53 protein-coding genes, 2 rRNA genes and 1 pseudogene (1 of these 56 running past the window's edge) are annotated in these 57,671 nt (G+C 42.3%); 30 read left to right on the top strand and 26 right to left on the bottom strand.

Going from position 1 to position 57,671, the window contains the following annotated elements; all coding sequences use genetic code 11:
• The 16 genes from rfbA to tviB all read right to left on the bottom strand — a co-directional run.
• Window positions 1-414, bottom strand: the beginning of a protein-coding gene (gene rfbA / locus F986_RS00275) for a glucose-1-phosphate thymidylyltransferase RfbA (RefSeq protein ID WP_004684238.1). It extends 477 nt beyond the left edge of the window; the window shows 414 of its 891 coding nt (coding positions 1-414); its start codon is at window positions 412-414; its stop codon lies off the left edge, out of view.
• Window positions 411-1,319, bottom strand: a complete 909-nt coding sequence (gene rfbD, locus F986_RS00270; protein ID WP_004684236.1) for a dTDP-4-dehydrorhamnose reductase — start codon at window positions 1,317-1,319, stop codon at window positions 411-413. Before rfbD ends, rfbA begins: the two co-directional genes overlap by 4 nt.
• A 13-nt stretch (window positions 1,320-1,332) precedes the next feature.
• Window positions 1,333-2,415, bottom strand: coding sequence for a dTDP-glucose 4,6-dehydratase (gene rfbB / locus F986_RS00265; RefSeq protein WP_004684234.1), 1,083 nt, complete (start codon window positions 2,413-2,415; stop codon window positions 1,333-1,335).
• A 181-nt stretch (window positions 2,416-2,596) separates the two neighbouring features.
• Window positions 2,597-4,462 carry a polysaccharide biosynthesis protein gene (locus F986_RS00260; RefSeq protein WP_004684231.1) on the bottom strand — a complete coding sequence of 622 codons (1,866 nt, stop codon included), beginning with the start codon at window positions 4,460-4,462 and terminating at the stop codon, window positions 2,597-2,599.
• A gap of 57 nt (window positions 4,463-4,519) precedes the next feature.
• The gene (locus F986_RS00255; RefSeq protein ID WP_004684230.1) at window positions 4,520-5,695 is read right to left on the bottom strand and encodes a DegT/DnrJ/EryC1/StrS family aminotransferase; all 1,176 of its coding nucleotides are present in this window, start codon (window positions 5,693-5,695) and stop codon (window positions 4,520-4,522) included.
• Window positions 5,696-5,713: 18 nt separating this feature from the next.
• The gene (locus tag F986_RS00250) at window positions 5,714-6,370 is read right to left on the bottom strand and encodes a NeuD/PglB/VioB family sugar acetyltransferase (RefSeq protein WP_004684228.1); all 657 of its coding nucleotides are present in this window, start codon (window positions 6,368-6,370) and stop codon (window positions 5,714-5,716) included.
• Window positions 6,363-6,962: a sugar transferase gene (locus tag F986_RS00245; protein WP_004684226.1), complete on the bottom strand. Its 600-nt coding sequence runs from the start codon at window positions 6,960-6,962 to the stop codon at window positions 6,363-6,365. Before F986_RS00245 ends, F986_RS00250 begins: the two co-directional genes overlap by 8 nt.
• Before the next feature lie 154 nt (window positions 6,963-7,116).
• Entirely contained in the window at window positions 7,117-7,656 is a 540-nt protein-coding gene (locus tag F986_RS00240) for a serine O-acetyltransferase (protein WP_004684225.1), read from the bottom strand.
• Window positions 7,657-7,688: 32 nt separating this feature from the next.
• Complete coding sequence (locus F986_RS00235) at window positions 7,689-8,828, bottom strand: glycosyltransferase family 4 protein (RefSeq protein ID WP_004684223.1); 1,140 nt, start codon at window positions 8,826-8,828, stop codon at window positions 7,689-7,691.
• Window positions 8,825-9,919, bottom strand: a complete 1,095-nt coding sequence (locus F986_RS00230) for a glycosyltransferase (RefSeq protein ID WP_004684221.1) — start codon at window positions 9,917-9,919, stop codon at window positions 8,825-8,827. Before F986_RS00230 ends, F986_RS00235 begins: the two co-directional genes overlap by 4 nt.
• The gene (locus F986_RS00225) at window positions 9,916-11,034 is read right to left on the bottom strand and encodes a glycosyltransferase (RefSeq protein WP_004684219.1); all 1,119 of its coding nucleotides are present in this window, start codon (window positions 11,032-11,034) and stop codon (window positions 9,916-9,918) included. The genes F986_RS00230 and F986_RS00225 overlap by 4 nt, the downstream gene beginning before the upstream one ends.
• Before the next feature lie 33 nt (window positions 11,035-11,067).
• Window positions 11,068-11,616 (bottom strand): acyltransferase, encoded by a 549-nt coding sequence (locus tag F986_RS00220; RefSeq protein WP_004684218.1) that lies wholly within the window; start codon window positions 11,614-11,616, stop codon window positions 11,068-11,070.
• A 94-nt stretch (window positions 11,617-11,710) separates the two neighbouring features.
• Window positions 11,711-12,280 carry an acyltransferase gene (locus F986_RS00215; RefSeq protein WP_227555144.1) on the bottom strand — a complete coding sequence of 190 codons (570 nt, stop codon included), beginning with the start codon at window positions 12,278-12,280 and terminating at the stop codon, window positions 11,711-11,713.
• A gap of 23 nt (window positions 12,281-12,303) precedes the next feature.
• Window positions 12,304-13,476 carry a lipopolysaccharide biosynthesis protein gene (locus F986_RS00210; protein ID WP_004684214.1) on the bottom strand — a complete coding sequence of 391 codons (1,173 nt, stop codon included), beginning with the start codon at window positions 13,474-13,476 and terminating at the stop codon, window positions 12,304-12,306.
• Window positions 13,477-13,486: 10 nt separating this feature from the next.
• Window positions 13,487-14,512, bottom strand: coding sequence for an NAD-dependent epimerase/dehydratase family protein (locus F986_RS00205; protein WP_004684213.1), 1,026 nt, complete (start codon window positions 14,510-14,512; stop codon window positions 13,487-13,489).
• A 14-nt stretch (window positions 14,513-14,526) separates the two neighbouring features.
• On the bottom strand, window positions 14,527-15,804 hold the full coding sequence (gene tviB, locus F986_RS00200) for a Vi polysaccharide biosynthesis UDP-N-acetylglucosamine C-6 dehydrogenase TviB (protein WP_004684211.1): 1,278 nt from the start codon (window positions 15,802-15,804) through the stop codon (window positions 14,527-14,529).
• Window positions 15,805-16,191: 387 nt separating this feature from the next.
• Here tviB and F986_RS00195 point away from each other — a divergent pair, with 387 nt between their 5' ends.
• The 6 genes and pseudogenes from F986_RS00195 (at window position 16,192) to F986_RS00175 (ending at window position 21,588) form a co-directional block, all read left to right on the top strand.
• On the top strand, window positions 16,192-17,262 hold the full coding sequence (locus tag F986_RS00195; protein WP_045015057.1) for a polysaccharide biosynthesis/export family protein: 1,071 nt from the start codon (window positions 16,192-16,194) through the stop codon (window positions 17,260-17,262).
• A gap of 2 nt (window positions 17,263-17,264) precedes the next feature.
• On the top strand, window positions 17,265-17,693 hold the full coding sequence (locus tag F986_RS00190; protein WP_017396973.1) for a low molecular weight protein-tyrosine-phosphatase: 429 nt from the start codon (window positions 17,265-17,267) through the stop codon (window positions 17,691-17,693).
• A 31-nt stretch (window positions 17,694-17,724) separates the two neighbouring features.
• Window positions 17,725-18,067 (top strand): annotated as a pseudogene (locus F986_RS18735) (Wzz/FepE/Etk N-terminal domain-containing protein); the annotation flags it as partial.
• A 47-nt stretch (window positions 18,068-18,114) separates the two neighbouring features.
• The gene (locus F986_RS00185; RefSeq protein WP_424895398.1) at window positions 18,115-19,923 is read left to right on the top strand and encodes a polysaccharide biosynthesis tyrosine autokinase; all 1,809 of its coding nucleotides are present in this window, start codon (window positions 18,115-18,117) and stop codon (window positions 19,921-19,923) included.
• Window positions 19,924-20,136: 213 nt separating this feature from the next.
• A complete protein-coding gene (locus F986_RS00180; RefSeq protein ID WP_004684205.1) occupies window positions 20,137-20,841 on the top strand; it encodes a BamJ family beta-barrel-assembly machinery protein in 705 nt (234 codons plus the stop codon).
• 54 nt (window positions 20,842-20,895) lie between these two features.
• Window positions 20,896-21,588: a BamJ family beta-barrel-assembly machinery protein gene (locus F986_RS00175; protein ID WP_004684203.1), complete on the top strand. Its 693-nt coding sequence runs from the start codon at window positions 20,896-20,898 to the stop codon at window positions 21,586-21,588.
• Window positions 21,589-21,865: 277 nt separating this feature from the next.
• Here F986_RS00175 and murJ read toward each other — a convergent pair whose 3' ends face one another.
• On the bottom strand, window positions 21,866-23,422 hold the full coding sequence (murJ, locus tag F986_RS00170) for a murein biosynthesis integral membrane protein MurJ (RefSeq protein ID WP_171057596.1): 1,557 nt from the start codon (window positions 23,420-23,422) through the stop codon (window positions 21,866-21,868).
• Window positions 23,423-23,499: 77 nt separating this feature from the next.
• On the bottom strand, window positions 23,500-24,072 hold the full coding sequence (ampD, locus tag F986_RS00165) for a 1,6-anhydro-N-acetylmuramyl-L-alanine amidase AmpD (RefSeq protein ID WP_004684201.1): 573 nt from the start codon (window positions 24,070-24,072) through the stop codon (window positions 23,500-23,502).
• 184 nt (window positions 24,073-24,256) lie between these two features.
• Between ampD and nadC the strand changes: the two genes are divergently transcribed.
• Window positions 24,257-25,102 carry a carboxylating nicotinate-nucleotide diphosphorylase gene (nadC, locus tag F986_RS00160; RefSeq protein WP_004684200.1) on the top strand — a complete coding sequence of 282 codons (846 nt, stop codon included), beginning with the start codon at window positions 24,257-24,259 and terminating at the stop codon, window positions 25,100-25,102.
• Window positions 25,103-25,175: 73 nt separating this feature from the next.
• Here the strand turns inward: nadC and rph are convergent, their stop codons facing one another.
• The gene (gene rph, locus F986_RS00155; RefSeq protein WP_004684198.1) at window positions 25,176-25,892 is read right to left on the bottom strand and encodes a ribonuclease PH; all 717 of its coding nucleotides are present in this window, start codon (window positions 25,890-25,892) and stop codon (window positions 25,176-25,178) included.
• A gap of 161 nt (window positions 25,893-26,053) precedes the next feature.
• Here rph and F986_RS00150 point away from each other — a divergent pair, with 161 nt between their 5' ends.
• Together F986_RS00150 and F986_RS00145 are read left to right on the top strand one after the other, a co-directional pair.
• A complete protein-coding gene (locus F986_RS00150; protein ID WP_004684197.1) occupies window positions 26,054-26,731 on the top strand; it encodes a TetR family transcriptional regulator in 678 nt (225 codons plus the stop codon).
• Window positions 26,732-26,839: 108 nt separating this feature from the next.
• Entirely contained in the window at window positions 26,840-28,474 is a 1,635-nt protein-coding gene (locus F986_RS00145; RefSeq protein ID WP_004684195.1) for an O-antigen ligase family protein, read from the top strand.
• Between the two features lie 75 nt (window positions 28,475-28,549).
• On the opposite strand, the gene F986_RS00140 is transcribed toward F986_RS00145, so the two are convergent.
• A complete protein-coding gene (locus F986_RS00140; RefSeq protein WP_004684194.1) occupies window positions 28,550-29,167 on the bottom strand; it encodes a thiol:disulfide interchange protein DsbA/DsbL in 618 nt (205 codons plus the stop codon).
• A 180-nt stretch (window positions 29,168-29,347) separates the two neighbouring features.
• Between F986_RS00140 and ubiG the strand changes: the two genes are divergently transcribed.
• From ubiG to F986_RS00120, 4 genes are all read left to right on the top strand, one after another.
• Window positions 29,348-30,064, top strand: coding sequence for a bifunctional 2-polyprenyl-6-hydroxyphenol methylase/3-demethylubiquinol 3-O-methyltransferase UbiG (ubiG, locus tag F986_RS00135; protein ID WP_004684193.1), 717 nt, complete (start codon window positions 29,348-29,350; stop codon window positions 30,062-30,064).
• A complete protein-coding gene (locus F986_RS00130; protein ID WP_004684191.1) occupies window positions 30,061-30,756 on the top strand; it encodes an HAD family hydrolase in 696 nt (231 codons plus the stop codon). The genes ubiG and F986_RS00130 overlap by 4 nt, the downstream gene beginning before the upstream one ends.
• 36 nt (window positions 30,757-30,792) lie before the next feature.
• Window positions 30,793-31,539: a YciK family oxidoreductase gene (locus F986_RS00125; RefSeq protein WP_004684190.1), complete on the top strand. Its 747-nt coding sequence runs from the start codon at window positions 30,793-30,795 to the stop codon at window positions 31,537-31,539.
• A 152-nt stretch (window positions 31,540-31,691) separates the two neighbouring features.
• Window positions 31,692-32,111 (top strand): hypothetical protein, encoded by a 420-nt coding sequence (locus F986_RS00120; protein ID WP_026056511.1) that lies wholly within the window; start codon window positions 31,692-31,694, stop codon window positions 32,109-32,111.
• Between the two features lie 120 nt (window positions 32,112-32,231).
• Here the strand turns inward: F986_RS00120 and F986_RS00115 are convergent, their stop codons facing one another.
• Entirely contained in the window at window positions 32,232-33,449 is a 1,218-nt protein-coding gene (locus F986_RS00115) for an RNA-guided endonuclease TnpB family protein (protein ID WP_004684187.1), read from the bottom strand.
• A 39-nt stretch (window positions 33,450-33,488) separates the two neighbouring features.
• On the opposite strand from F986_RS00115, the gene tnpA reads away from it, so the two are divergent.
• The 11 genes from tnpA to F986_RS00065 all read left to right on the top strand — a co-directional run bounded on the left by tnpA (window position 33,489) and on the right by F986_RS00065 (window position 43,242).
• Window positions 33,489-33,887 (top strand): IS200/IS605 family transposase, encoded by a 399-nt coding sequence (gene tnpA / locus F986_RS00110; protein WP_004684186.1) that lies wholly within the window; start codon window positions 33,489-33,491, stop codon window positions 33,885-33,887.
• A 220-nt stretch (window positions 33,888-34,107) separates the two neighbouring features.
• Window positions 34,108-34,263: a hypothetical protein gene (locus F986_RS18325; protein ID WP_004684184.1), complete on the top strand. Its 156-nt coding sequence runs from the start codon at window positions 34,108-34,110 to the stop codon at window positions 34,261-34,263.
• A 340-nt stretch (window positions 34,264-34,603) separates the two neighbouring features.
• On the top strand, window positions 34,604-34,987 hold the full coding sequence (locus tag F986_RS00105) for an RcnB family protein (protein WP_004684183.1): 384 nt from the start codon (window positions 34,604-34,606) through the stop codon (window positions 34,985-34,987).
• A 299-nt stretch (window positions 34,988-35,286) separates the two neighbouring features.
• On the top strand, window positions 35,287-35,643 hold the full coding sequence (locus tag F986_RS00100; RefSeq protein WP_004684182.1) for an RcnB family protein: 357 nt from the start codon (window positions 35,287-35,289) through the stop codon (window positions 35,641-35,643).
• A gap of 124 nt (window positions 35,644-35,767) precedes the next feature.
• A complete protein-coding gene (gene argA, locus F986_RS00095; protein ID WP_004684180.1) occupies window positions 35,768-37,120 on the top strand; it encodes an amino-acid N-acetyltransferase in 1,353 nt (450 codons plus the stop codon).
• 330 nt (window positions 37,121-37,450) lie between these two features.
• The gene (locus F986_RS00090) at window positions 37,451-38,410 is read left to right on the top strand and encodes a sulfonate ABC transporter substrate-binding protein (RefSeq protein WP_004684179.1); all 960 of its coding nucleotides are present in this window, start codon (window positions 37,451-37,453) and stop codon (window positions 38,408-38,410) included.
• 16 nt (window positions 38,411-38,426) lie between these two features.
• Window positions 38,427-39,422 carry an aliphatic sulfonate ABC transporter substrate-binding protein gene (locus F986_RS00085; protein WP_004684177.1) on the top strand — a complete coding sequence of 332 codons (996 nt, stop codon included), beginning with the start codon at window positions 38,427-38,429 and terminating at the stop codon, window positions 39,420-39,422.
• 26 nt (window positions 39,423-39,448) lie between these two features.
• Window positions 39,449-40,624, top strand: coding sequence for an FMNH2-dependent alkanesulfonate monooxygenase (gene ssuD, locus F986_RS00080; RefSeq protein WP_004684176.1), 1,176 nt, complete (start codon window positions 39,449-39,451; stop codon window positions 40,622-40,624).
• Entirely contained in the window at window positions 40,624-41,439 is an 816-nt protein-coding gene (gene ssuC, locus F986_RS00075; protein WP_004684175.1) for an aliphatic sulfonate ABC transporter permease SsuC, read from the top strand. The genes ssuD and ssuC overlap by 1 nt, the downstream gene beginning before the upstream one ends.
• A 10-nt stretch (window positions 41,440-41,449) precedes the next feature.
• The gene (locus F986_RS00070; RefSeq protein ID WP_004684173.1) at window positions 41,450-42,250 is read left to right on the top strand and encodes an ABC transporter ATP-binding protein; all 801 of its coding nucleotides are present in this window, start codon (window positions 41,450-41,452) and stop codon (window positions 42,248-42,250) included.
• A 353-nt stretch (window positions 42,251-42,603) separates the two neighbouring features.
• The gene (locus F986_RS00065; RefSeq protein ID WP_004684172.1) at window positions 42,604-43,242 is read left to right on the top strand and encodes a TetR/AcrR family transcriptional regulator; all 639 of its coding nucleotides are present in this window, start codon (window positions 42,604-42,606) and stop codon (window positions 43,240-43,242) included.
• Window positions 43,243-43,302: 60 nt separating this feature from the next.
• Here F986_RS00065 and F986_RS00060 read toward each other — a convergent pair whose 3' ends face one another.
• Both F986_RS00060 and F986_RS00055 read right to left on the bottom strand, forming a co-directional pair.
• Window positions 43,303-43,863, bottom strand: a complete 561-nt coding sequence (locus F986_RS00060) for a phosphorylase family protein (protein WP_004684171.1) — start codon at window positions 43,861-43,863, stop codon at window positions 43,303-43,305.
• Between the two features lie 132 nt (window positions 43,864-43,995).
• The gene (locus tag F986_RS00055; RefSeq protein WP_004684169.1) at window positions 43,996-45,132 is read right to left on the bottom strand and encodes a TDT family transporter; all 1,137 of its coding nucleotides are present in this window, start codon (window positions 45,130-45,132) and stop codon (window positions 43,996-43,998) included.
• A 206-nt stretch (window positions 45,133-45,338) separates the two neighbouring features.
• Here F986_RS00055 and ribF point away from each other — a divergent pair, with 206 nt between their 5' ends.
• From ribF to F986_RS00025, 6 genes are all read left to right on the top strand, one after another.
• Window positions 45,339-46,340 (top strand): bifunctional riboflavin kinase/FAD synthetase, encoded by a 1,002-nt coding sequence (gene ribF, locus F986_RS00050; protein WP_004684166.1) that lies wholly within the window; start codon window positions 45,339-45,341, stop codon window positions 46,338-46,340.
• A 64-nt stretch (window positions 46,341-46,404) separates the two neighbouring features.
• Window positions 46,405-49,248, top strand: a complete 2,844-nt coding sequence (gene ileS / locus F986_RS00045; RefSeq protein WP_004684165.1) for an isoleucine--tRNA ligase — start codon at window positions 46,405-46,407, stop codon at window positions 49,246-49,248.
• Entirely contained in the window at window positions 49,241-49,780 is a 540-nt protein-coding gene (gene lspA / locus F986_RS00040) for a signal peptidase II (protein WP_004684163.1), read from the top strand. Before ileS ends, lspA begins: the two co-directional genes overlap by 8 nt.
• Window positions 49,773-50,255 carry an FKBP-type peptidyl-prolyl cis-trans isomerase gene (locus F986_RS00035; RefSeq protein WP_004684162.1) on the top strand — a complete coding sequence of 161 codons (483 nt, stop codon included), beginning with the start codon at window positions 49,773-49,775 and terminating at the stop codon, window positions 50,253-50,255. The genes lspA and F986_RS00035 overlap by 8 nt, the downstream gene beginning before the upstream one ends.
• Before the next feature lie 155 nt (window positions 50,256-50,410).
• Window positions 50,411-50,953 carry an NADPH-dependent FMN reductase gene (locus F986_RS00030; RefSeq protein WP_004684159.1) on the top strand — a complete coding sequence of 181 codons (543 nt, stop codon included), beginning with the start codon at window positions 50,411-50,413 and terminating at the stop codon, window positions 50,951-50,953.
• A 645-nt stretch (window positions 50,954-51,598) separates the two neighbouring features.
• The gene (locus F986_RS00025; RefSeq protein WP_004684158.1) at window positions 51,599-52,633 is read left to right on the top strand and encodes a TauD/TfdA family dioxygenase; all 1,035 of its coding nucleotides are present in this window, start codon (window positions 51,599-51,601) and stop codon (window positions 52,631-52,633) included.
• Between the two features lie 34 nt (window positions 52,634-52,667).
• On the opposite strand, the gene F986_RS00020 is transcribed toward F986_RS00025, so the two are convergent.
• From F986_RS00020 to F986_RS00010, 3 genes are all read right to left on the bottom strand, one after another.
• Window positions 52,668-53,834, bottom strand: a complete 1,167-nt coding sequence (locus tag F986_RS00020; RefSeq protein WP_004684157.1) for a PQQ-dependent sugar dehydrogenase — start codon at window positions 53,832-53,834, stop codon at window positions 52,668-52,670.
• 591 nt (window positions 53,835-54,425) lie between these two features.
• Window positions 54,426-54,540, bottom strand: a 5S ribosomal RNA gene (gene rrf / locus F986_RS00015).
• 218 nt (window positions 54,541-54,758) lie between these two features.
• Window positions 54,759-57,652: ribosomal RNA gene (locus F986_RS00010) — 23S ribosomal RNA — on the bottom strand.
• Window positions 57,653-57,671 lie beyond the last annotated feature (19 nt).

The raw sequence follows: 57,671 nt of genomic DNA, 5'->3' as shown, positions 1-57,671 counted from the left end.
AAATACTGTTGCACCCGCCTGTTGCGCGGCTGCACGCTTGAGCTGCTGCCCAAAACTCTGACCATAAAAAATGTTGTCACCTAAAATCAGGGTGACATTGTCTTGACCAATAAACTCTTCGCCCAAAATAAATGCTTGAGCAAGCCCATCAGGAGATGGTTGAACTTTGTAAGAGAGTTTGATTCCAAGCGCCTCACCTGTTCCTAAAAGTTTTTCAAAATTTGGTAAGTCTTCTGGGGTAGATATAATTAAAATTTCACTAATCCCTGCCAGCATAAGCACAGACAGCGGATAATAAATCATAGGTTTGTCATAAATTGGAAGTAATTGTTTTGATGTACCCATGGTAATTGGGTACAAGCGTGTGCCAGAGCCGCCCGCTAAAATAATCCCTTTACGGTTTGTTTGAGTCATGGGAGTAGTTCCTCTAATACTTGTGTTACACCTTGCTGCCAGTGAGGAAGATGTAATTTAAAATTTTGTTCTAGCTTGTTGGTGTTTAAACGTGAATTAAGCGGGCGTTTTGCCGGTGTTGGGTATGCCAATGTTTCAATTGGATTTACTTTATTTAAAGCTAAAACTTGCCCTGTATGTCGTGCATGTGCAAAAACAAATTGAGCGTAATCATGCCATGTAGTTTCACCTTTTGGCGCCAAATGATAATGACCATGCAGATTTTGTTTTTCAATTTCAGATTGTAAGGTGTAATAGCGAATCGCTTGAGCCGTAACATCAGCAATCAGTGCTGCGCCTGTAGGCACCCCAACCTGATCATGAATGATACTCAGCTCTTCTTTGGTCTGAGCCAGTTTGAGCATGGTTTTTATAAAGTTATTGCCTCGTGCGGCATATACCCAGCAGGTACGAAAGTTTAAAAACCGAACATTGCTCTGTTCAAGTGCTAACTCGCCTTCACGTTTGGTGAGGCCATAGTAATTCACTGGTGAGGTTTGATCATCTTCATTCCATGGAGCAATACCATCTCCACTAAAAACATAGTCAGTCGAGTAATGAATCAACAGTGCATGATGCTTTTTGCACTCACTAGCCAAATGCTTCACTGCTTGCGCATTGATAAGCTGTGCCTGTTGCTGATCAGATTCGGCTTTATCAACCGCAGTATATGCGGTGGCATTCACGACGATATCTGGATTAATTTTATCAAACACATCAGAAATGGCAGCGAAGTCTGCAACATTGCCACTGAAGCCCTCAGATGACATATTGCGATCAAGTGTAACCACTTCACCAAGCGGTTGGAGTGCGCGTTGCAACTCCCACCCAACTTGACCATTTTTTCCAAGCAACAGTATTTTCATAGTTTCACGCAACTTAATTCATTTTTTCGGAGGTTGTATACTGTTGTTGAATCCAGTTTTGATATTCACCACTTTGAATATGCTGTACCCACGCTTGATTGTTTAAGTACCACTGCACTGTTTTTCTAAGGCCTGTCTCAAAGCTTTCTTGCGGCACCCAGCCTAAATCTTGCTGGATTTTACTTGCATCAATCGCATAGCGCAAATCATGTCCCGGACGATCTGTCACATAAGTGATCAGGTCTTCATAACGTGCTAAACCTTCAGGTTTGTTTGGAGCAAGCTCTTCTAAAAGTTCACAAATTGCTTTGACCACATCAATATTTTTTTGCTCGTTGTGACCGCCAATGTTGTAAGTTTCACCCACTGCTGCTTCTGTGACTACTTTATAAAGTGCGCGGGCATGATCTTCTACATATAACCAATCACGAATTTGTGTACCGTTTCCATATACAGGTAGTGACTTACCAGCAAGTGCATTTAAAATCACCAGCGGGATTAATTTTTCAGGAAAATGGAACGGCCCATAGTTGTTTGAACAATTGGTGAGTACAACAGGTAAGCCGTAAGTACGGTGCCATGCTCTAACCAAGTGATCCGAGCTGGCTTTACTTGCAGAATATGGTGAACTTGGTGCATAAGGTGTTGTTTCTAAAAACAGATCTTCTGTACCTTCTAAATCGCCATACACTTCATCTGTTGAAATGTGGTGGAAACGAAATGCTTGCTTTTTATCTTCGCTTAAACCGTTCCAATAATGACGAGCAGCCTCCAACAAGTGATATGTACCAATAATATTGGTTTCAACAAATGCAGCAGAGCCTGTAATTGAGCGGTCAACATGCGATTCAGCAGCCAAATGCATCACAGCATCTGGTTGAAAACTTTCAAATAATTGATCTAATGCAATGCGATCACAAATATCAGTCTGGGAAAATTGATAACGTTCATTATTTTCAACCAATGCCAACGATTCTAAATTACCCGCATAGGTGAGTTTATCGACATTGAGTACCTGATGGGGTGTATTTTGAATAATATGGCGAACGACTGCTGAACCAATAAAACCAGCACCGCCTGTTACCAATAATTTCATATTTTCCTGCTCTTAATTTAAATTGATTGATAGCAAAATAATTTTAGGTTATCTATAGATAAATAAGATGTTTCTTTTTTCTAAAACTATTTCAGTATTTTATTCAAAATATGTGAATGAATTGTATAAATATTTTAATTGAACACGTTAGGCTTTATCAAATGAACATCAATAAAATATATCAATTCTTGTGCAAATCTTTGGTTTTGTAACCCTCTACATAGGTTTGTAGGATATTTTTAATTTTTACCTGATTCTCTCCTTGTTCAGATAAATCAGATAACTGCAAAAATACGCTGTTAATTTGATCAAAAAGATAAAAATGCTCATACGATTTTAAAATTCGTTCATGGTCGGTTTTAGTCACATTTTCAGATTCGATGAGTAGCTCTTCATATAGTTTTTCACCTGGACGTAGGCCAGTAAACTGAATTGCGATATCCCCTAAGCCTTTTTCATCCATAGGTTTAAACCCACTTAGACGAATCATCTGTTTAGCCAAATCAACAATTTTAACGGGTTCACCCATATCCAGTAGAAAAACATCTCCGCCTGTTCCCATTGCCCCCGCCTGAATCACCAACTGCGCAGCCTCAGGAATAGTCATAAAATAACGAGTCACCTCAGGGTGAGTTACTGTAACAGGTCCACCTTTTTCAATCTGTTTTTTGAACAAAGGAACGACAGAACCTGATGAACCTAATACATTACCAAAACGAACTATACTGATTTGTGTTTGCGGTTTTGTGGCAGCTAAACCTTGGCAATACAATTCTGCCATCCGTTTCGATGCACCCATGACATTGGTTGGGCGTACAGCTTTGTCAGTAGAAATCAGGACAAAGGTTTCAACCCCTTGAGCCACAGCAGCGTCAACACTACGGGCCGTACCAATTGAAGTATTATAGATCCCTTCAAAGGGGTTGGCCTCAACCAAGGGAACATGCTTATAAGCTGCTGCATGGTAAACCGTTTGCACAGCATGGTTTTGCAATATACGTTCCAACTTTATTTGGTGAGTTACAGAACCTAGTATAGGCACTACTTCTACACCTGCGTTTTGTAATTCGCGATCAATGGAATACAGTGCAAATTCAGACATTTCAAATAAAACAAGGCATTTTGGTTGATGCTTCAAGATCTGACGGGAAAGTTCTGAACCAATTGATCCACCTGCACCAGTTACCATCACCACTTTATTTTTAATATTTTTTTCTAAAAGGTCTAACTTGGGTGGTACTGGATCACGCCCCAGTAAGTCAATAATATCGACTTCTCGAATATCGGAGACTTGAACTCGCCCGCCCACCAGTTGGGTGACCCCTGGCAGTTCCATCATTTTGACATTAGACGGTTCAAAAGACTCAATAATTGCTTTTTTACGTGCACGACTTACAGATGGCATAGCCAGTAATATTTCTTCGATGTGAAACTTACGAAATGCGGTAAGCGCCCTTTTCGGTGAAAAGATTTTTAGTCCGCTTAAAGACTGCCCTTGTAACGAAGCTTTATCATCAATAAAACAGACGGGCAAATAGTCATCAGAGCGATATAATGCGGCCGCAATTTGCTGCCCCGCAAGCCCTGCACCATAAATCGCGACACGCTTACGGTTTTGCTTTTTCACAAAAGTACGCAGTGTGGCATAGCGAATTACAGCACGGCTCCACCACATCCAAGAAAACAGCACAAAGCCGTACATGAGTGGAATGCTCATGGGAATAAAAGCTAAACCGAGCTTCTTAACTGCATATAAACCAACAATTTGGATAAATGTCGCGATCGAGATCCGTAGCAAATAATCTTCATTGAAGGAGCGCACAATCGCACTATAAATACCGAGTAAGGCAAAAATTGCGACACCAATGACACCGACATACAGATACCAAAAATCTAAACCTTCCATCACCGGAACATTTGGTTTGGCTAGTCGAATGGCATAAACCAGCCACATCATCAAAGGCAGGACACAGATATCCATGACCACTAAAACAACTTGTTTTTGGCGGCGCGGTAATGATGCAATAACTCGGATAATGTCTTTCACGATGGACTCAACGGGCTAGATGAAGGCAAAAAATTGCATGGCAAATTATACGCTGTTTCACATGGAGATTTGTGAGATCACCTGTTGGATACTATCCACCGTTTTTTGCATGTTGCTGTCGGACAAAGTCGGATGTACCAAGAACATTAAACTGCTGTCCCCCAAGCTTTTGGCATTGACCAATCGTTGCTCAGGTCGCCATGGTGTTCCATCAAAGGCTTTTTCTAAATACACTTCTGAACATGAACCACTAAAGCATGGCACACCCAGTGCATTAATTTCCGCCATAATGCGATCACGCGACCAACCTTCTGGCAATTGTGCTGTATTCACTTGGACATAAGCCTTATATGCCGCATGAACATAATTCGCAGGTGGCATTGCCACAGTAAAATAAGGGTTATTTTCAAAACTTGCTAAAACGCGACGCATATGCGCATTACGCACTTGCGTCCATTCTGGCATTTTTTGGAGTTGTAAACGTCCGATAACAGCCTGCATTTCCATCATGCGCCAGTTGGTGCCAAAGCTGTCATGTAACCAACGAAAGCCAGGCGGGTGCTGTTTGTTATAAATGCTGTCAAAGTTTTTACCGTGGTCTTTATATGACCACATTTTTTTCCATAAATTTTCATCATTGGTGGTAACCATACCGCCTTCACCACCCGTGGTCATGATCTTGTCTTGACAAAATGACCATGCGCCAATATGCCCGATTGAACCTGCGGATTGACCTTTATAGAATGCACCATGGGCTTGGGCACAGTCTTCTATGACCCAAATCCCTTTTTCCTCAGCCAACTGCATGATCGGATCCATATCACACATCCAACCCGCCAAATGCACACAAATAATGGCTTTGGTTTTCGGAGTAAGCACAGCTTCAATCGTACGGCGTGAAATATTCTGTGAATCCAGTTCAACATCGGCAAAAACAGGATTGGCACCAGCCGTCACAATTGAACTGGCAGATGCAAGAAATGTCCGTGAAGTGACGATCACATCATCGCCTGTGCCAATGCCAAGGGCTTTTAAGGCCAAATCCAGTGCGACTGTGCCATTCGCTACAGCGACGGCATACTGCGTTTGTGCAAATGCTGCAAATTCTTTTTCAAACTCACGGCACTCTTGTCCTGTCCAATAATTGACTTTATTGGATAAAAGGACCTTTGACACCGCATCTGCTTCAGCTGAGGTGAAACTTGGCCACGGTTCAAATGCAGTGTTTAACATGAGTTTTTCCTAAATTTATCATTTACTGGTCAGTATACGGGCAGGATTTCCCACCACTGTTACGCCCGCAGGCACGCTTTTGGTCACCACAGCGCCCATACCCACCACAGCACCACGACCAATCACCAAAGGTTGCGCAGGTGTGCCTTGTTTAATCACGGCACCTGCACCAATATAAACATGGTCTTCTATATGAATATTACCGTTGCATTTTACGCCCGGTGCAAACGTGACGAAATCACCAATTACACAATCATGCTCGACATAACTATATAAGTTGGCATGAAAACATTTGCCAATTTTAATATTGGATGTAATCGTGACAAAAGGACTCAACGCAGCACCTGCGCCAAGTTCTACCGTATCCATCAGCAGCGTATTATCTGCCTGCACTGACCACAATGGAAGACCATCTTGCTCCAGTTTCAGCGCAATTTTTTCACGTACTTGACTATTGGCAATTGCAATCAGTACCGCTTTGAAAGATACAGGCTCCGCTTTAAATTGTGGGTAGTTCATGGCACGATGACCATTCACTATGGTAATTTCAGTCAAAGCATCATCAATAAACACAATTTCAGCAGGCTCTTGCTGACGTGCTAATTGTTGACGTGCTACAGGCATCAAACTACGTCCACACCCCGAAGCACCATATACGGCATAAAGCTTAGTCATGTTTGCTGCCTGTGAATTTATGCATCGTGACATCACCTTCGGCACTAATATCATCTTTCGCGAGTACTTTTTTGACGGTTTTCAGCATGATTTTAAAGTCGAGCCACAAGGACTGATTGTTGACATACCATGTGTCGAGTTCAAACTTCTTTTCCCATGAGATGGCATTACGTCCATTCACCTGCGCATAGCCCGTGATGCCGGGACGTACATCATGGCGTTTGGCTTGCTCGCTATTATATAAAGGCAAATATTCCATCAATAACGGGCGTGGTCCCACGATACTCATCTCACCTTTAATTACGTTCCACAGTTCGGGCATTTCATCCAAACTGCTGGAACGCAGCATTTGACCAAAGGGTGTTAAACGCTCACTGTCGGGCAAGGAATGACCTTGTGCATCAACCGCATCTTTCATACTGCGGAATTTTATCATTTCAAAAGGTTTGCCATTTAGCCCCGGACGCACCTGACGGAACAACACGGGTGAACCCAAATTTTTTCGCACCTTATAGGCCACAAAAGCATATACAGGAGACAGCAGCACTAGCGCAGATGATGCAATCACAATATCCAATAAGCGCTTTAACATGGTTCACTCTTGAGGTTAGATAAAGATGAGGAAATAGTATCCATTTATAGCAATGATTATACCCTGTCCAAAGCCATCAGATTTGTAAAATATTTCAACGGTCAAAGGGACTCAAATATTCCTCATTCTAAACGCTGCCAAACCATATAGCCTTTTAGAAATCTGTCCAACGACGATTAACTGCATGACCCGGATTATTCATGCTGATCACTTTCGCGTAGTTTCCTACCGCAGTTGCATTTTCAGGAATATCTTTTGTCACAACGCTTCCTGCACCTATAGTGGCATTATTACCAATTTTGACATGCTCAATGATGCAGACATTGGGCCCAATATAAACATTATCGCCAATTTCTGCGGCTTGACGACCGCCATTTGCACCAATGGTGGTAAATTGCGATAAATTCACATTATTGCCAATTACAGTTGTCGGATTAACGACCAACGGCCCGCCATGCCCAATCAACAAGCCGTAGCCAATTTGAGTCGTGGTATGAATATCAATGCCGTACTGCTTTTTTTTATAATAATAAATAGGATAGGCCAGTTTTGCCCACGCGCTTTGAGCGCTGGCTAAACGCAGCCAAAATGAAAAATTAAAACCACGATTGAAAAAATAAGTTTTCAAAAAGGTTTTAAAACTGACATGGCCGGTATAACGGTATAAATCACTTTTTATATATTTTAAGGTCATTTGGATCGTCTCTTAAATTGGGTGAATCGCCTTTAATGAATATCCATTTCAGCCATCATGTGCTTATTCACTTGATGCACATCATATTTATTCAGCGCAATTTCTCGCGAACGCTGTCCCATATACTCAATCAGTTTTGGATCTTCAATAAAGTATTGCATGCATTGCACCAGCTCATCGACTGATTTCACTGCAACCAAATAACCATTCACACCGTGCAATACCGTTTCACGACAACCTGGTGCATCGGTGGTAATAATCGCCCGTCCCATAGCCATCGCCTCTAGTACCGTACGTGGCGTGCCTTCACGGTAGGAGGGCAAAACGTAGACCGAGCTTTCCGCAATTGCAGGACGGACATCACTGAGCTTACCCCAATATTTGAGGCGACCATCGGCAATCCACGTGTCAAGTTCAGCTTGCGAAATGGCCGAAGGATTATCATCAATCCAACCGACCAAATGAAACTCAGCTTCAGGATATTGTGCTTTGATGATACGTGCCGATTCAGCATATTCACGCACACCTTTATCCCCCAAAAGCCGTGCAATGAGCAAGAATGAGGCTTTGACCACGCCTGCATCATCTTTCGGTAAAGGCATGACATCAAAGTCTTGTACATTTACCCCTGAACCATTCACCACCACGCTTGGTTTATTGGCATCAAGCAAATGCATGTCCTGGAAAAGCTTTAAATCATCAGGGTTTTGGAAAAAGACTTTGTCGCTACGTTTGAGCGCTTGCGCATATAAGCCATGCACCAGCTTTTGAAACAGACTACGCTTGCCAGATTCCACATTTTGAAAGGCATAGCCCAAACCTGTAATTAAGGCAAAACGATGCGATACTTTCGCAAGCCAAGCCGCCAAGGTACCGTAAATGACCGGTTTAATAGTATAGGACAGCACATACTCAGGCTGAATTTGACGAATTTGCCGATAGATATGTTTTAACAGTTTTAAATCCGCCAGCGGATTAGTGCCTGTGCGCTGCATGGGAATTTCATGCAGATGATAGCCAAGGGCTTGCAGTTTTTGCTGTTCTTCAGGAAATGATGCAAACTCAGGCACCATGATGTGAATTTCATAACCTTGCGCATGAATGGCTTCCAGCAGTTTCCCGCGGAAATTTAAAACCGAAGGCAGAAAACTGCTGATCATTAGAAATTTCAACGGCTTTGCTCCCAAACTTGCATATATTGCCGACTCACTTGCTCAATACTAAAATACGCTTCTACGCGCTCTCGCACGGCTTGTTTCAACTGCAATTTTTCATCATTGCTTTGCTGCACATATTTTAAAATTGCTTGTGCCAAAGCTTGCGCATTACGTGGCGGAACAATCCGTCCTAAATCCTGCACAATATATTTGGTATCGCCCACGTCGGTACTAATACAGGGTAAACCTGAGGCCATCGCTTCTACCAAAACATTCGGAAAACCTTCGGTGATTGAAGTCATTAGAAATACATCTATCGATTGATAAAAAGCAGGCATGTCCGAGATTTGATCAAGCAAATGCACTTTTCGAGCATCTAACTGATGCAGCTCAAACAAAGCTTTGACTTCGGGATTTTCTAAACTCGCGCCGCTGCCAGCAATTTTAAAGATGATGTTTTTATCTTTCAGCAAACCCATGGTTTCAAATAAGTATGGATAACCTTTGGCGGTATGATAACGTCCAGCAAAACCAATCACCGTTGGTTCCTTTAACTGTAAATTCGGCTGAAACTTATCGAGAAAAACACCATTGGCAATCACTTGGCTATTGCCATTTTTAAAGCCGAAGGCCTGATGCTGCTGCATAGACGAATGCGCACAATAAATAATGGCACTGGCTTGTTGGGACAGTATTTTGCTTAAGCCTAAGGCAATTTTCGTGCTGATGGATTCATCTTTAGGAGAAGCAAGAGAATGATGAATGCCCCACACCACATTCGGTTTTTGAGCTAAACCAAGCATACTTAAACTTGTGAGCACATTGGCATGATACATCCAACATTGCACGGTTTTGGGTTGTAGTTGTTTCAGTAAACCACGCAGTTTTTGAATCGTACCCAACGTATTTAAACCATTCCACTGCAGTGCATAATATGACTGACAACAATCTAAAGTACGTTGATAAACCTCAGAGGTTTTCATCAATGCAATGATCACATGTTCGTATTGGTGTTCAGTACATTGAATCAGGCGTGCCAACATCATCTCAGCCCCCCCCACGCCTGCAAAATTGGTAATCACATGTACCATTAACGGTTTATTCATATTGCAGACTCCATCATATTTAAGTACTGCTGCAATACCGTTGCTTTATGGAATTGCTGAATATGTGCTTCAAAGTCAGCTTCTGAATAATGTACATAATCGGCAAAAATCGCCTGTTGCATGGCTTGCATCAAGCCAACTTGATCATTGCATTCGACCAATAAGCCAAATTTTGCATGGTCTAAAATTTCCATTGGTCCACTTGGGCAATCGGTACTGACCACCTTCACTTTAGAAGCCAGTGCCTGAATCAGTACACCCGGTAAACCTTCCCAATTGGAACTTAAAACAAACAGCGATGCATATTTAAAATAAGCGTATGGATTGGCATCAAAGCCCGGCAAATCCACCACATCGTTTAAACCCAAGTCAGCCACTAGAGCCTCAAACTCAGCTCGTAATTCGCCTTCACCTAAAATCAATAATCGGGTTTCAGGATGCTGATTATGCAAGGCTTTAAAGGAGCGGATCAGAAAACCAAAGTTCTTTGCTTCAGTGAGACGCCCCACTGCCAAAATCACTTTATTACTATCATTTAAAAATTGATGTGTGACTGGCGCTTTAAGTTTTTCAAAATAGACATCATCTAGCACAGGATTATAAATGGTGCCGAGATTATTATTTTTATAGCCATAATATTCATGAAAATCGGCTTCTACCCCTTTAGAGACACAGATCACTTGCTGTGCCATGGGATAAGTCCAATTCACCAAAGTTTTCAGCACAAATTTAGCAATGCCTTGCAACTTCATATTTTTTGACGGCGTAGATACTTCACGGAAGATCAAACGTGTTGCAACACCTGAGAGTTTTTTCGCAATCCCTGCCACAATATTGGTATGGGTTTGCGTGGCCACTAAGCAATCATATTGCTCAGATTTCATTTTTATTTTTAAAGGCGTGATGCTATTCATCACCCGACCGCAATTAAAATTGACCAATTCAATTTTAGAACTCACTTCGGGTAACAGCTTGGCTTTATCGCCATTCAGGTCACATACGCCTAAATGAATTTTAAGTCCTTGTTCAGCAAAACTGTTCGCCAGTTGAATGACCGTACGTTCTGCACCGCCACCGCCCAAGCTTGGCAAAAAGAACATGACTTTATTCAACATATGCAGACCTAAACTTTATGAAATGGGAGAATATTAAAGATGGTTTTTTGAGGCTTGAATCGAAATGGCACGTTCCACACGGGCACGGTAATCGGTAATGCCAACCAAGTCGCTATCACTGGCACAGATGCTTTGAATTTTGGCTTGATAATCAGCAAAGCTCGACACCACTTTGGCAGGTACACCAATCGCCACGCTATGGTCAGGAATATCTTTGGTCACCACCGAACCTGCACCAATCACGACATTTGAGCCAATGCTCACGCCCGGCATAATAATGCTATTCACACCTATAAAGACATGCGAACCAACTTGAATCGGAGCAAAACGTTGATAGCGTTTGCCTTTATCATCTTTGACTAAGCAGGTACTGCCATCATGGGTAATAAATTTCACGCCTGAAGTCACCGTGACATGATCTCCAATTGAGACTAAAAACGGTTCTGAGCCCCAATTTTTAATATAAATTCGGCAGTTTTCACCAATTTTCACCCCCTTTTTACGTGCATATGCCACACTGCCCTTTGCCATAAAATAAGCAAGATCAAACAGCTGTCGAAAAGCAGAAACCATAAATGCCATACGCATGACCTATGTCAGGATCAGAAAATCAAAAGGGAGAAAATTAAGCTGAATATTTTACGCTGAAAATATGTTTTACGATATGCATAGCACTTTATACGGATTTGATTTTTTTGGCTGGAATACCGACATACACCCCTGATTCAGGTAAAGGTTTAGAAACCAAACTGCAAGCACCAATCACGCTATCATCGGCAATAGTTACACCATCAAGTACCGTAACTCGTGCACCAAGCCAAATATTTTTCCCTAAACTCACGCCCTGCTTGGTAATAGCATCTTTCACCAACAGATCAGGCTCACCAAATTTATGATTACTAGCAATCAAAATACTTTGCGTACCAATACGGGTATTGTCACCAATGCTTACACCACCACAACCATTAATAAAAGACTTAGAATTAATGCTGACATCTTGACCAATCGACACTTTTCCGCCAAAGCATTTGATATAACAGCTTTCACCAATAAAACTGTTATCTGCAATTTCTAAAATCGCACCTTGCTCGACAATTAAACTGACATGATCACCAATATAGACATTCTTACCGATCTTGACTTGGCCATTAATCTCTAGGGTACAGGCTTTGCCGAAGTAACGAAATTGTGTGCCAAATGCCATGTTGTACATCACTTTACGGCACTGTGAAGCAAACCAATTCATGTATTTTAAGATTTTAAAAAACATCAGTTTTTGTTTCTCCACACCCCATATAAAATGGCAAAGTTATAGAAAATTAATGCCACAGGCACCGCAAGTAACATATACACTTTATCAACAAAGACAGCATAGAAGCCTGCAAATAAAGCGAACTTAATGATGAGTTCTACGATTTGCAACTTAAACAACACTTGGCTGTTGCGCTGAGCAATCAGAAAAGCCGAGCTTGGTGGATTACAGAAAATCGCCCAATAGCCCAAAGCTAAAATTTGGAAATAGCTCGAAATACCCACCCATTCACTGCCAAAAACCCATAAATATAAAGATTCAGGCAGAATGAAGAAAATGGCAAATAACGGTAGTGAAACCAGACTAAGCAGCACACTCGCCTTTAAGGCATTTTGATTGGATTCGGTGTTTTTAAATTTGCGAATAAAAAACTGACGCAAGGTTTGCGAAATCAGATTGATCGGTACACGAAGGGTACGCTCGACAATGGCATAGAAACCCATCGCCTGCACACCGACAAAATGCGACACAACATAGTAGGGCAAGTTATGCGAAAAACTATTCAGTAAGGCATGGGGCGTATTGGCATAGATAAAGTCTTTATAATTTTTAAATGTCTGCCAACTCACTTGATAGAGCTGATACTTCAGTAAATAAATCAGCACCGCGACAATCATGATAATGGAGCTGACGTTATAACTGTTCACCAAGCTAATTTGCATCACGAGCGGTAAGGACAGTTGAACCGCTAACACAATAGCACTACGAAAAACATTTAAACCTGCACAGAAATATTCTTTATGTGCGGAAAATTGATAATTATACAGACTTTGAATCAGGGTATTGGCAAGCACACCTGTGGCAACAGCCCCTGCCATTTCAACATTTAAAATTGCACTGATGACGATGCCACTAATGACAGCAATCGCAGTTGAGAATACAGCCCCTTCAAAAATCAGACTCTTTTTATCTTGCTCGTCCGCGACTAACAATGCTTGATCAAGACGTAAATTGGCAACCGTGGATAAAATACTGACAATCGCCAATGCAATCCCGTAAGCACCAAAGTCAGCAACTGAATATAGGCGTGTTAAAACAGGAAGTGCGATAAATGTAATTATCGCACCGACCAGTAAACTTAATGTAATCAGTCCAATGGACTGATATTTTGCGAAAATTTTCGCAATCATCTGTTCAATATCATTTTAAGTTGTTTACGTACCAACGCATAGCCAACTGAATACCTTCGTCAATTTTGAACTGCGGTGCATAACCCAAATGCTGCTCAATTTTGGCAATGCTCGCTTGTGAATGACGTACATCACCCGCACGGAATTCACGGTAAACAGGATCACGCTCAAAGTTCACATCATTTGTCGCAAGCGCTGCCTGAATAGCACGGTACAACGCATTCAAAGTAGTGCGGTCGCCTAGTGCCACATTATAGACCTGATTTTTTGCTTCATCGCTTTGCGTTGTCGCAGCTAAAATATTCGCTTGCACAACATTTTGAATAAAACAGAAATCTCGACTGGTTTCACCATCACCGTTAATAAACACATCTTCACCAGCAATCATTGATGATGTCCATTTCGGGATCACTGCTGCGTAAGCGCCTTTCGGATCTTGGCGTTGTCCAAACACGTTAAAGTAACGTAAGCCAATTGCTTTAAACCCATAAGTTTTCGCAAATACGTCTGCGTATAACTCATTGACGTACTTCGTCACTGCGTAGGGTGAAAGTGGATTACCAATATTTTCTTCTACTTTTGGCAATGCGGGATGATCACCATAAGTCGAACTGCTGGCTGCATAAGTAAAGCTTGCAACACCTGCATCACGTGCTGCAGTGAGCATATTTAAGAAACCACTGATATTGGTTTCATTAGTGGTGATGGGGTCAGCAATTGAACGCGGTACAGAACCGAGCGCTGCTTCATGCAAGACATAATCCACACCTACACATGCTTTTTGGCAATCTGCAAACTGACGTATGTCACCTTCAATAAAGCTGAATTTTGCCCATTGCTCCGCAGTCACTAAGCTTTGTACTTCGTCCAAATTATGCTGATGCCCTGTGGCGAAGTTATCTAAACCTACCACAGTTTGATTGAGCTTGAGTAAAGTTTCTAAAAGATTCGAGCCTATAAAGCCCGCAACACCCGTCACCAACCAAGTTTTGGGTGTAGCTTGTAGGTTTGCACATACCTGTTGATATTGATTCATAGTGGTATGTCCTCTTATAGACGAAGGTCAGATTCGGCTTGAGATAACACATATTTCAAGTCATATAACACATGCTCAGATTTACCTAAGGCACGGATGGCTTGCACGCCCATATCTTTAAACTGGTGATGGGCAACAGCCAAAATTACAGCATCATATTTGCCATTTTCCAGCGCCTGTACTGGGCTAATGCCGTACTCATGTTCAGCTTCAGCTGCATCTACCCAAGGGTCATAAACATCAATTTGAGTGTGATATTCCTTGAGTTCATTGACGATATCAATGATGCGTGTATTACGAATATCTGGGCAGTTTTCTTTAAAGCTTAAGCCTAAAATGAGGACCTTGGCATCTTCAACTTGAATGCGTTTTTTCAACATGGCTTTAACCAGTTGAGTCACCACATAAGCACCCATACCATCATTTAAACGGCGGCCTGCCAAAATAATTTCAGGATGATAACCCATCGACTGTGCTTTATGGGTTAAGTAATACGGGTCAACCCCGATACAGTGCCCACCCACTAAACCTGGGCGGAACGGTAAAAAGTTCCACTTTGTCCCCGCAGCTGTGAGTACATCTTCTGTATCAATACCCATTTTATTGAAGATCAAAGCAAGTTCATTAATTAACGCAATATTCACATCACGTTGCGTGTTTTCAATCACTTTTGCTGCTTCTGCGACTTTGATACTTGGCGCTTTGTGCGTCCCTACCTCAATAATAAGATTATAAACTTCATCGACAAAATCAGCGACTTCGGGTGTAGAACCTGAGGTGATTTTTAGAATACTGGTGACACGATGCAATTTATCGCCTGGATTAATACGCTCTGGGCTATAACCTGCATAAAAATCCTGATTGAATTTTAATCCTGAATTTTTTTCTAAAACAGGAATACAAACTTCTTCAGTTGCACCTGGATAAACCGTTGATTCATAGACAACCACATCGCCTTTTTTCAGTACTTTAGCAATACTTTCGGATGCTTTAACCAAGGGAGTCAGGTCGGGTTGCTTAAATTCATCGATCGGGGTTGGCACTGTCACAATAAAGAAATTACAGTCTGCTAACTGCTGTAAGTTTGTGGTGTAGCTTAAATGCGTTGCTTGCTTTAATTCTTCTGGTGAAACTTCTAAAGTATGATCTTGTCCGCTCTGTAGCTCATCAATACGCTTCTGGTGAATATCAAAGCCCACCACAGGAACTTTTTTTCCAAACTCTACAGCTAGAGGTAAACCAACATAACCTAATCCGATGATGGCAATTTTTAATTCGGAGAGTTGTAACATACTGAAGCCTATGTCATCGATGAATTATCAATCATCGTTATGTTGTAAATAGCGTTAAATTATATCAGAAAATCAAATTTCGATTGTGTAATGATGTTCTAAACATACATAAAAAGTCATACTTCCCGATTCAAATAGATCAAATCTATGGTCTTTTTTTCTATATGCTATTTTGTTAGGATCAAAGTCTCAGGTACATTTTTTATATTTTATAAAAAACCTAATGGAATTACGTTTTAAAACATCAATAACTATATTAAATAGCACGAATAGTATAGAATTTTGCAGTCTGAAACGTACAATTAGGGTTCATTGGCCCGTTCAAAAACATTCAAATTTATAAATAGGATTTATATTCGAGTGAATTACTATCGTTATAGCGTTATTATGCTGGTTTTGAGTTTAGGAATTACAGGATGCGCAATGACCCCTGGACTTCAGACATATGATTTACCACAACAAGGTTCCTATAAAACAGATCAAGGTGCTGAATTAAATGTTGTACCTTTGACACAAAATAATATTCCTGCTATTTCTCAAGCGAATTCGCAAAATTTAGCTCAAATTCAAACGTTATTTCAGCATCAGCAATCCATATATAAGTTAAGTGCAGGTGATGTTCTGTCGATCCAACTTTGGGCTTATCCTGAAATTACACCACCAATTCAAGATGCAACTAATGTAAAAGCTGTTGGTTATCCCATTGATCCTAACGGTAATGTACAGCTTCCTTTAGTCGGGTCAGTTAAAATTGCTGGGAAAACGCTTGCTCAAGCGAATACATATTTGCGTAGTCAATTTAGTAAATATTTAAAACACCCTGATGTTGTCGTTAGAGTGTTATCTTACGAAGGCAAAAGATACTTCGTAAATGGTCAAGTACTTAAAAGTGGACAATACACTTTAAATGATCAACCAATCAGCCTCTATACCGCACTAGGTCAAGCCGGTGGTATTGATACCAAAACTGGCGACACCACTAATATTCAACTCATTCGTAATGGCGCTACGTATAATTTAAATACCATTCAACTCGAAAAAAATGGTTTATCACTACATAATTTATTAATTCGCCCGAATGACACAATTTTTGTAAATACAAAACAAGATCAAAAACTTTATGTCATGGGTGAATCAAGTAAAAGCCAAGCGATTAACTTACGCGATCAAGGCATGTCTTTAAGTGATGTATTGGGTGAAAGTGAAGGGATTAACCCTTACTCAGCTAGTGCAGCTAGAATTTATGTCATGCGTACAGATTTAGATCAGAAGCAGTCAACTATCTATCACTTAAATTTGAGTAGTATTGGTAATCTAGCATTAGCCAATCAATTTTCCATGAAAAAGAATGACATTGTATACATTGATGCAACTGGTTTGACTCGTTGGCAGCGTGTAGTCAATCAGATCATTCCATTCTCGAGCGCACTTTATAGTTTTGATCAGCTTGGGAAATAATTATGGCGTTTAAAAATATACTCGTTGTCTGTGTCGGAAATATTTGCCGTAGCCCGATGGCAGAATATTTCCTAAAGACGAATTGCCCAAAACAACACATTGAATCTGCAGGATTGTCCGCAATGGTAGGACATCATGCAGATGAAAAAGCAATTCATTGTATGGACCAATTTAATATTGATATGCGTCCACATATTGCAAAACAGATCAATGCATCTTTAATTAAGCAAGCAGACTTAATTCTAGTAATGAGTACGAATCAGGCTCAGCATATAGAAAAACAATGGCCGTTTGCAAAAGGTAAGGTCTTTAGATTAGGCCACTGGCAAGGAAAAAATGTCCCTGACCCTTATCAACACGATCAAGACTTTTTTAATGAGTCCTGTAAAAACATAAGCAATTATGTTCAGGATTGGATGCCACATTTTTAATATAAATTATTGAATAATCAGTTGTTAAATTATGACTCAAAACTCAAAAACTGAAGATGATACTATTGATTTAAAAGAGCTCTTTTTTTCTCTGGTTGCTCAATGGAAAACTATCGCTCTTTGCATCATATTAAGTTTAATCTGTGCCTTACTCTATATTCGCACCACACCTTCCATATATTCTACGGATGCTTTAGTTCAAGTCGAAGATGGCAAAAGTGCCGCGTCTGCTGCATTACTAGGCGAACTCAAAGAAGTCTCTGGTGGTCTTGGTCAAAAATCGCCTGCCGATGCAGAGATTGAGATCTTAAATTCTAGAATGGTGTTAGGCAAAGTGATTGATGACCTCAATCTGAACATCAGTATTCAAGATCAAAATAATAGCTTCTTTAAAAAACTACTCTCTTCAGAAAAAGGCCAATTGAAATTTGATGGCCAAGGTGTTAGTTATAGCACCAAGCAAAATAATTTTTTAGTTAAAGAGTTCAGTGTTCCAAATTATTATTTAGATAAAAAACTGACTTTAGATTTCAAAGCAGACTCTAAATTTACCCTAAGTCATAAAGATAAAGTGATCTTTGAGGGTCGTTTAAATCAACTCAATCAATTTGTTGACGGCTATGGAGCTTGGAAAATTAATATTTCAAGTACACAGCCATTTGAACACGCTTTTATATTATCTAAACTCTCACTGCCTTCAGCTGTCAAAAACTTAAAATTAAATTATGGTGTAGCAGAAAAAGGGAAAATGACAGGTGTCATTGGTTTAAATTATGCTGGAGAAGATAAACAGCATATTACTAATGTGCTGAATCATATTTTAGAAATTTATCACCAACAAAATATTGAGCGTAAATCGTTAGAATCAAAACAAACCCTCAATTTCTTAGATCAACAATTACCTGAATTAAAGCAACAACTTGAACAATCTGAAATTAAATTTAATGAGTTTCGTGAAAAATACAATACGGTAGATGTCACTCAAGAAGCTGAACTCATGCTCAAGCAAAATATTGAACTTGAGAAAATGCGTATTGAGTTAAAACAGAAACAAGCCGAATTGTCTGCTAAATATACACTTGATCATCCGTTGATGGCTGAAATTAATGCACAGGTAAATTCTTTAAATCAAAAGACTCAAGAATTAAACAAGTCTATTAAACAACTTCCAGAAACACAGCGCCTGTACTTACAACTTTATCGTGATGTCAAAGTAAATACTGAGCTTTATACATCACTTCTTAATAGCTACCAACAGCTCAAAATTGCAAATGCTGGGGAAATTGGTAATGTCCGTATCATCGACACAGCTGTTGAACCTGAACGACCAATCAAGCCTAAAAAATTAATCATTTTGATTTTATCATTATTTGTAGGTGGTTTTATTGGTGTATTAATTGCACTTATTCGTAACATGCTGCGTTCGGGTATCAAAGACTCTGCTCAAATTGAAAACAACCTTGATCTACCTGTATATGCAACGGTGCCGCGTTCTCCTGTTCAAGAAAGCCGTATTAACATTCTGAAAAAGAAAAAGAATATTCCTATTTTGGCTGTTAAAAACAGTGATGATATTGCGATTGAAAGCTTACGTAGTATGCGTACCGCCATTCATTTTGCTTTAAGTTCTGCAAAAAATAACCTGATTATGATTTCAGGCCCAGCACCAGAAGTCGGGAAATCTTTTATTTCGACCAACTTAGCCACAATTTTGGCGCAAAGCGATAAACGTGTTTTGATTGTAGATGCTGACTTACGTCGTGGATATTTACATAAGTACTTTAACTACGACACTCAACCAGGTCTCACTGAATTACTCAATGGCCAACACAGCTTAGAGACAGTGATTCGAAATACTGAAGTACCTGGCTTAAGCGTCATCTCCAAAGGTAAAAGTCCAACCAATCCATCTGAACTCTTAAGCTCGGCTCAGTTTAAGAACGTCTTGGAACAACTGTCTGAGAAGTTCGATCATGTGATCATCGACACACCACCAGTACTGGCTGTAACGGATGGGATTATTATTTCTCAATATACAGGCGTTAATTTAGTGATTGCGCGTTATGCGAAAACACAAATGAAAGAGCTTGAGTTAACCATCAATCGCTTTGAACAAGCTGGCGTGAAAGTCAACGGCTTTATTTTGAATGATATTCAACGTGAAGCAGGCGGTTATGGCTATGGTTATAACTATGCTTATGCCTATAAAGCCAATAAAGAATCAGACTAAATACATTCTCTAACCGATAAAAAGCCAGAACTTGATTTCTGGCTTTTTATTTTGTATGACAAACGTTTATATATTCAAATCCTTATAGTTTTTTTAAGGACTTCGGCATATATTAATTTGAAAATGTACTGGTGGTACAAAACACGTCATTCATGAAGTCTGCTAAGATGCTAAAAAACTTTTTGAATGTAATAGAATTAGGAAAAATTTCACATGAGTAAAGCCTTACCCATTGCTGTAGCTGTTATTCTAGGCGGTGCTGCACTTGTTCCCGTTTATTATGCATCTCAACACCCAGCTTCAGCCGAAGCCCAAGTTTCAAAAAATGCATCTGCCGTAGAAAAAATTAGCTATGCACTGGGTTATGAGGTTGCTCATCAAACTCCACCAGAACTCGATATTAACAGTTTTGTAACGGGTGTCCGTGCCGGTCATGCTCGTAGCCAACCTGCCTATAGCGAAGAAGAATTAAAACAAGCCTATGAGCAGTTCCAAGAAGAAATGCAGCAAAAACAGGCTAATGATGCGAAGCAAGCACAAACAACCAGTGACAGCTTCTTAACTGAAAATGCGAAAAAACCTGGGGTAAAAACCACAGTGTCAGGCTTACAGTACAAAATTACGCAAGAAGGCACAGGCAAGCAACCCACTGCCAGCTCTGTCGTTACCGTGCATTACAAAGGCCAATTGGTCGACGGTAAAGTCTTCGATAGTTCGCTTGAACGTGGCGAACCGATTGAGTTTCCTTTAAACCAAGTGATTCCGGGTTGGACTGAAGGTCTACAACTCATGAAAGAAGGTGGGAAAGCGACCCTCTACATCCCTTCGAACTTAGGTTATGGCCCACAAGGTGTACCTGGTATGATTCCAGCCAACAGCACGCTTATTTTTGATGTTGAACTGATCAAAGTAAAATAAGACAAGTCAATCAAAGGAGAGCTTTTGCTCTCCTCTTTTTATTGAGAATACAAGATGAAAATTCAAACAACATTACTCTGTGGCTTGTTACTTTCTACACCTGTTTTTGCTGCACCGATTAATAATAAAAGCAGTATCAACCAACAAGTCGGTTATAGCTTTGGCTACCTCATGGGTCGGAGCAATGCCGAGTCTATTCAAGATTTAGATCTCGATGCTTTTGTGCAAGGGTTACGTGAAGCATCTAAAGGTCAAGCTGCTTCATTAAGTGATGAAGACATGGCGCGAGTACTCACCCAATATAAACGCCAAGCCGAGGCAAAACAGTTATTAGAAGTTAAACAACTGGCTGATAAAAATGCCAAAATTGGTGCAGCCTTTTTAGCTGAAAATGCGAAAAAACCCGAGGTAAAAACCACGGCTTCAGGCCTGCAATATATGGTTTTACAACAAGGCCAAGGCAAGTCACCTAAGGCCAACAGTAAAGTCAAAGTCCATTATGAAGGGCGTTTGATTGATCAGACCGTTTTTGACAGCTCGATTGCACGTCAACAGCCTGCGGAGTTTCAAGTCAGCCAAGTGATTCAAGGTTGGACTGAAGGCTTACAGCTAATGAAAGAAGGCGCAAAATATCGCTTCTTTATTCCTGCTAAACTGGGCTATGGCCAAATTGGTTCAGGCGATGTGATTGAACCGAACAGCACCTTGATTTTTGATGTGGAACTGATTGAAGTGTTGCCAAAATAAAGTAGCAATGCAAAGGTAATACTATATACAAAATAAAAAGCCTGATCTTCGTGATCAGGCTTTTTATTAATTTCAATAGGCTTTGTTGCACAAAGATTTCATAACTATATGATTTTAAAAGTTTTGATTATTTTTCGATCCAAAATTAAATTTATTTAAATCAGATGCTTACATATTTATGCAACAAAGCCATTTCAATATATTCTTAAATCAAGTCATGCTTTTTTAAGCTACGCGCTTCGCTTGTCTTGAAGCAGAAAAAAAGCAGCACCTTGTTTTATGCTTCATGTTTGAGGTGACGTGGTCTAAAGCCTGTAAGGAGTAAACCAACCGCATAAGCCACAACACCCACCACACACAGCCCGATCACTTCGGCAACGCGAATCCACTGTGACACGTCACCATTATACCAAGTCAATGCATACCACAAAGCCGCAATCATCACGGCGTTAGAAATACCGAACTGGATAAACAGTTTTTTCCAATGTGCACCAAAACGGAAAATATCGCGTTTGTGTAGATAGAAATACAGCATCCCCGCATTCACCAGAGCAGAACCCGAAGAGGCTAAAGCCAAAGCCATATGCTCTGCCTGCCAGTCAATCAGTTTAAAGAAGCCAATAAATACCACGTTTAAAATCGCATTTGCGGCAACGGCCATTAAACCGACACGAACTGGTGTTTTGGTGTCTTGCTGCGCATAAAATCCAGGTGCAAAGACTTTAATCAACATAAATGAAATCACCCCAGCACTCATACATTGCAGAGCTAAAGCCGTCATTTGAGTATCTTCAATGGTGAATTGACCGCGTTGGAACAGGGCCTGAATAATGGGGGTCGATAACATAAACAGCGCGATACTCGCTGGCACCCCCACTAAAACAATGACCTTCGCAGCCCAATCCATCATGCCACGGAACTTCGACATATCTTGCTCTGCATGACGGGTCGACAATGCGGGTAAAATCACCGTACCAATCGCTACCCCAATCAAGCCCAAAGGTAATTCAGTCATACGTTCCGCACTGTACAACCATGACACTGAACCGTCTTGCATAAACGAAGCCCAAATGGTGTTCAGGAGTAAGTTGATTTGCGTGACGGAAACACCAAATAGCGCTGGCAGCATCAATTTCATGATGCGATCCACCCCTTCATGTTTAAAATCAACTTTCGGTGGAATCAGTAATTTTTTATGCCAAAGTTCAGGAATTTGGATCGCTAATTGCAATACACCCGCAGCAATCACTGCCCAACCGAGTGCCATAATCGGTTCTGCCATATACGGCGTCAGCCACCATGCCCCCGCAATCATCGCAACATTCAGCAATACTGGTGAAAATGCGGGTGAAGCAAAGGATCCATAACTATTTAGAATACTGCTGGCAAAGGCTGTCAGCGACATAAACAATAAATAAGGAATAGTGAGGCGGAACATAGAAACTGCAAGATCAAACTTCTCTGGATCGGCATGGAAACCCGGTGCATAGATGTATAACACTGCTGGAGCTGCAACCATAGCGAGAAAGGTTAAAGCCGTCATAACCGTCATCAAACAACCAAAGACACGGCTAATCAGAATCTGAACTTCCGCATGGGTACGCCCAGTTTTATATTCGGTCAGTACTGGAATAAACGCCTGTGAGAATGCTCCCTCAGCAAATAACCGACGGAAGAAGTTCGGGATACGAAAGGCCACCACAAAGGTATCGAAATCTTTCCCCGCACCAAAGACATTTAGTAAGACAATGTCTCGTACCAAACCCAAGACCCGAGAAAGCATGGTCATTGCACTTACAATTACGGTTGACCGCCACAGCGCCATCGTATCCACCTAGTTTTTCATTTGCCGCTATTGTAATGAAACTTCAGCGAATATTTGATTGTTTAATGTTGTTGTTGACTCTCAATTCATTGACTTTTTAACTGCTGCAAACGATTTCGATAGTCTAACCAATCAAAAAATGGGCCTGGATCGGTCTTACGTCCTGGTGCAATATCGGAATGTCCCGCCAAATGCTGCTGAATTTGAGGATAGGCCTGTTGTAAACAGGCCGTCACGTGTACCAATGTTTCATATTGAGCATCTTCAAAAGGTAAGTCATCACTGCCCTCAAGCTCAATACCAATCGAATAATCATTGCACTCTTTTTTAGCCAGATAGCTTGAGCGTCCTGCATGCCATGCACGGTCGTTAAAATTGACAAATTGTAAGACTTCGCCACTTCTTAAAATCAGTAAATGCGCTGAGACTTGCATGCCTTGAATAGTTTGAAAATATGGATGTACTGACCAATCTAATTGATTTTGAAAAAATTGTTCAATATAGCCGCCGCCAAACTGTGAGGGAGGCAAGCTGATATTATGGATGACAATCAGTTGAACCTCAGTATCAGCAGGACGTGCATTAAAATTAGGCGATGGAATTTGTCTCGCTCCTAGCAGTTGCCCTGCGTGCACTTGAAACGACGGAATGACCTGCATATTTTTATTCCTCAAACCCATTACGCCCTTTGGGCAATCTTTTTTAATGTCTCTCATGCTAAATCTTTCCCCGTTATTTCTCAAATTGATCAGCGTTTGATTCTGAAATTTTCACGCCTCTTTCAGGAAAAATGCTAATATATTGCGCAATTTTCATGGCTTCTATAAAGATACGGACAATCGGATGAGCATATCGCAGCAACTGCTTGAACAATCTATTCAACTGAATATTCAACAGGCATTACAAGAAGACATTGGTGATGGTGACATTACGGCACTTTTGACGCCTGAAGATGAACAAGCGACTGCGACCATTATTAGCCGTGAAGACATGATTCTTGCAGGTCAACCTTGGGTCAATGCATTAATTGCAGCTTTCGATTCCAGTGTACAAATCACGTGGCTAAAAAATGATGGCGATCTGGTTCGTGCCAATGAAACCATTTTTAAACTGGCGGGTTCAGCACGCAGCTTACTTACGGTTGAACGCCCTGCACTCAACTTTGTACAAACGCTATCTGCTGTGGCCAGCAAAACTGCGGAATATGTCAAACAGCTCGATGGCTTAAACACCAAGTTGCTCGACACCCGTAAAACCCTACCAGGTCTGCGTATTGCCCAGAAATATGCTGTCGCGGTCGGTGGTGGTCAAAACCACCGTTTAGGTCTATTCGATGCTTTTTTAATTAAAGAAAATCACATCATGGCAGCGGGTGGCATTGCTCAAGCTATTGCCAAAGCGCATCAAATTGCCCCAGGCAAACCTGTCGAAGTCGAAGTTGAAACTTGGGCTGAATTAGACCAAGCATTGGAAGCCCAAGCCGATATCGTGATGTTAGATAACTTTAGCCAGCAACAAATGATTGATGCGGTCAAGTATGTTGCAGGACGTTGTAAATTGGAAGCGTCAGGGAATATCACCATTGCCAACTTACGTGAAGTCGCAAGCACAGGCGTGGATTATATTTCGATGGGTGTATTGACCAAAGATGTCAAAGCAGTCGACCTTTCTATGCGTTTTAATGCTTAATTCCAATAGTTCGCATTCAATCCACACGCAATAAAAAACGCACTCTAGAGTGCGTTTTTTATTGCGTTAAAACTTACCAGCCCAGTGCTTGCTGCTGTTTTTTCACCAATTCTTGAATGCCCTTTTCCGCCATTTCTAACATGGCATTGCACTGTACACGGGTAAATGGTTTATCTTCTGCCGTACCTTGAATTTCAATAAACTCGCCAGCTTGGGTCATGACCACGTTTAAATCCGTTTGGCAGTTTGAGTCTTCTTCATAGCACAAGTCTAAAAGCACTTCGTCTTGGAAAATACCGACTGAAATTGCAGCCACTAAGCCTTTTAATGGATCTTGCTTAATTTTCTTTTTCTCAAGCAATGTGTTCATCGCATCAATGAGGGCCACCGCAGCACCAGTGATCGCAGCAGTACGTGTACCGCCATCTGCCTGAATCACATCACAGTCGATGGTAATGGTGTTTTCACCTAATTTTTTTAAATCCACCATAGCGCGTAGACTACGGCCAATCAAACGTTGAATTTCTTGAGTACGACCACTTTGCTTACCACGCGCAGCCTCACGGTCACTACGGGTATGCGTCGAACGTGGCAACATGCCATATTCAGCGGTTACCCAGCCTTGACCCTTGCCTTTTAAAAAGCGTGGCACTGAGTTATCAATACTTGCCGTACAAAGAACTTTGGTATGACCAAACTCAACCAATACCGAACCTTCCGCATAACGTGTGTAGTTACGAGTAATGGTGACATCACGTAATTGATCTAATGTTCGTTGGTCGATACGCATAATACGCCCTTCATCTGACTAAATAGGTTGGCGCATAGTATAGCAGAAGCAGACCCAAAGCATTTGTCTGACTGCATTGCATTTGTAATTGATCGCCTGTTTCCCTACCCATCCATATTCTTTGTTAAACTGAAGCTTAAAAGAGGCTGAGGCAATCATCTATGTCGATTCGAGAAGAACGTAAACAACAAAGCCGCCAAGCTTTGCTGAATGCTGCATTACAACTCAGCACCTCTGGACGTTCCTTTGCTCGCATTAGTCTGCGTGAAGTCACTCGCCAAGTAGGGTTAGTACCGACCGCTTTTTATCGTCACTTTAATGATTTGGATGAGCTGGGACTTGAACTGGTCGATCAAGCTGCGCTCCACATCAAAAGTATGTTGACGCAATTAGGACAAAGCTATGTTTATGGTCCACATGCCACGATTGAGCATAGTTTAGATCTATTTTTTCATGCTGTAGAGCAACATCCTGAACAGTGGATTTTCTTGATTGGAGAACGTTGGGGTGGGTCAGCCTTGATCCGTGCAGCCGTTGAGCGAGAAATTGCCTTTTTAATCGATGACTTCGCCCATGAACTAACCCGTATTGAAAGCATGCAACATATTCATGACAGCGAAGACCTCAAAGTATTGGCCAATATTTTAATGGATGCCTCCTTTAACTGGGCCATGCGCTGGATTGGTTTGAGTCGAGATGTAGCTCTCGATAAACTCCAACAGCAGCAGGCTGCATTTAAACTGCAAACCATCGTGCAGATTCAACTCATGTTCCGTGGAATCTCCAATTGGCAACGACCATCTGCTCAAACCAAACACGCCAATCCGACTTTGCATTAAGCCGCTCGCAGACGCAATTTTGGTGTATTACAAAATTTTTAATGCGCTTTACTCAAACTTGGATGCTTTTTCACTATCATAGAGCCAGTTTTTTCATCTGTAGCTCCTATGCGTTTTTTTCTTTTTTTAGCGGCGAGTGTCTGTATTGCCTTGGCATGGCTATTGCCCATTCATTATCGCCCTTGGGTCACCTATACAGGTGAATTGTTTGCATTTTTATCTTTATTTGCACTCTCTGCCTTATTTTTAAAAGAAAAACTCTTGCTCCCGAAAGTGAGTCTGCCACTATTGCTATTGAGTCTGGTGCCCTTCATTCAGTACGGTTTTGGCGAGCTGTTCTTTTTCAGCAAAGCACTGATGTGTGGCTTATATATCTTTGCATTTTGGCTGAGTATGGTTTTAGGTTTTAACCTGAGCCAAAAACCCTTGGAACGTGAGCAATTATTTAGTGGTCTGTGTAGTGTATTTTGGTCGGTCGGTCTGGTAACAGCGCTCATCGCCACTTGCCAATGGCTCAATATTGAACAGTACATTCCCGGTATGACCACTTTAAAAGGCGATCGTCCTTATGCCAACTTTGCTCAGCCGAACAATATGGCAAGCTTTCTGATACTGTCCTTACTCGGCACACTGTACCTATTTGAAAAGAAAAAACTCAGCTCGATTCTGCTGTGCGCAAGTGCTGCATTGATGTTATTTGCGGTAGCCCTGAGTCAGTCCCGCACATCATGGGTCGCAAGTATCTGTCTACTGCTGTATTTGCTCTATCAACAGTACAAAGGTGTGGTTCAACTGAAGTGGTATAGTGCTCTCGCATGGTTTGCGTTGTTCATTGCATTTACTGCGTTTATTCCACAACTCAATCACCTGTTGGCTCAGCTGTCTAATGTCGAAGTGACCCAAACCCGTGATGCGGTTGCGCGAGCAACGGGCGATATGTCACGTCTTGCCATTTGGCAACAGATGCTCCATGCCATTGCTGAGCGACCTTGGTTTGGTTATGGTTGGCATCAAACCAGTGTGGCTTACACCCTAATCAGTGATCAGTTCCAAGGCCCCGTTTGGGTGAAAAGTGCGCACAACTTCATTCTCGACTTTATGTTGTGGAATGGATTAGTGATTGCGATTCCATTTTTTGCCTATCTCAGCTATTGGGGCTATCAACTGCAAAAGCATGCGACATCGCTCGAATCTGTCATTGGACTTCTGATGGTCGGCGCTTTACTGATTCACGGTATGCTCGAATTTCCGTTGTTCTACGCTTATTTCTTACTACCACTCGGGTTGATTCTAGGGATCATTCAATCCCAGCAAAAAGTGAAAACGTGGACTTTACCGAGCTTTGCCATGCCGATTACATTTACTGTCTGTGTGGTCTTGGTCGCACTGATTATTCGTGACTATGAGTTGATGGTACCAAAGCTGAATCAAGCTTCTCGTTATGAACACACCCCTGAAAAGTTCACCAATCAAGATCACATTTTACTGCTGTCGGAGTTTAACCGCCGCATTGAATGGATTCAGTTAAATCCATACAGCAAAGTCAGCCCTGAGCAAATTCGTGACTATGAGGAAATGGTGCTGAACTACCCGATTCCCTATGATTTGATCAAATTTGCCAAACTCTTGGCCTTTAATGGACATGAAGCCGAAGCTCGTCATCAACTATGGCGCTTAAAAACCTTAAGAAAAATTGAGCTGCGTTATGAGGATTTATTGCAGCCAGCATCAGCTGCGCAATAAACATCATTAATCCATAAAAAAAGCCTGCATCAGCAGGCTTTTTTAATTGAATAAGGACTTACAAACACATTCAGCTTATTTTGCAGCGCGTTCTTTTTCAATCAAGTAATCCACGACTTGAGTCACTTTAGCATCTTCACCTTGCACAATATATTTACCATTCACCGTCACAGCAGGAACACCACTGAGTTGATAGCGCTTGGCTAAGTCTTGTGCTTGTGCAATTTTTGAAGTGATCGCAAATGATTTATAAGTGCTGTTAAATTTCGCTTCTGGAATACCAAACTGAGTATAGAACTTGGCTAAAGCAGGTTGCTCTAGAATTGGTTGATTTTGATCATGAATGGCATGGAATAAAGTCAAGTGGGTCTTTTTACGTACACCCAAGGCCTCAGACACATAATAAGCTCGCGCCGCTTGCTCCCACACTGGATTCATGGCTGCTGGCGTACGCACGAAACGCACATCTTTCGGTAGTTTTTTCAACCAAGTCTGCATATGCGGTTCAAGTTTAAAACAGTGACCACAGCCATACCAAAAGAATTCGCGGACTTCAATTTTTCCTGGCACTTCCACCTGTACAGGTGTTGGTACGACGATATAGTCCTGACCTGCCACAAAATTTGCAGCCAATGCGCTACCGGAAATAGCGAAAACAGCGGTTGCTAAGCCACTCAAAAGGAGTTTTTTCATTGAACTTATTGTCCTCAAAATCATTATGATAAGTTTATGCAAATACTATAAATCAAATATGCCAAATTCGTTTTCATTCTGTGAACTTTTTTCAGGCTTTTATCGCTTTTTCTAGAATAAACGCTACACTAAGCCCTATTGAACGTTTTAAATATCATGACTTAAATTGAGGTGCCGACGATGTCGCAACTGAATGTTGATCCACAAGAAATTGCCAAATTTGAAGCATTTGCTGCCATATGGTGGGATCAGCACTCGGAGTTCCGCCCTTTACATATGATCAACCCACTACGCTTAAACTGGATTGATGAACATGCAGGTGGACTCAATGGGAAAAAAGTTCTTGATGTCGGCTGTGGTGGCGGAATTTTAGCTGAAAGTATGGCACGTCGTGGTGCAGATGTGCTCGGCATTGATATGGGCGAAGCTCCGCTGAATGTGGCACGTTTACATGCAGAACAAGAAGGTGTTGAGCATATTGAATATCGCCAAATTCCAGTGGAGCAGCTCGCAGAAGAACAAGCAGGACAATACGATGTCGTGACCTGCATGGAAATGTTGGAACACGTGCCCAATCCAGCCTCAATCATTGAAGCCTGCCATAAACTGGTGAAACCAGGTGGTCATGTATTCTTCTCCACCATTAACCGTAATCCCAAAGCCTACCTGTTTGCTATTATTGGCGCTGAATATGTACTGCGCATGTTAGCCAAAGGCACCCACGATTATCAAAAATTCATTAAGCCCTCAGAACTGGCACATGATATTCGCGGCGCAGGGCTCAAACTGAAAGACATGACGGGTTTACATTACAATCCATTGACCAAACGCTATTGGTTAGCGCCAAATGTCGATGTCAATTACATGGTCTATACCGTAAAAGAAGGTGCTGCATGAAAGCCGTCTTATTCGACCTTGACGGCACACTGATCGACACTGCCGCCGACTTTATTCGCATTATTCAAGACATGTGCCGTGAAAAAGGCGTCGCTGTGGTCGATGCAGACCTGATCCGTAGCCAAGTCTCTGAAGGCGCACGGGCTATGGTGAAATTGGTTTATCCAGAACTGGAAGTCGAAGACCCAATTTTTCTGGCACATCGTCAGCGTTTTTTAGACACCTATGGGGCGGATATTGCGGTAGATACCGACCTATTTACTGGCATGTATCCGCTACTTGAAAAACTTGAAAACCAAGAAATTCCATGGGGCATTGTCACCAATAAACCACGTTGGCTCAGTGAAGCATTATTAGACGCGCTGGATTTGACAAAACGCTGCGCTGTTTTGGTCTGCCCAGAGGATGTCAGCAAAACCAAGCCTGATCCTGAACCAATGTATTTGGCAGCCAAGCACATCACGATTGCGCCTGAAGACTGTATCTATGTTGGCGATCATCCACGTGACATCGATGCGGGTCGTAATGCGCAGATGTATACCATTTTGGCGGCTTATGGTTATTTACCATTCGCGCACAAAGATGACTTAACAGCGTGGCAAGCAGATTGTATAGTGAAGACTGTGGCTGAATTGGACGATGTTATTCAGTCTCTCGTGAGTCAAACTACACCGTCCAATTCACTGACTTGATCACAATTAAAAAATCAAAATAACGAGGAGGTAATGATGAAATATTCAGAATATCAACCTCGCCCCGATCTGCTCAAAGATCGCATCATCTTAATTACAGGTGCGGGCGATGGTATTGGTCGTGCTGCTGCATTAAGTTATGCCCTACACGGCGCAACTGTGGTGTTGCATGGGCGTACCTTAAATAAGCTCGAAGTCATTTATGATGAAATTGAAGGCTTAGGTGCGCCGCAACCTGCAATTTTACCCTTGCAGCTGTCGAGCGCCTCTCCTCGTGATTATGAATTATTGGTTGACACTTTAGAGCGCCAATTTGGGCGCTTAGATGGCATTTTGCATAATGCGGGCATTTTGGGTGAGCGCACCGAACTGGAAAATTATCCTGTCGATGTCTGGGATGATGTCATGGCCGTCAACTTGCGTGCGCCATTCGTTATGACTCAAGAGCTAATGCCACTTCTGAAAAAATCTGAGCATGCCTCCGTAGTTTTTGCCAGCTCAGGTGTCGGACGTGAAACGCGTGAACGTTGGGGCGCATATTCGGTGTCTAAGATCGCGATTGAAGCGGTCAGCCAACTGTTTGCCAAAGAAAATACCTCACCGAATATCCGCTTTAACTGTATCAATCCAGGGGCGACCCGCACTGCAATGCGTGCAAAAGCCTATCCCAATGAAGATCCAAAAACATTGCCAACGCCTGAAAATATCATGCCTGCCTATCTTTACTTGATGGGCGATGACAGTTTGCATATGAATGGTCAAAGTATTGATGCACAAGACTAAAATGTGTCACTTAAGAGGAAGCTTCGGCTTCCTTTTTTTATGCGTCAAACTGAAGCTTAGTCATCTGCAACATGATCTCAAGTTCAGAAAAGGTTGTCTTTTTTCAATTTTTGCGGATACTGATGTCCAACTCCATTTTTGAAGCATATGCCATGACGGACTTGAGCAACATCACTGTACAACCCACTGAAGATGGTATGGTTAGCCTGTTGATTGACCAACAGCCGATTTCAGAAAAATATGGAATGAAGTTTGAAGCCAGTATTGTGGAGGAACTTCAAGCCCTGGAAAATGGCGCCACACTTAAACTTTTCGACCAGTTTGTTTTTGCCCATACCGACTTGAACTTTGAACATAGCTATCACTACGTCACGGTCATTGCTAAGAATGATGAACAATATAAAGCAAAGAAAAGCTTTGTTTATCGCATCAAAATTGACGGTCAGCCCGACATTGAGCATGCCATCAGCAAAAATGGTGAACCGATGACTGCAGCCGATGTACGTGAATTTATCCAAGCGCATGTACAGAAATCATTGACTGATTATACCGACCTCAACTACGCCTATTGACATACTCCCACCACCAAACTAAGAGTTATGGTGGGGGAATTTGTGCGACCTATGCAATCAAATTGATTACACCTTTCGATGCCACACTTGCGCTGACTAGTATTGTGGCATAGGAACTCTTTACACAGCACGAAGCCCTAGTGCATCAGCTAAAGCGAAATTACGGATATTTATACTCGCATTCACATCACGATCTTCAACCAAATTGCAATTTGGACATTCAAACAATCTGACTCTTAGCGGTAACTTTTCCATCTTATAGCCACAGCAAGAACAAGTTTTTGAACTTGGAACAAATCTTCCAATTTGTAGAATATTCTTGCCAAACCATTTTGCCTTGTATTGCAATATCGTAAGAAATTGACCCCAAGCTACATCTGAAATAGACTTCGCTAATTTTCGATTCCTTACCATGTTTTTAATTCCTAAATCTTCTACTGCATACGTGGTCGCTTGGTTTTCACAGATCAAGTGATGCGTTAGTTTATGATGTAGGTCTAAGCGTTGCAAACGCACTTTTTCATGGATGAATGCAACACTTAACTTTTGACGCTGATAATTCTTAGATTCTTTCTGTTTTCGGGCAAATATCTTTTGTTGTATGGCTAAGCGTTTTTGAGCCTGCCGTAAGTGTCTTGGATTTTCAACTTTATCACCATTAGATTGAATGAGCATGTGATTCAAACCCATATCAATTCCAATAGTTTGATCGGGTTGAACTGTTGTTGGTGCAACAAGCTCTAACTCAGACTCAACTAAGATAGAAGCATAATACTTACCTGTTGCTGTTTTGCTAATGGTGACAGTTTTAATTTTCCCATCAAATGTCCGACTAAATACAGTTTTTATCCCTTTAATTTTAGGTACATGTAGTAAACCATACTCAAAGCTCACCGTTGCGTGCTGAGGGCATTGATAAGACCGTTGAGGTACTTTCTTGGATTTGAACCGTGGATAGCCAACAATATGACTCAATGGGCGTTTTTCATCAGGTTTTGGCTTGTAGCCTTTAATTTTCCTGAATTCAATCTTGCCTTTCTTCAATCGCTGAAAAAAATTGTTATAAGCAGTATGCAGGTGAAGTAATCCACTAAGAAGTGATTGACTGTTTACTTCATTCAACCATTCAAATTCAGGTTGCTTCTTCATTGCAACCAATTGGTCTTGAATATCCTTTTTTGATAATAATTTTTGAGTTTCTGAATGAACTTTGGTTTGAAGAGCTAAAGCCCAATTGAAAATAAAGCGAGTGCATCCGAAGTGCTTTTCAAACTGCACTTTCTGTTGAGAATTTGGATAGATGCGATATTTATACGCTTTCAAAAAAGGTTGTTTCATGGTTATAATTTAACAAATTAATTACTTAGTGTAAATATAATGAAATCACATTATCACTGTGTTTATAAGCTCACATATCATTTAGTGTTAGTGACAAAATATCGCAAGAAATGCCTTTCAAATGAAATGCTCAATCGGCTTGAAGAAATCGTAAAAAAGAACTGTGCCGATTGGGAAATTGACTTGCTTGAGTTTAATGGTGAAGCTGACCACATTCATTTACTACTAGAAATGCACCCGAATATCATGCCAAGCAAATTCATTAACAATCTAAAAACAGTGTCAAGCCGACTGATACGCAAAGAATTTGAGGAAGAACTAAAACCGTATTATTGGAAGCCTGTACTTTGGACGAGAGCATACTGTCTACTTACAACAGGCGGGGCTACAATTGATGTAATTCGGGAATATATAAAAAATCAAGAAAGACCTGAATAACGAAAAGTCGTGCTATCCATCACAATCTAAATCACAGATTATAGATGGAGAATTTCGCACAGTTAGTTAAGCCGAATCAGCCAAGTTGAAAACTCAGCTTGGCTAGTTGGATATTTTAAATCGTATTTTTAAATTATTTTAATAAAAATATTCGGTTTTTAAGATCAATGTTTCCTATTTATCATTCTGATTGATCAAGAATTGAAAATAAGGATGCAGCATGGCTGATTTGCAACGTAAACATGACACCATTCGTCATATCCATAATTTACAACTACCCGAAAGCCTGATTTGTGCTTTGGAGGATGCCAAACAAGCTGAAGCAGTGGTTCATTCAATCCGTTCATTACAACATCTAACGCAGCAGTGGAATTAAATAATGCACTATAGTTAAATCACTATAAAATTACTACAAATAAGCCTATGAATTATTTATAGTTTTTTTATAATCTTGTATGGACAATAAAGTAGTTTGACTATATGCGTTCTTTGACAAAGGGAGATCTGAGCCCTCAAAATGAGTCAAAAATCAGAAGATACCGACTGTTTGCTTTGGCCTTTGGCGCAATTGATGATTTAATTCAGGCTTAGAATTGGGCATAATCTTCTTAATATCTCTGCATTTGTTAATAAATACCCAATTCATCTTCACAGTTTCTCTGCATTTTTTTCGTACATTATAGGAAAGAATGAAATTACCTTAATGAGGATTCAACATGAAAAAGATTTTGACAGTATTGGCAATCTCTTTCAGTGCTTTGATGGCAAGCAGTCTCAGTACTGCTGCCCCTCAGTTTGACCACGATCATCCACGCTATGGCAATGAGCCACGCGGACGTGACTTTCGCGATTCAGGTAATGACGATCAGCAAGATCGTCGACGTATGCGCGAAGAGCGCGGTGTCAAACGTTTACAACAGCATAAATGGCAACAAGGTTATGTCATGCCACAGCATTACCGTGGTAACGGCTATAAAGTCGAATATAAAGACCATAATCTTCCAAAGCCAAACAGAAACCAGCAGTGGTACAAAATCAACAATGACTACATCTTAGTCGACGCAGACAGCAACAATATTCTGCGCATTATGGGGCTTTAATCTGCGCTTCATTTTGTATAACTACTCGACATTATTCTTGAGACCTGAATCAACACCCTTTCACCCGCTTTAGTACGACTGCATACTCCTCTTAAGAGACCACAGTCAGGCACAGCATGGAAGGCGTTGTTTCAGGTTTTTTATGTGCCAAAGCTTTTGTTTGCAAGCATTGCAGAAAAACAACCATCTCCTCAGTCTCTTCATACATTTCACAATTCACCTAAATAGCCCTCACGCTTTCTCTAGAGTTATTCGCTAATTTTGAATGATCGAAACAAGACTCATACTGGACGAAAGCAATGAAAAAAATTCTGACTGCAATCACACTCTCTTTAGGCGCGCTCATGGCCACATCTGCAATGGCAGCACCACAATACTATGACCGCGCGCATGCTCATGACTCGCGCTGGGATCATCGCGATGACCGTCGTTGGGACAATGACAATCGCTACCAAAACAAACGTGTTAACCCAAGCCGTGACTGGCGCTCAGGTCAAACCTTGCCACGAGGCTATGACTCATCGCGTTACCATGTCAGTGACCGCGAAGCACGTCGCCTACCCAACACTGGACGCTACCAACAATGGTATAAGGTCAATGGTGACTATGTTTTAGTCAATGAACGCAATAACCGTATCCTACGTATTATCGGTTAATTCTGGCTGGTGTCGCAAAACCGATCGAACACCTGAACATTGCTTCAGGTGTTTTTCTATTTAACACTTCCTCTTCTGCATTTTTTGATTAAAATCATGCTAAGTAGTTCATTTTGAGACAGGCATGCAAACGAATTCGATCGAAACACATCACAGTACAACTTTGCAGTATGTGCATTGGTTTCGACATTCTGCGCCTTATATCAATGCTCACCGTAATAAAACCTTTGTGATTATGTTCGATGGTGAAGCCGTTCAGCATGATAACTTTCAACATATTATTCACGATATTGCCTTACTGCATTCACTCGGTATTCGTCTGATCTTGGTGCATGGAGCACGACCGCAAATCAACCACAACTTAAAACAAAGCCAGATACAAACGCCATTTCATCAACATCGCCGCGTGACCACGCGAGAATCACTAAGTTGCGTGATGAATGCGGTAGGCTCAATTCGTTTGCAAATTGAAGCCTTACTGTCTATGGGACTGGCCAATTCACCGATGTATGGTGCACGCATTGATGTAGTTTCAGGGAATTTTGTTACAGCCAAGCCCTATGGCATTCGCGATGGGGTCGATTTTCAGTTAACCGGCGAAGTTCGTACGGTCGATACCGATGCCATTCAACGCCATTTGGATAATCACAATATTGTGCTGCTCGGGCCAACTGGCTATTCCACCACAGGCGAAGTATTCAATCTGCTGGCTGAAGAAGTGGCGACCCGTACAGCGATTCATCTTAAAGCGGATAAACTGATTTTCTTGGGCAAACAACATGGTCTGCTCAATGAACATGGTCAGTTGCAACGCGAAATTTCGCCACACAAGCTCGATGCACAAATTGAGAAGTACCAAGATTCGAATCCAGACATTGCCGTGCTTTTACGCGGTGCTAAAAAGGCCTCCACACATGGCGTCCATCGTGTCCATCTGATTTCCTATGCTTATGATGGTGCCTTGGTTGAGGAGCTCTTCACGCGTGATGGTTCGGGCACCATGATTACCGATGCCCATTATGAAGAAGTTCGTATGGCCAACATTCAAGATGTCGGCGGACTGATTAACCTATTACGCCCACTTGAAGAAGAAGGCATTTTGGTTTATCGCTCACGTGAACGTCTCGAAAACGAAATTGGCCAATTTGCGGTGATTGAACGTGATGGCATGATCTTGGCCTGCGCCGCACTCTACCCACTGCCAGCAGCAGAGGGTGAAATCCGCAGTGCTGAAATTGCCTGTGTCGCAGTCGACCCGAGCTATCGCAAATCAAATCGCGGCAGCCAAATTTTGCATTATCTCGAAGGTAAAGCCCGCAGTATAGGCATTCAACAGTTGTTTGTACTGACCACACGTACTGCACATTGGTTCTTAGAACATGGCTTTGAAACGGCTAATGTCGATGAACTTCCCAATGCACGCCAAGCCTTATACAACTATCAGCGCAACTCGCTCGTCTTTAAAAAGCCACTTTAAGTGGCTTTTGCAGGATTATGGATATCTTTATTTCTCATATCTTTATCTAGAAAACACCGCAAAAATCGCTCAAAGCTATATTGTGTGAAACACTAAGCTTATTCCAAAAATAAAAATACCTTTTAAACAATAAATATCAATAAGTTAATCTCAATAAATTTTATATTTTATGTTTTTTATATTGCTGTTTTTTACATAAGTTTTGCACTTTTGTTTTTATCTTTTTTTTCATGTCTAAAGCCCGATTTCTTATTTTTTCTGAAAAGAAATGCCCATTAGCGTATGTGTTCACCAACTCACTCACCTTATTTATTTGGAGTTATGAAACACATGAGCACTTCTCGAGCACAGTTCTGGATCAAAACAACCGTTCTTTCTGCAGCAGTCGTGGGTGCCATGATGTTATCTGGATGTGGGAAAAAAGAGGCTGAAACCGTCACACTCAATATTGGCTTTCAAAAATATGGCATTTTGCCCATCGTCAAAGAGCGAGGCACTTTAGAAACGGCGCTTAAAGCACAAAATGTCCAAGTCAAATGGGTCGAGTTTCCTGCAGGTCCACAACTCCTCGAAGGTTTAAATGTCGGCAGTGTGGTCTTTGGTGAAGCAGGTGAAGCGCCTCCAATTTTCGCACAAGCTGCAAATTCGAACTTGGTTTACATTGCCAACCAACCTGCTGCACCTAAAGCAGAAGCACTGATCGTACAAAAAGACTCAAAGATTCAGAGCATTCAAGATTTAAAAGGCAAACGGATCGCACTCAACAAAGGTTCAAATGTGCATTACCTGCTACTTAAAGTATTAGAAGCGAATAACCTCAAACTTTCTGATATTGAAGCAGTCTATCTACCCCCATCAGATGCACGTGCTGCGTTTGAACGAGGTGCAGTCGATGCATGGGTCATTTGGGATCCCTTCTTTGCGGCCGCTGAACATCAAATTTCGGCACGTGTGATTGCTACGGGAGAAAACTTGGTGAGTAATCATCAGTTCTATTTGGCCGATCGTAAGTTTGCGGAAGCTCACCCAGAAGTCTTAAAAACAGTCGTGAAAGAATTAAATACCACAACACAGTGGGTTAAACAAAATCAACAACAAGCTGCCCAGTTGTTAGAAAAACCGACAGGCTTGCCTTTAGACATTTTACAAACCTCGATTGGTCGTATGGGCTTTGGCGTTCAACCCATTTCAGCCGAAGTCGCAAAAAAACAGCAGTACGTTGCCGATGCTTTCTATCAACAAAAACTCATTCCAAACAAGCTGAATATTGACGCTGCCATTATTAAATAAAAATATAGAGATCATTATGAAAACACTGAAAACAGTTTCCAGTATTGGCATCGTTAGCTTGAGTCTTGGACTCGGGGCATGCCAAAAGCAAGACACGGCAGCAACAAATATTTCTGAAAAGCAGGCAGCAGATCCAGTTAAAACCCTGTCGATTGGCTATCAAAAGTCGTCGTTGAACCTGTTGGTCGCACGTGAGCAAAAATTATTTGAGCAACAATTTCCTCAAGCCAAAATTGAATGGAAAGAGTTCCCTGCTGGCCCACAAATGTTAGAAGCATTATCCGTTGGTGCTGTCGATTTTGGTGCAGTGGGCAATACCCCACCGATCTTTGCCCAAGCTGCTGACAAAGAGCTGAGTTATGTCGGCTACGAACAAGTACCCGCTAACTCTCAAGCCCTGTTAATTCCTAAAAATAGTCGCATTGGTTCAATTCAAGCCCTAAAAGGCAAACGCATTGCCGTTCAGCGTGGCTCAAGCGCGCATGAGTTGTTGGCTAAAGTCTTACAAAAAGCAGGACTCAGTTGGCAGGACATTCAACCAATTTGGCTGCCCCCTGCGGATGCACGTGCCGCGTTTGATAAACAATCCATAGATGCATGGGCCATTTGGGAACCCTACCTCAGTGCAGCAGAGCAGGATGCACAGGCCAAAGTCTTGATTGATGGCACGGCATTTCCGCAAACCTATTCTTTTTATATTGGCAACCCCAAGTTCATTCAGGCTTATCCTGAGGCCACCGCTCAGTTCATTCACGGGCTGAATCAGGCCGATCAATGGGTGCTAAAAAACCAAGCACAGGCACTTTCGGTCTATACCCAAAGTACAGGTTTACAGCCCTCTATTGCCCAACGCGTCATCGACAAACGTCTGAAGCCTTCACCGATTCAAACCCTGACGCCTAAAGTGGTGCAAGCCCAACAACAAATTGCAGATTTGTTCCAACAAGTCCAGCTCATTCCGAAACACATTCAAGTTCAAAGTACCGTTTGGGTTGCACCGAGCAAACCTTAAACGACTCTATCTAAGGATTTTTTAAAATGAAAATTTTCTGGTTTATCCCAACTCACGGTGACAGTCGCTACTTAGGTACCAGCAAAGGTGCGCGTCAAGTGGACCATGCCTATATGAAACAGATTGCAGTTGCCGTGGATAATTTGGGTTATGAAGGTGTTTTGATTCCAACAGGTCGTTCATGTGAAGACCCATGGTTGACCGCAGCCAGCCTGATTGATGCCACGAAAAAATTAAAATTCCTAGTTGCACTGCGTCCAGGCGTGACCACTCCGGCACTGGCTGCACGGATGGCAGCCACCTTTGACCGTCTCTCCAATGGTCGGGTTTTATTGAACTTGGTGACCGGTGGCGATGAAAAAGAACTGCAAGGCGATGGTGTTTATGAAGACCACTCCACTCGCTATAAAACTGCCAATGAATACGTCAAAATTTGGCGTGAGATTTTAACCCGCTCCCATACAGGTGAAAGCTTTACCTTTCACGGCGAACGTCTAAACGTAGATGATGCCAAACTGCTATATCCACCTGTGCAACACCCCTACCCTCCACTTTGGTTTGGCGGCTCATCGGATGATGCTATCGAATTAGCGACGGATCAGGTCGATACTTATCTCACATGGGGCGAACCCCCTGCTGCTGTTAAAGACAAAATTGACACTGTCCGTGCCAAAGCCGAAGCCAAAGGCCGTACGCTCAACTATGGCATACGTCTGCATGTGATTGTACGTGAAACCAATGAACAAGCATGGCAAGCGGCAGAAGAGCTCATTCAATATGTCGATGATGCCACCATTGTTGCGGCACAAGCCAAATTTAAGAGCATGGACTCGGTCGGTCAACGTCGCATGGCTGAACTACACAATGGTGACCGCAGCAAACTTGAAGTGTCCCCAAATCTTTGGGCTGGCGTAGGTCTGGTTCGTGGGGGTGCAGGTACGGCATTGGTCGGCGACCCTGAAACGGTTGCAGCCCGTATTCAAGAATATGCCGACTTGGGCATCAGCACCTTTATTTTTTCAGGCTATCCACATCTTGAAGAGTCGATTCGTTTTGCCGAGTTGGTGTTCCCACTCCTGCCGCTTGAAACTCAAACAAAGTTAGCACAACCAAATTTAACAGGCCCCTTTGGTGAGATTGTGGCAAACAACTACACACCCGATGAAAACAAAAAAACCAAAGTGATTCAGGAGCCTGCCTAATGTCCAAAATCGTTTCAGTGCAAACCGTCCAGCAGGAAAAGGTTTCACGTGGAACTCAGTTGGGGCAGCTATTGCTGCCTTGGCTCTTTCCTATCGGCTTGATTGTGCTTTGGCAAATGGCCTCCAGCACGGGACTTTTAGAAAGTCGGATTTTACCTGCACCAACGGCGGTGATTACTGCCTTCTGGAACTTGCTGCTGAGTGGAGAACTTTGGAAGCATGTGCAAGTCAGTGCAGGCCGTGCCTTACTCGGCCTATTGGTGGGTGGGGGTTTAGGGCTCTTTCTGGGTTTGTTAAATGGTTCATCGAAAATGGCGTCAACTCTGCTCGACACCACTCTACAGATGATCCGAAATATTCCTGCACTGGCACTTATTCCGTTAGTGATCTTATGGTTCGGGATTGATGAAACCGCCAAGCTGTTTTTGGTTGCGGTCGGGGTCTTTTTTCCCATTTACATCAACACCTATCACGGCATACGTTCGGTAGATCCACAACTGATTGAAATGGGGAGAAGCTATGGTTTGACCCGTTGGCAACTGTATAAAGAAATTATTTTACCGGGTGCGATGCCCTCTATTTTAGTCGGACTACGCTTTTCACTGGGTTTGGTATGGGTCCTGCTGATCGTTGCCGAAACCATTTCAGCCCAAGCTGGCATCGGTTATATGACCATGAATGCACGTGAATTTTTACAGACTGACATCGTTTTGGTGGGGATTTTACTGTATGCCCTACTTGGAAAATTGGCTGATGTACTGGCCGTCACATTAGAAAAATACCTGCTGCGCTGGCATGCAGGATACCAAAAATAAGGAGTCTGAGATGACTGATTTAAGCCTTGGTCGCCATGCCAATATTCCGTCGCCGCCAAATCACAATCAAGACATTAACCCTCAAGCGGTGCTTGGGGCCGAAATTATTATCGAACAACTGCATAAGTTTTATGGTTCAGTTAAAGTCCTTGAAGACTTAGATCTGCATATTCAGCCGGGTGAGTTTTTAGCCATTGTCGGACGCAGTGGTTGTGGTAAAAGTACCCTCCTGCGCCTGATTGCCAACTTAGAACAACAAAGCTACGGCGAAATTAAGTTTAAGTCCGCACGACACCTCCGCGAAGGAATTACCGCAGACGATATACGGGTCATGTTCCAAGATCCACGACTGTTACCATGGCGCTCAATTGAACAAAACGTACAACTAGGTTTGCCTAAACAACAACATGCCACTGCCTCGGGTCTGCTTGAAAAAGTCGGACTCAAAGAAAAAGCGGGACTTTGGCCTTCGCAGCTCTCTGGAGGACAGCGTCAACGGACCGCTTTGGCAAGAGCTTTATCGCATAAACCACGGATTTTATTGCTCGATGAACCTTTGGGAGCACTCGATGCCTTAACCCGCTTAGACATGCAGAATTTGATTGAAAAATTATGGACGGAACAGGGCTTTACCGCCATTTTAGTCACCCATGATGTCAGTGAGGCTGTTCAGCTGGCCGATCGGATTATTTTGCTGGATCGTGGCCATATTGCCAAAGAGTTTCAAGTCGACCTGCCTCGCCCTCGCGTCAAAGATATGCAATTCAATACCCTTGAACAGCAGGTGTTAAATGCGGTTTTAGCCACATAAGCAAACTAAAAAATCCTTAACTTTAGGGTTAAGGATTTTTGGAACTCAATGGTAGTAAAAAATAAAAATGGACTATGAAGGACCGCTACTTCATACGAATAAATACAATAAATTTCACGTTATTTTTATCAAAACATGCCACTTCACATTGAATCATTTCATATAGTTTAGACAAAATAGTTTTTATATAATTATATTTTATTGGACAACTTTTAGAATTTATCGCAATTTAAGAGCCAATCTACAGAATAAATGATCATTATTCAAAAAATTAAATTTCCACTTTGTGCACAAATCTGATGATTTGCCGTACAATTTGTCCTTCCCCTTTTTATTGTTTTTTAAATTAGAGAATGGAACAGAAAAAGAGTACTCAAAAACGCCACCAGCTGCTGAATGCTGCACTAGACGTCTTCTCGCTCTATGGATTTAATGGAGCAAGCTTAGATGAAATCGCACAGATTGCTGAAATGCACAAATCGAATATTTTCTATTACTATGAAAATAAAGAAGCTTTGTACGTTGAAGTTTTAACGACGGTTTTACAAAAATGGTTAGCCCCACTACAGATGTTAGAAGCTGACTTAGAGCCGGAAGAAGCGATCACCAACTACTTATTACAAAAGATTGAGGTTTCTCGGACTCAACCAAAAGCATCTCGCTTGTTTGCTTTAGAAGTGATCCAAGGGGCTCCGCATATTTTGGAAATCCTCAAAGGGCCTTTAAAGAAGTTGGTCAAACGTAAAGCCAAAGTCATTAGCAATTGGCAAGAGCAAGGTAAAATTTCAACTGAAATAGACCCTGAGCTGTTAATCCTCAACATTTGGGCATTAACACAAAACTATGCTGATTTTGCCACGCAAATGGAAATGGTAACAGGTAAAACCCTACGTAACCGCAGTATGCAACAACGAGTCATTCAACATACCGTGCATATGATGCTGTATGGCGTGATCCCGCGAACACCGTCTGAATTATTCAAAGCTGAGTAATTTTGGCATACGACCATAGCACTCTATGGTCGCCGAATTTAAAAAGACAAAATCAAAGCCTCAGATACTTTCAAATAATGCTAATAATTTCTGAGCTCCCAATAACAAATTGTCTTCCCAGTCCAAATGCGCGGTGTCGTTGGCACCATCTGAAATATATTTGACCGAAATTAGGCGAACACCCTGTTTTTTACAGACCTTTGCCAGCGCATATCCTTCCATATCAACCAAATGACACGGTACTTTGGGTTCACCCGTTTCAAAGCTATCCCCTGTTCCACAGATGCCAGTGCGGAGTTGTTGGAAAAACGGTTCTAAATGAATTTCCGCAGGATGCATGGTGTCAAATGGGGTAAAACCGACAGCGAAACCCAGTGGAGAGACATCCATGTCGCGTTGTACAAATTGAGAAACTTCAACCAATTCATGCTTATCAAAATAAGTACTGCCTGCTGTACCTAAATTAATCAGGGTTTTACAGCCTGTTTTTTGAATCACTTCAAATGCTTTATAGGCCGCGTTGACTTTACCAATACCGCTGTAATGAACTTCAATCCCTGCTTGCTCAAACAATCCTTTAGACTCATTCGGCAAAGCCATGATCAATGCAACATCTGACATAAAATACTCAATTAACAGACTTCATGCGTGCCATTAGAAAACAAATCGATCCGAAAGAAAAGCGCCTCTGGTCTCTGCTCAAACAACCTACATAAGATCAGATGGCGCTTTAAACTGAAAGGATTGTAGACCTCATTTATACTGCTGTTCTAAATAGGTTTTTAAGCACGGCGAAAAGAACAAATCCCCTTGATAAAAACCTTGTGCCGTCTTGGTTGCAACCAAACTCCATAACAACATCAGTATGGCTGCAAAAGCATAGCCAACAGCATACAGAAAGGCCAAATTGAGTTGTTGGGCTAGAGTTAAGATTGCCAGTGTATATACGCCCAATGGGAAGGTCAGTCCCCACCAACCCAAATTAAATGGTAAGTCCTGTTTGGCATGGTACAAAGTCGTCAGTACCGCAATCCCCAACCACCACAGCCCAAAACCCAGCAGAATTAAACTGGCCAAAATTCCCGCCTGCTGAAATAACTGACCCAGTTGTGCTAAGCCCAAACTCGCCATCAGCATCGGTGCCTGATGCCCCAAAACCAATAACGCCAAAGCAGCAGTCCCTATCGGTCCCAAAGCCAACCAACTGCTGACCGCCAACTCTTTTTCAGGCAATTTATGTAAGACCAAACGCAACATTAAAATCGTTAAAATTGCAAAGGCAGGTAATACTGAAACACCCCACAACAGATAACTGCCCAATAAAATCGCAACAGCGTGAGTATCAGCTGGCAAATGCCCCAGCAATAAACCACCACTGCTGGCTGCAACTTCACAGGCCACGATCGGCAATAACCACACCGCGGTCATCTGCTGTAAAGCATGCTCCTGATGTCGATACATGGCAAAAGGAACTGCCCACGCCACCAAGAGCGCCAAGACCACATCGGCATACCAGAGCGTTTGTGCAATCTGTACAGCTGTATCGCCATAAATAGGCTGACCATACTTTAAAAAGCCATTGAGGATGGTGGCCAGCGCCATCGGAATCGTACCTAAAAATAGGCTCATGCTTGGATGTTGAAAAATCTGTTTGGCTTCGTGCGGATAAAATGCCCAACGTAAGCCATATAGCACACTAAAAAGTACGAACAATAAAATATTGAAATACCACAGCCCCGTGCCGAGTTGCCATGTGAGTGCCTTTATCATCGGAAACTCTGATATAATTAACGCCACAACACCTGTTCCCATACTGACAGTGAACCAGTTGGGGGTGAACTGACGAATGATATTGTGGCGCTGTCCAAGTTGTGTAAATGGTTTTTGCATGAGTTCGGCCTCATTTAAAATCTACATTTATACTAATCAAATTTATAAATAAGAAAAATTGATTAATTTATATTAAAAAAATCAATAAAATTGATATAAATATACTTTGCACTAAATTTTGCGTTGTCAAAAAACAACCACAAGACGAATGCCCAAGAATATGGCAATATATAAGCCGTTCTTAATTCCAAGCACTTGATTTGCCCATGAAGCTGCTCCGTCTAAATGCTTTGCCCTCAAATACCCAATTAGAAAAAACCGCTGTCACTATCGGTAATTTTGACGGGGTGCATTTGGGTCATCAAGCCATGATTCATCAGCTCAAAGCCGTTGCAAAACAACAAAATCTAAAAACAGTAGTAATGATTTTTGAGCCTCAACCACTTGAATTTTTTAAAGGTTATGATGCTCCACCGCGTATTTCATCATTGCGTGAAAAAGTCGAATATTTAACTGAGCTGGGTGTGGACTATATTGCGGTCGCGAAATTTGACAACAGCTTCCGCAGTTTAAATGCAGAACAATTTGCCGATATTTTAAAAGAAAAACTCAATGCCCAAAGTTTGGTTTTAGGCGATGACTTTCACTTTGGTAAAAACCGCCAAGGCAACAGCGAATTTCTCGAAAACTATGGTTTTCAAGTCCACAATCTAGAAACCATCCTCGCAGAAGGTGAACGCGTCAGTTCAACTCGGATTCGCCAAACACTGGCCGCAGGGGACTTGGCGCTGGCTGCTCAGTTATTAGGGCGCCCTTATAGCATTACGGGTCGGGTACAATATGGCGACCAAATTGGCCGAACCCTTGATTTTCCAACCATTAATGTACGTTTAAACCGACATAAACCCTGTTTAAACGGCATTTATGGTGTAGATGTGATGTGTGAAACCACGTCTTTACGCGATAAAGTGAAAGCAGACCACCCTGATCGATTAGGGGTTGCAGGATATGACCATTCAGCGCTTTTTGGTGCGGGTCATGTCGGAACACGTCCAGCCATTCAACAAGCACAACCAGAATGGCGATTAGAAGTACATTTCCCTGATGTTTCTGCTAATCTGTATGGCTTGTTAATGCGGGTCACTTTCTTGAACTACTTACATGGTGAAAAGAACTACCCTTCGCTGGAAGCACTCAAAGCGGGAATTGATGATGATGTGGTGAAACTGCTTGAGTTCCGCCAAAACACCCCCACATTTCCCTTTTAAATACCAATCAATTTTATGTAAAACGCGTCAGCCGAGCCGCTGATTAAATTGGAAGACATCTTGCATGAGCGATAAGCAAACTACTGAAAATGCAGTGGATTATAAAGCCACACTCAACCTCCCAGGTACCGAATTTGCCATGAAAGCAAACCTCGCGGTGCGTGAAGCAAAATGGTTAGAAAAGTGGTATGCCGACAACATTTATCAGCAGATTCGTGCGTCGCGTATTGGCAAGAAAAAATATGTCCTGCATGACGGCCCTCCTTATGCAAATGGCCAAATTCACTTGGGTCATGCGGTCAATAAAGTTTTAAAAGATATCATTATTAAAAGTCGTATTCTCGACGGCTTCGATGCCCCTTATGTACCGGGTTGGGATTGTCACGGCCTTCCGATTGAACTGAAAGTAGAAGAGAAAGTCGGTAAAGTGGGTGTGAAGGTGGATGCTTCTACTTTCCGTAAAGCCTGCCGTGAATATGCTTACACCCAAGTTGAACTGCAAAAGAAAGACTTTGTGCGTATGGGTGTGTTTGGTGACTGGGACAATCCTTACCTGACCATGAACTTCAAGCAGGAAGCGGACATTGTGCGCTCTGTTGGCGCGATTGCAAAAGCAGGCCATATCGAACCAGGTCTTAAACCTGTGAACTGGTGTTTAGACTGTGGTTCAGCTTTGGCTGAAGCCGAAGTGGAATATGAAGATAAAAAATCTGATGCGATTGACGTTGGCTTCACGGTTGTCGACTTAAAAGACTTAAGCGCACGTTTAAATCTCAACGTAGACGCTGCAACAGATATCGTAATTTGGACCACCACGCCTTGGACTTTGCCTGCAAACCAAGCGGTTGCCGTCCATGCTGAAATTGACTATCAACTTGTTCAAGTTAGCACCGACCATGGCGTGCAAAACTTTATTTTAGCCAAAGACTTGGTTAAATCAGCAGTTGAGCGTTATAAGCTTGAAAACCCTGTGGTTCTCGCTGATTTTAACGGCTCAGCAATCGAAAACCTATTATTACAACACCCGTTACTGACCGATCGCCAAGTGCCTGTGATTTTAGGTGAACATGTCATTGCAACCAGCGGTACAGGGGCGGTACATACGGCACCAGGCCATGGTGTGGACGACTATAAAGTTGGCTTACAGTACAACTTAAAAGTTGAAAACCCAGTGGGCGGTAATGGTGTGTATTTACCAACTTCACCGATTTTTGCAGGCGAGCACATCTACAAAGCCAATCCAAAAATCATTGAAGCTTTGGGTGCCGTCGGTCGCTTATGGGCACATCAACCAATCAAACACAGCTACCCACACTGCTGGCGCCATAAAACGCCAATTATCTTCCGTGCGACCCCACAGTGGTTTATCAGCATGGATGCACAAGGCCTGCGTCAAAACGCTTTAAATGCGATTGAAAACGAGATTAGCTTTGTGCCTGATTGGGGTAAAAACCGTATTCAAGCCATGATCGAAGGTCGTCCCGACTGGTGTATTTCGCGTCAACGTACGTGGGGCGTGCCAATCCCATTCTTCGTGCATAAAGACACCAACGAACTCCATCCGCGCACAGCAGAGTTGATCGAAGAAGTCGCGAAGTTGATCGAACAAGAAGGAATTGACGCTTGGTATAACCGTGAAGCGAAAGATTTTATCGGGGATGAAGCGGAACAGTACAACTGTGTTCGTGACACTTTAGACGTGTGGTTCGACTCAGGCACAACGCACTATGCCGTACTGCGTGAACGCGAAGAACTCACCGATCCTGCTGATTTATACCTTGAAGGTTCAGACCAACACCGTGGTTGGTTCCAGTCTTCATTGCTCACCTCGATTGCGATCAATGAACGTGCGCCGTACAAAGGCTTACTGACCCATGGCTTCGTGGTGGATGAAAAAGGCCGTAAGATGTCAAAATCTTTGGGCAACATCATCACCCCACAAGACATCATTAAAGATATGGGTGCAGATGGCTTACGTTTCTGGATTGCATCGGCTGATTACCGTTATGAAATGACCGCAGGTAAAGAAATCTTTAACCGTGCATCAGACGGCTACCGCCGTATTCGTAATACCTTGCGTTTCTTATTGGCAAACTTAAATGGATTCAAACCATCGACGGATGCACTGCCTGTAGATCAATTGATCGCACTTGATCAATACATCTTGCAACGTGCAGCAGATGTACAGAAAACCATTCAGCAAGCCTATGAAGATATGAACTTCCATATCGTGACCAATGCGCTGACCAACTTCTGTATCAACGACTTGGGTGGTTTCTACCTCGACATCATCAAAGACCGTCAGTACACCACCAAAGCCGATTCACAAGCGCGCCATTCAGCTCAAACTGCGCTGTATCATTTGGTTCAAGCCTTTGTACGTTGGATGTCACCAATTTTGAGCTTTACCGCTCAAGAAGCATGGCCTCTCATTCCAGAGCAAACTGAGAAATACGTGTTCACTGCGGAATGGTATGACATTCCTGTGGCTTCAAAAGCAAACTTGTTGTCTGAAGCCGATTGGCAAACGCTGATTGCGGTGAAGTCTGCGGTGAACAAGTTCATCGAAACTGCGCGTACTGCGAAAATTGTGGGTTCAAATCTCTCTGCCAAAGTTGAACTGTGGGCAGATGCAAAACTCAAAGACGTACTGGATCGTTTAGATGATGAACTTCGCTTTGTTATGATCACTTCACAAGTCTTGGTCAATGCATTCGATGCAACTCAAGGTGAAGCCTCTGATCTGGCAGGTCTGAATGTTCAAGTCTCGGCGGCTGATGGTGAAAAATGTGTACGCTGCTGGCATGTTCTGCCAGATGTGAATACACATGTTACACATCCAGGTCTATGTGGTCGTTGTATTATCAACCTTCCTACAGGCCAAGGCGAAGAGAGAAAGTATGCCTAACCCTCAACAGAAAAAGGGCTTATTCCAATTCTATCCGCACAATTTGGTGTGGGTAGGTTTGGCGATTCTAGCGATTGTCTTAGATCAATGGACCAAATGGATTGCCAGTACCCATCTGAATTATGCAGATCCCGTACCAGTCCTGCCCTTTTTAAATTGGACTTTATTGCATAACTATGGCGCAGCCTTTAGTTTCTTGTCCGATGCGGGCGGCTGGCAACGTTATTTCTTTACCTCTCTTGCAGGTATTGTATCTGTCATTTTCCTGTTTTGGCTGATGCGTATGCCTAAAACTGTGAAAGTGTTGCCCATCGCGATTGCCCTTATTTTAGGTGGTGCTATAGGGAATTTAATTGATCGTGTAACCTTAGGCTACGTGGTTGATTTTATTCATGTGTACTATCAAAACAGCCACTTCCCTGCGTTTAATATTGCAGATAGTGCGATTACACTAGGAACGATCCTTTTGTTGATCGATACCTTTTTTCTCGAAAAAAACCGTATCCAACGTGCCGAAGTAAACAATGACTGATTTTATTAATCCCAATGAAGAAACTCGCGTAAGCGAAGGTTCAAAAGTAGAGTTACATTTTTCTGTTTGCATTGAAAATGGCGTAGAAATTGATAACACACGTAGCCGTGAAGAACCTGTGAGCTTGGTGATGGGGGATGGTAGCTTACTGCCTGGTTTTGAAAAAGCACTGTTCGGTTTACGTGCTGGCGACCGTCGTACAGTGAGCCTACCACCAGAAGATGCTTTTGGCCCGTGGAATCCTGAAAACGTACAACAGTTTGATACGGTCAAATTTGAACAGCGTCCTATTGAAGGGCACATGATTGAATTTGAGGACAAAGCCAAACAAAGTCTTTATGGTGTGGTTAAAACTGTAGGTGATGACATTACCGAAGTCGACTTTAACCATCCATTGGCAGGTAAAGATATTACCTTTGAAGTTGAAATCTTCAAAGTGACGCCTGCCGGCCAACAAGGCATCAAAATTATGTAAAGCCACAGATCGATTGTCTGTGTGTCAGCTAAAGCTCCTTCGGGGGCTTTTTTAATGCTTCAAACATTTGTCGATCAGATACATATTCAATCTATGCAAAGCCTAATTTTCATACTAACGTAACGTAATCACATTTATTTTCCCAAGGATTTTTGATGAAAATTCAGGTCATTATAGGCAGTGTGCGCGAAGGTCGGACAGCCATTAAAGTTGCGCGATGGGTGCAAAAAGGCTTTGAACAACTAGAACTCAATACGGTCCAACTCGAATTAGTCGACTTAAAAGAGTGGGATTTGCCAATTTTTTCAGGTGCAAATCCCCCAATGACAGGGATTTATGATCAACCCAAACAACAAGCATGGGCCGACCACATTGCCCAAGGTGATGCCTTTATTTTCATTAGCCCAGAATACAATCATGGTTATAGCCCTGCACTTAAAAATGCCCTAGATTACTTAGGCAAAGAATGGCAAGGTAAACCTGCGGCCTATATCAGTTATGGTGGTACCAATGGCTCACGTTCCATCGACCAAATTCGCCAAGTCGGTACTCAGCTCGGTCTGGTCGATACCAATGCGGTGATTGAAATTCGAGATATTTTTTCACGCAATAAAACCGGAGATTTTGAACCAAATCCTTTTGATGAGAAGAATCTAAAAGCAGCAATTGATAAACTCATTAAATATGTCAGCGCATAAGCATGAGATTCTTCTGTACGCCATTGCTTACAGTAGCTTGAGTATTTGTCGGCTTTTTAATAATAAACATCGACGCTATAGTTAAACCATACAGAGACAGGATGTCTCAGATGAAAAACAAAAATAACAACATACATAGCAGGATGCTGATCGGTAGGACAGGAGTTATACCGTTTGAAAGAATTTAAAAAGCCCTCGACAGGATGTCGGGGGCTTTTTAATTGTATTGGTTGTTAGCTCAATATTTCTCTAAAAGCCCAAATCTAGATCAGATATTAACTAACCTCTTATATACTTCAATACCTTAGAAGAAGCTCGTGAATACAAATAAAATTGGCCTGAAGAGATGTCTATCCCAACTAAAACTTCGTAAAATAATGAAATAAAACAAATATATAAACACATATAAAATTTAGTGAATCATCATTTCCATCCACCGTACATATTTAAGCGCTAATCTATAAAGTAGATCCATCAAATATTAAAACTTTCACCGTTTGTCGGTATGTTCTTCCGCACAACGAAATATTACATCTAGCGCTCGAACTACACTTTATACTCTCGCCCACTGAACATTTACTGATTCAGCAAAAATGGCTCAGTTCAATACAATAAATTAAAAAAACAACAATAGAGAATATTCACATGCAACTAAACACCACACTTTTAAATGATTATTGCAAAATTTATGCCGCTGACTCCGAATATACAGATGTAGACGCTCTAGCCGCCTATGTTAGAGTCCATCGCACAGAACTTATGCAAGAGTTGCATCAGTACGGCATCTTATTATTTCGCGGCTTTAAATTACAACGTAACTATGAATTTCATGAGTTGATCAAACATCATTTTCAGCTTGAACCTTGGCATACATTTACGCCTAAAAAATCAGGTTGGTTTGCCTCTTTCATTCATAAATATAGCGAAAATCGTGCAGGTGATGATAGAGCTTACCTCAACCACAATACAGTGCAATTAGGCTCTGTTGAAAACTCAATTCAAGGTCCACATGTCGAAGGTGGCCTATACTCGACTCGCTCGCGTTATATTGCCTTGTTTTGCCAAGAACCCGCGGACCACTTGCTTGAAACTGGGTTTAATAACCTCGAAAAAATTTGGGCCCATTTTCCAGTCAGCGTACAACAAAAATACTTAGGTGCATGGAACCATTTTTCTTATATTTCAAAACGTAGACTCAATCTTTTTGATCGCTTGACCTTCAATAAAAGCTCAGTTGGTTTCCAGAAAAAAGCAAATAAAGAAAGCAAACTTACCTTAAAACGCTCACCTTTCGTTGTCATACACCCGAACACGCAAAAGCCGATGATCCAGCCGTGGGCTTTTGCAAACAATACCAACGCTTTTGCCCATCAAGCTGCACAAAAAAGCTTTAAGCAGCGAGGAAAGCTTCAACCAGACCCCACGGCTAATTGCATGCAACTGTCATGGGAACTTTTCACCCATGAAGGTGAAAAAATTGAATGGACCGATCAGGAAAAACAGCACTTCTTTGAAGCCTTATATCACGATGCACTCTTGCTCAAATGGCAAAAAGGGGATGTCGCCTTGATCGATAATATTAAAATTGCCCATTGGCGGATGAATGGCAAACAAGGACAACGAAAACTGATGCAGATCCAAGCCAATGTCTTCAATGCTGATCGACATGCTGCGCTTTAAGACTGTCTTTCCTCGCAATACTCTGTTTAGGTGATTAATGTGAAAGCAGCTGAATTAAATCTGCATGTTTTCCATCCTCAATCACCCAAATACTGCCATCTTTCGCTTGTTGTAAACCACGGATACGTTCTTTCATATCTATCCGTTGGATTTCTTTTACTGGCTGTGCTGTGGTGTCTACAATAATTAATACTTTAGATGAAAGCCCACCAATGATGGCTTTATCCTGCCACTTTGGAAACATCTGTCCCGTATAAAAAATCAAACTCGATGGAGAAATTACGGGTGTCCAGTCTAATTTTGGCGCTTCAAACTCAGGCCGCGTGGCGTGGTCAGGGATATTCACACCACTATAATGATCACCATTCGAAACGATTGGATAACCATAGTTTTTAGCCTTTTGAATTAAATTAAGCTCATCCCCACCTTTGGGGCCCATCTCCACCACCCAAAGTTGTTTTTTGGCATCCAAAGCCATTCCCAAAGGATTACGATGCCCCAAACTCCATATTTGTTTTGCGATATCCCCCTGCGTCTGAAATGGATTATCTAAGACAACCGAACCATCATCATTTAAACGAATCATTTTTCCAAGATTCGATGCTAAATCTTGTGCAGGATCAAACTTTTGCCGTTCTCCCGAACTAATCCATAATTTCCCTGCACCATCCAATAACATCCTATGTGCATAATGTCCTTGCCCCCGCACCTTAGGTACTTGTTTCCATATCGTTTTAAGGTTATCTAATTGTGGCTGTGCCAGATCTAAATTCAAATTAGCACGAATCACAACCGAACCATAACCATCTTGCCCTGCTTCTGCATAACTGAGATAAATTTGATGGTTTTGTGCAAACTGAGGATGTAAAGCAATATCGCCTAACCCACCCTGGCCACCATAAGCCACTTTAGGTATATTCCTAACGAGAGTCTTTGTCTGATCTATAGGATTAAATAAAATCAACTGCCCAGATCTTTCTGTAATTAATAATCGCCCATCGGGCAATACCGCTAATGCCCATGGCTCATTAAATTCAGCAATACGTTTGAGGTGTATAGATGTACCTAAAGAAGTGGAACTGTCCTGTTTGTCTTGTTTATCCTGTGCTGCTGATTCCGTCTGACTTTCGGCATGACATGCCATTAAGCCCAAAAATGTACTCACTGTAATCAACAAACAAAAAGCTTTTTTGCTCAGCATCTCCTTCCCCATTAAATGCATGATCACCATTCATTGTAGAGAAATCATAAGTACAACGTTATCCACTTTGGTAACAAGATGAATCTGTGTAAGTCAAAGCTTACAAATACTGAGGAAAGCGACCACTAGCCTTAAAACAGTTTACGACATATATTAAACAAATGAGGAAACAGGACGTTTCCCAAACTTAAAACAACAATAATCAGTTTGAGCATCAGGATGTGAGATATGACAGGAGTTATATCTAAGCACTGAAATACAAAGAAACCTCGACAGGATGTCGGGGTTTCTTTTTATTGAACACATTAGAACCTGTTTTGACATATTTTGTATAATCACGAGTTAAATATAGTCATTCTTTTGTCCAATGAATATTGATGGAATAGCTATTCAAATTGCTCAAAATATATTCGCAGACTTAGTTATGATCTCTTTTAGTGAGTGATAAATAATCAAATTTAAGTGTAAACCGAAGCCTATTAAATTTTAAAAACCATTTTTTAGCCAATCCTTTATTATCTAACATTATTTAGCCTTTCATGCATAAAAAAATCCCCCTCAGCCTTAAGCGGAGGGGGATTTGAATTAATGAGCTGGCGATGACTTACTCTCACATGGATAACTCCACACTACCATCAGCGCTAAGAGGTTTCACTTCTGAGTTCGGGAAGGGATCAGGTGGTTCACTCTTGCTATTGTCGCCAGCACAACTGTTATGGACTTGTTCGGGTCTTATTTCAACTGTACTTACAGTCTATGCCTTACTTCGTTCCAAATAGAATACATTAACAGGTATATCTGAGTTTCTTGCGATAATCTAAAGCAGTGCTTTATCTTATCTCATTGCGCATTGTACTTAGCTTTATAACTAAATCAAGTTGTTTGCAGTGATTTGAACCACAACACCAACTGTTTGGGTGTTGTATAGTCAAGCCTCACGAGCAATTAGTATTGGTCAGCTTCACATATCACTATGCTTCCACATCCAACCTATCAACGTCGTAGTCTTCAACGGCTCTTTAGAGGACATAAAGTCCTAGGGAAATCTTATCTTGAGGTAGGCTTCCCGCTTAGATGCTTTCAGCGGTTATCCCTTCCGAACATAGCTACCCGGCGATGCGACTGGCGTCACAACCGGTACACCAGAGGTTCGTCCACTCTGGTCCTCTCGTACTAGGAGCAGATCCTCTCAAATTTCCAACGCCCACGGTAGATAGGGACCGAACTGTCTCACGACGTTCTAAACCCAGCTCGCGTACCTCTTTAAATGGCGAACAGCCATACCCTTGGGACCTGCTTCAGCCCCAGGATGAGATGAGCCGACATCGAGGTGCCAAACACCGCCGTCGATATGAACTCTTGGGCGGTATCAGCCTGTTATCCCCAGAGTACCTTTTATCCGTTGAGCGATGGCCCTTCCATACAGAACCACCGGATCACTAAGACCTACTTTCGTACCTGCTCGACTTGTGGGTCTCGCAGTTAAGCGCGCTTTTGCCTTTATACTCTACGCGTGATTTCCGACCACGCTGAGCGCACCTTCGTACTCCTCCGTTACTCTTTAGGAGGAGACCGCCCCAGTCAAACTACCCACCAGACATGGTCCTCGTCCCGGATAACGGGACAGAGTTAGAACCTCAATATTACCAGGGTGGTATTTCAAGATTGGCTCCACCGAAACTAGCGTCTCGGCTTCAAAGCCTCCCACCTATCCTACACAAGTAAGATCAAAGTTCAATGTCAAGCTGCAGTAAAGGTTCACGGGGTCTTTCCGTCTAGCCGCGGGTACACCGCATCTTCACGGCGAATTCGATTTCACTGAGTCTCTGCTGGAGACAGCGCCCCCATCATTATGCCATTCGTGCAGGTCGGAACTTACCCGACAAGGAATTTCGCTACCTTAGGACCGTTATAGTTACGGCCGCCGTTTACTGGGGCTTCGATCAAGAGCTTCGCTTACGCTAACCCCATCAATTAACCTTCCAGCACCGGGCAGGCATCACACCCTATACGTCCACTTTCGTGTTTGCAGAGTGCTATGTTTTTAATAAACAGTTGCAGGGGCCTGGTTTCTGTGGCTGCCAATAGCTCAAGGAGTAAATCCTATCACCGTCGGCAGCGTACCTTCTCCCGAAGTTACGGTACCATTTTGCCTAGTTCCTTCAGCAGAGTTCTCTCAAGCGCTTTGGTCTACTCGACCTGACCACCTGTGTCGGTTTCGGGTACGATTCCTATGTAACTGAAGCTTAGAGACTTTTCCTGGAAGCATGGTATCAGCCACTTCACTGTACAAGTACAGCTTGCTATCAGTTCTCAGCATAGAGTACCCCGGATTTGCCTAAGATACATGCCTACAACCTTCCACCTGGACAACCAACGCCAGGCTGACTTAACCTTCTCCGTCCTCTCATCGCATTACATAGAAGTATTGGAATATTAACCAATTTCCCATCGACTACGCCTCTCGGCCTCGCCTTAGGGGTCGACTCACCCAGCCCCGATTAACGTTGGACTGGAACCCTTGGTCTTTCAGCGTGCGAGTTTTTCACTCGCATTGTCGTTACTCACGTCAGCATTCGCACTTCTGATACCTCCAGCATACTTCTCAATACACCTTCATCGGCTTACAGAACGCTCCCCTACCACTTGCAATAAATTGCAAATCCGCAGCTTCGGCATATAGTTTTAGCCCCGTTACATCTTCCGCGCAGGCCGACTCGACTAGTGAGCTATTACGCTTTCTTTAAAGGGTGGCTGCTTCTAAGCCAACCTCCTAGCTGTCTATGCCTTCCCACATCGTTTCCCACTTAACTATAATTTTGGGGCCTTAGCTGGCGGTCTGGATTGTTTTCCTCTTGACTACGGACGTTAGCACCCGCAGTCTGTCTCCCGGATAGTACTCATTGGTATTCGGAGTTTGCATCGGTTTGGTAAGTCGGGATGACCCCCTAGCCGAAACAGTGCTCTACCCCCAATGGTATTCGTCCGAGGCGCTACCTAAATAGCTTTCGGGGAGAACCAGCTATCACCGAGTTTGATTAGCCTTTCACCCCTATCCACAAGTCATCCCCTGGCTTTTCAACGACAGTGGGTTCGGTCCTCCAGTTAGTGTTACCCAACCTTCAACCTGCTCATGGATAGATCACCCGGTTTCGGGTCTACACCCAGCAACTAAACGCCCTATTAAGACTCGATTTCTCTACGGCTCCCCTATGCGGTTAACCTTGCTACTGAATGTAAGTCGCTGACCCATTATACAAAAGGTACGCAGTCACCGAACAAGTCGGCTCCCACTGCTTGTATGCATGCGGTTTCAGGATCTATTTCACTCCCCTCACAGGGGTTCTTTTCGCCTTTCCCTCACGGTACTGGTTCACTATCGGTCAGTCAGGAGTATTTAGCCTTGGAGGATGGTCCCCCCATATTCAGACAAGGTTTCACGTGCCCCGCCCTACTCGACATCATCATATAAGCCCTTTCGTGTACAGGACTATCACCCACTATGGTTGCACTTCCCAGAGCATTCCACTAGAACTTATATGACTTAATGGGCTTTTCCCCGTTCGCTCGCCGCTACTGAGGGAATCTCAATTGATTTCTTTTCCTAAGGGTACTGAGATGTTTCACTTCCCCTCGTTCGCCTCGTATGACTATGTATTCATCATACGATACCTGCCTTATGACAGGTGGGTTTCCCCATTCAGAAATCTCCGGATCACAGGATATTTGCCGCCTCCCCGGAGCTTATCGCAGGCTATTACGTCTTTCATCGCCTCTGACTGCCAAGGCATCCACCACATGCACTTAATTACTTGACTATACAACCCCAAACAGTCG

Source organism: Acinetobacter johnsonii CIP 64.6 (genome assembly GCF_000368045.1).
GTDB classification, from domain to species: Bacteria; Pseudomonadota; Gammaproteobacteria; order Pseudomonadales; family Moraxellaceae; genus Acinetobacter; species Acinetobacter johnsonii.
Note: the sequence above shows the minus strand (reverse complement) of the source record. Positions and strands in the feature narration are given on the sequence as shown.

Bases quoted from the DNA above. Each gene is read 5' to 3' on its own strand.
- rfbD (WP_004684236.1), bottom strand. From the start codon at position 1,319: ATGAAAATACTGTTGCTTGGAAAAAATGGTCAAGTTGGGTGGGAGTTG.
- rfbB (WP_004684234.1), bottom strand. From the start codon at position 2,415: ATGAAATTATTGGTAACAGGCGGTGCTGGTTTTATTGGTTCAGCAGTC.
- F986_RS00255 (WP_004684230.1), bottom strand. From the start codon at position 5,695: ATGTTAAACACTGCATTTGAACCGTGGCCAAGTTTCACCTCAGCTGAA.
- F986_RS00250 (WP_004684228.1), bottom strand. From the start codon at position 6,370: ATGACTAAGCTTTATGCCGTATATGGTGCTTCGGGGTGTGGACGTAGT.
- F986_RS00245 (WP_004684226.1), bottom strand. From the start codon at position 6,962: ATGTTAAAGCGCTTATTGGATATTGTGATTGCATCATCTGCGCTAGTG.
- F986_RS00240 (WP_004684225.1), bottom strand. From the start codon at position 7,656: ATGACCTTAAAATATATAAAAAGTGATTTATACCGTTATACCGGCCAT.
- F986_RS00230 (WP_004684221.1), bottom strand. From the start codon at position 9,919: ATGAATAAACCGTTAATGGTACATGTGATTACCAATTTTGCAGGCGTG.
- F986_RS00225 (WP_004684219.1), bottom strand. From the start codon at position 11,034: ATGTTGAATAAAGTCATGTTCTTTTTGCCAAGCTTGGGCGGTGGCGGT.
- F986_RS00220 (WP_004684218.1), bottom strand. From the start codon at position 11,616: ATGGCATTTATGGTTTCTGCTTTTCGACAGCTGTTTGATCTTGCTTAT.
- F986_RS00215 (WP_227555144.1), bottom strand. From the start codon at position 12,280: ATGAATTGGTTTGCTTCACAGTGCCGTAAAGTGATGTACAACATGGCA.
- F986_RS00210 (WP_004684214.1), bottom strand. From the start codon at position 13,476: ATGATTGCGAAAATTTTCGCAAAATATCAGTCCATTGGACTGATTACA.
- F986_RS00205 (WP_004684213.1), bottom strand. From the start codon at position 14,512: ATGAATCAATATCAACAGGTATGTGCAAACCTACAAGCTACACCCAAA.
- tviB (WP_004684211.1), bottom strand. From the start codon at position 15,804: ATGTTACAACTCTCCGAATTAAAAATTGCCATCATCGGATTAGGTTAT.
- F986_RS00195 (WP_045015057.1), top strand. From the start codon at position 16,192: ATGCTGGTTTTGAGTTTAGGAATTACAGGATGCGCAATGACCCCTGGA.
- F986_RS00190 (WP_017396973.1), top strand. From the start codon at position 17,265: ATGGCGTTTAAAAATATACTCGTTGTCTGTGTCGGAAATATTTGCCGT.
- F986_RS00180 (WP_004684205.1), top strand. From the start codon at position 20,137: ATGAGTAAAGCCTTACCCATTGCTGTAGCTGTTATTCTAGGCGGTGCT.
- F986_RS00175 (WP_004684203.1), top strand. From the start codon at position 20,896: ATGAAAATTCAAACAACATTACTCTGTGGCTTGTTACTTTCTACACCT.
- ampD (WP_004684201.1), bottom strand. From the start codon at position 24,072: ATGCAGGTCATTCCGTCGTTTCAAGTGCACGCAGGGCAACTGCTAGGA.
- nadC (WP_004684200.1), top strand. From the start codon at position 24,257: ATGAGCATATCGCAGCAACTGCTTGAACAATCTATTCAACTGAATATT.
- rph (WP_004684198.1), bottom strand. From the start codon at position 25,892: ATGCGTATCGACCAACGAACATTAGATCAATTACGTGATGTCACCATT.
- F986_RS00150 (WP_004684197.1), top strand. From the start codon at position 26,054: ATGTCGATTCGAGAAGAACGTAAACAACAAAGCCGCCAAGCTTTGCTG.
- F986_RS00145 (WP_004684195.1), top strand. From the start codon at position 26,840: ATGCGTTTTTTTCTTTTTTTAGCGGCGAGTGTCTGTATTGCCTTGGCA.
- F986_RS00140 (WP_004684194.1), bottom strand. From the start codon at position 29,167: ATGAAAAAACTCCTTTTGAGTGGCTTAGCAACCGCTGTTTTCGCTATT.
- ubiG (WP_004684193.1), top strand. From the start codon at position 29,348: ATGTCGCAACTGAATGTTGATCCACAAGAAATTGCCAAATTTGAAGCA.
- F986_RS00130 (WP_004684191.1), top strand. From the start codon at position 30,061: ATGAAAGCCGTCTTATTCGACCTTGACGGCACACTGATCGACACTGCC.
- F986_RS00125 (WP_004684190.1), top strand. From the start codon at position 30,793: ATGAAATATTCAGAATATCAACCTCGCCCCGATCTGCTCAAAGATCGC.
- F986_RS00120 (WP_026056511.1), top strand. From the start codon at position 31,692: ATGACGGACTTGAGCAACATCACTGTACAACCCACTGAAGATGGTATG.
- F986_RS00115 (WP_004684187.1), bottom strand. From the start codon at position 33,449: ATGAAACAACCTTTTTTGAAAGCGTATAAATATCGCATCTATCCAAAT.
- tnpA (WP_004684186.1), top strand. From the start codon at position 33,489: ATGAAATCACATTATCACTGTGTTTATAAGCTCACATATCATTTAGTG.
- F986_RS18325 (WP_004684184.1), top strand. From the start codon at position 34,108: ATGGCTGATTTGCAACGTAAACATGACACCATTCGTCATATCCATAAT.
- F986_RS00105 (WP_004684183.1), top strand. From the start codon at position 34,604: ATGAAAAAGATTTTGACAGTATTGGCAATCTCTTTCAGTGCTTTGATG.
- F986_RS00100 (WP_004684182.1), top strand. From the start codon at position 35,287: ATGAAAAAAATTCTGACTGCAATCACACTCTCTTTAGGCGCGCTCATG.
- argA (WP_004684180.1), top strand. From the start codon at position 35,768: ATGCAAACGAATTCGATCGAAACACATCACAGTACAACTTTGCAGTAT.
- F986_RS00090 (WP_004684179.1), top strand. From the start codon at position 37,451: ATGAGCACTTCTCGAGCACAGTTCTGGATCAAAACAACCGTTCTTTCT.
- F986_RS00085 (WP_004684177.1), top strand. From the start codon at position 38,427: ATGAAAACACTGAAAACAGTTTCCAGTATTGGCATCGTTAGCTTGAGT.
- ssuD (WP_004684176.1), top strand. From the start codon at position 39,449: ATGAAAATTTTCTGGTTTATCCCAACTCACGGTGACAGTCGCTACTTA.
- ssuC (WP_004684175.1), top strand. From the start codon at position 40,624: ATGTCCAAAATCGTTTCAGTGCAAACCGTCCAGCAGGAAAAGGTTTCA.
- F986_RS00070 (WP_004684173.1), top strand. From the start codon at position 41,450: ATGACTGATTTAAGCCTTGGTCGCCATGCCAATATTCCGTCGCCGCCA.
- F986_RS00065 (WP_004684172.1), top strand. From the start codon at position 42,604: ATGGAACAGAAAAAGAGTACTCAAAAACGCCACCAGCTGCTGAATGCT.
- F986_RS00060 (WP_004684171.1), bottom strand. From the start codon at position 43,863: ATGTCAGATGTTGCATTGATCATGGCTTTGCCGAATGAGTCTAAAGGA.
- F986_RS00055 (WP_004684169.1), bottom strand. From the start codon at position 45,132: ATGCAAAAACCATTTACACAACTTGGACAGCGCCACAATATCATTCGT.
- ribF (WP_004684166.1), top strand. From the start codon at position 45,339: ATGAAGCTGCTCCGTCTAAATGCTTTGCCCTCAAATACCCAATTAGAA.
- ileS (WP_004684165.1), top strand. From the start codon at position 46,405: ATGAGCGATAAGCAAACTACTGAAAATGCAGTGGATTATAAAGCCACA.
- lspA (WP_004684163.1), top strand. From the start codon at position 49,241: ATGCCTAACCCTCAACAGAAAAAGGGCTTATTCCAATTCTATCCGCAC.
- F986_RS00035 (WP_004684162.1), top strand. From the start codon at position 49,773: ATGACTGATTTTATTAATCCCAATGAAGAAACTCGCGTAAGCGAAGGT.
- F986_RS00030 (WP_004684159.1), top strand. From the start codon at position 50,411: ATGAAAATTCAGGTCATTATAGGCAGTGTGCGCGAAGGTCGGACAGCC.
- F986_RS00025 (WP_004684158.1), top strand. From the start codon at position 51,599: ATGCAACTAAACACCACACTTTTAAATGATTATTGCAAAATTTATGCC.
- F986_RS00020 (WP_004684157.1), bottom strand. From the start codon at position 53,834: ATGCTGAGCAAAAAAGCTTTTTGTTTGTTGATTACAGTGAGTACATTT.